The 56,258-nt window shown below is 73.8% G+C and carries 51 protein-coding genes and 2 pseudogenes (2 of these 53 only partly in view); 29 read left to right on the forward strand and 24 right to left on the reverse strand.

Annotation, left to right across the window (positions count from 1 at the left end; genetic code table 11):
* The 5 genes from ABZT03_RS13230 to mug all read left to right on the forward strand — a co-directional run.
* Positions 1-924 carry the 3' portion of a hemolysin family protein gene (locus tag ABZT03_RS13230; protein WP_356037781.1) on the forward strand. Its footprint begins 402 nt before the window's first position, so only the last 924 of its 1,326 coding nucleotides appear in the window; its start codon lies beyond the left edge, outside the window; the stop codon is at positions 922-924.
* Complete coding sequence (locus ABZT03_RS13235; RefSeq protein WP_356037784.1) at positions 921-1,934, forward strand: hemolysin family protein; 1,014 nt, start codon at positions 921-923, stop codon at positions 1,932-1,934. The genes ABZT03_RS13230 and ABZT03_RS13235 overlap by 4 nt, the downstream gene beginning before the upstream one ends.
* Before the next feature lie 104 nt (positions 1,935-2,038).
* Positions 2,039-2,833: an SGNH/GDSL hydrolase family protein gene (locus ABZT03_RS13240; RefSeq protein WP_356037787.1), complete on the forward strand. Its 795-nt coding sequence runs from the start codon at positions 2,039-2,041 to the stop codon at positions 2,831-2,833.
* A 167-nt stretch (positions 2,834-3,000) separates the two neighbouring features.
* Positions 3,001-4,443 carry an adenylosuccinate lyase gene (gene purB / locus ABZT03_RS13245; protein WP_356037790.1) on the forward strand — a complete coding sequence of 481 codons (1,443 nt, stop codon included), beginning with the start codon at positions 3,001-3,003 and terminating at the stop codon, positions 4,441-4,443.
* The gene (mug, locus tag ABZT03_RS13250) at positions 4,440-4,988 is read left to right on the forward strand and encodes a G/U mismatch-specific DNA glycosylase (RefSeq protein ID WP_356037955.1); all 549 of its coding nucleotides are present in this window, start codon (positions 4,440-4,442) and stop codon (positions 4,986-4,988) included. The genes purB and mug overlap by 4 nt, the downstream gene beginning before the upstream one ends.
* Before the next feature lie 46 nt (positions 4,989-5,034).
* Here mug and ABZT03_RS13255 read toward each other — a convergent pair whose 3' ends face one another.
* From ABZT03_RS13255 to ABZT03_RS13265, 3 genes are read right to left on the reverse strand one after another with little or no spacing between them, the layout of a single operon-like run.
* Positions 5,035-5,481, reverse strand: a complete 447-nt coding sequence (locus tag ABZT03_RS13255; RefSeq protein ID WP_356037793.1) for a hypothetical protein — start codon at positions 5,479-5,481, stop codon at positions 5,035-5,037.
* Between the two features lie 58 nt (positions 5,482-5,539).
* Positions 5,540-6,262 carry an ABC transporter permease gene (locus tag ABZT03_RS13260; RefSeq protein ID WP_356037796.1) on the reverse strand — a complete coding sequence of 241 codons (723 nt, stop codon included), beginning with the start codon at positions 6,260-6,262 and terminating at the stop codon, positions 5,540-5,542.
* Positions 6,263-6,264: 2 nt separating this feature from the next.
* The gene (locus tag ABZT03_RS13265) at positions 6,265-7,185 is read right to left on the reverse strand and encodes an ATP-binding cassette domain-containing protein (protein ID WP_356037799.1); all 921 of its coding nucleotides are present in this window, start codon (positions 7,183-7,185) and stop codon (positions 6,265-6,267) included.
* A 108-nt stretch (positions 7,186-7,293) separates the two neighbouring features.
* Between ABZT03_RS13265 and ABZT03_RS13270 the strand changes: the two genes are divergently transcribed.
* The 3 genes from ABZT03_RS13270 to ABZT03_RS13280 all read left to right on the forward strand — a co-directional run bounded on the left by ABZT03_RS13270 (position 7,294) and on the right by ABZT03_RS13280 (position 10,396).
* Entirely contained in the window at positions 7,294-8,451 is a 1,158-nt protein-coding gene (locus ABZT03_RS13270; protein ID WP_356037801.1) for a histidine kinase, read from the forward strand.
* Between the two features lie 14 nt (positions 8,452-8,465).
* Entirely contained in the window at positions 8,466-9,128 is a 663-nt protein-coding gene (locus ABZT03_RS13275) for a response regulator transcription factor (RefSeq protein ID WP_356037804.1), read from the forward strand.
* 110 nt (positions 9,129-9,238) lie between these two features.
* Positions 9,239-10,396, forward strand: coding sequence for an ROK family transcriptional regulator (locus ABZT03_RS13280; protein ID WP_356037807.1), 1,158 nt, complete (start codon positions 9,239-9,241; stop codon positions 10,394-10,396).
* Between the two features lie 64 nt (positions 10,397-10,460).
* Here ABZT03_RS13280 and ABZT03_RS13285 read toward each other — a convergent pair whose 3' ends face one another.
* Both ABZT03_RS13285 and ABZT03_RS13290 read right to left on the reverse strand, forming a co-directional pair.
* Entirely contained in the window at positions 10,461-11,222 is a 762-nt protein-coding gene (locus ABZT03_RS13285) for a GntR family transcriptional regulator (RefSeq protein WP_356037810.1), read from the reverse strand.
* Between the two features lie 305 nt (positions 11,223-11,527).
* Complete coding sequence (locus ABZT03_RS13290; RefSeq protein ID WP_356037813.1) at positions 11,528-12,406, reverse strand: RNA polymerase sigma-70 factor; 879 nt, start codon at positions 12,404-12,406, stop codon at positions 11,528-11,530.
* 229 nt (positions 12,407-12,635) lie between these two features.
* On the opposite strand from ABZT03_RS13290, the gene ABZT03_RS13295 reads away from it, so the two are divergent.
* The gene (locus tag ABZT03_RS13295; protein WP_356037816.1) at positions 12,636-13,493 is read left to right on the forward strand and encodes an alpha/beta fold hydrolase; all 858 of its coding nucleotides are present in this window, start codon (positions 12,636-12,638) and stop codon (positions 13,491-13,493) included.
* Positions 13,494-13,745: 252 nt separating this feature from the next.
* Here the strand turns inward: ABZT03_RS13295 and ABZT03_RS13300 are convergent.
* Positions 13,746-14,615: pseudogene (locus ABZT03_RS13300) on the reverse strand (DMT family transporter); the annotation flags it as partial.
* A 47-nt stretch (positions 14,616-14,662) separates the two neighbouring features.
* Between ABZT03_RS13300 and ABZT03_RS13305 the strand changes: the two are divergent.
* From ABZT03_RS13305 to ABZT03_RS13325, 5 genes are all read left to right on the forward strand, one after another.
* Entirely contained in the window at positions 14,663-16,156 is a 1,494-nt protein-coding gene (locus ABZT03_RS13305; protein WP_356037819.1) for a PLP-dependent aminotransferase family protein, read from the forward strand.
* Between the two features lie 133 nt (positions 16,157-16,289).
* Positions 16,290-17,876, forward strand: coding sequence for an alkaline phosphatase D family protein (locus tag ABZT03_RS13310; protein ID WP_356037821.1), 1,587 nt, complete (start codon positions 16,290-16,292; stop codon positions 17,874-17,876).
* A gap of 208 nt (positions 17,877-18,084) precedes the next feature.
* Positions 18,085-19,488: an SWIM zinc finger family protein gene (locus ABZT03_RS13315; RefSeq protein WP_356037824.1), complete on the forward strand. Its 1,404-nt coding sequence runs from the start codon at positions 18,085-18,087 to the stop codon at positions 19,486-19,488.
* Positions 19,485-22,154, forward strand: coding sequence for a DUF6493 family protein (locus tag ABZT03_RS13320; protein ID WP_356037827.1), 2,670 nt, complete (start codon positions 19,485-19,487; stop codon positions 22,152-22,154). Before ABZT03_RS13315 ends, ABZT03_RS13320 begins: the two co-directional genes overlap by 4 nt.
* A 143-nt stretch (positions 22,155-22,297) precedes the next feature.
* On the forward strand, positions 22,298-23,746 hold the full coding sequence (locus ABZT03_RS13325; RefSeq protein WP_356037830.1) for a GNAT family N-acetyltransferase: 1,449 nt from the start codon (positions 22,298-22,300) through the stop codon (positions 23,744-23,746).
* 105 nt (positions 23,747-23,851) lie between these two features.
* Here the strand turns inward: ABZT03_RS13325 and ABZT03_RS13330 are convergent, their stop codons facing one another.
* Entirely contained in the window at positions 23,852-25,069 is a 1,218-nt protein-coding gene (locus ABZT03_RS13330; protein ID WP_356037833.1) for a PLP-dependent transferase, read from the reverse strand.
* A gap of 60 nt (positions 25,070-25,129) precedes the next feature.
* On the opposite strand from ABZT03_RS13330, the gene ABZT03_RS13335 reads away from it, so the two are divergent.
* Together ABZT03_RS13335 and ABZT03_RS13340 are read left to right on the forward strand one after the other, a co-directional pair.
* On the forward strand, positions 25,130-25,636 hold the full coding sequence (locus ABZT03_RS13335; RefSeq protein ID WP_356037837.1) for an Lrp/AsnC family transcriptional regulator: 507 nt from the start codon (positions 25,130-25,132) through the stop codon (positions 25,634-25,636).
* A 63-nt stretch (positions 25,637-25,699) separates the two neighbouring features.
* The gene (locus ABZT03_RS13340; RefSeq protein WP_356037840.1) at positions 25,700-27,391 is read left to right on the forward strand and encodes a DUF885 domain-containing protein; all 1,692 of its coding nucleotides are present in this window, start codon (positions 25,700-25,702) and stop codon (positions 27,389-27,391) included.
* Between the two features lie 201 nt (positions 27,392-27,592).
* Here the strand turns inward: ABZT03_RS13340 and ABZT03_RS13345 are convergent, their stop codons facing one another.
* Positions 27,593-28,075 carry a rhodanese-like domain-containing protein gene (locus ABZT03_RS13345; RefSeq protein WP_356037843.1) on the reverse strand — a complete coding sequence of 161 codons (483 nt, stop codon included), beginning with the start codon at positions 28,073-28,075 and terminating at the stop codon, positions 27,593-27,595.
* A gap of 211 nt (positions 28,076-28,286) precedes the next feature.
* Here ABZT03_RS13345 and ABZT03_RS13350 point away from each other — a divergent pair, with 211 nt between their 5' ends.
* Entirely contained in the window at positions 28,287-28,733 is a 447-nt protein-coding gene (locus tag ABZT03_RS13350; RefSeq protein WP_356037847.1) for an Lrp/AsnC family transcriptional regulator, read from the forward strand.
* A 2-nt stretch (positions 28,734-28,735) separates the two neighbouring features.
* On the opposite strand, the gene ABZT03_RS13355 is transcribed toward ABZT03_RS13350, so the two are convergent.
* From ABZT03_RS13355 to ABZT03_RS13375, 5 genes are all read right to left on the reverse strand, one after another.
* A complete protein-coding gene (locus ABZT03_RS13355; protein ID WP_356037850.1) occupies positions 28,736-31,729 on the reverse strand; it encodes an SMC family ATPase in 2,994 nt (997 codons plus the stop codon).
* Complete coding sequence (locus tag ABZT03_RS13360; protein WP_356037852.1) at positions 31,726-32,889, reverse strand: exonuclease SbcCD subunit D; 1,164 nt, start codon at positions 32,887-32,889, stop codon at positions 31,726-31,728. Before ABZT03_RS13360 ends, ABZT03_RS13355 begins: the two co-directional genes overlap by 4 nt.
* Before the next feature lie 262 nt (positions 32,890-33,151).
* Entirely contained in the window at positions 33,152-33,778 is a 627-nt protein-coding gene (locus ABZT03_RS13365; RefSeq protein ID WP_356037855.1) for a YigZ family protein, read from the reverse strand.
* Positions 33,779-33,959: 181 nt separating this feature from the next.
* Positions 33,960-34,502, reverse strand: a complete 543-nt coding sequence (locus tag ABZT03_RS13370) for a histidine phosphatase family protein (protein WP_356037857.1) — start codon at positions 34,500-34,502, stop codon at positions 33,960-33,962.
* Entirely contained in the window at positions 34,499-35,212 is a 714-nt protein-coding gene (locus ABZT03_RS13375) for a hypothetical protein (RefSeq protein WP_356037860.1), read from the reverse strand. The genes ABZT03_RS13370 and ABZT03_RS13375 overlap by 4 nt, the downstream gene beginning before the upstream one ends.
* A 208-nt stretch (positions 35,213-35,420) precedes the next feature.
* Between ABZT03_RS13375 and ABZT03_RS13380 the strand changes: the two genes are divergently transcribed.
* Both ABZT03_RS13380 and ABZT03_RS13385 read left to right on the forward strand, forming a co-directional pair.
* Positions 35,421-35,828 carry a CoA-binding protein gene (locus tag ABZT03_RS13380; RefSeq protein ID WP_356037863.1) on the forward strand — a complete coding sequence of 136 codons (408 nt, stop codon included), beginning with the start codon at positions 35,421-35,423 and terminating at the stop codon, positions 35,826-35,828.
* Between the two features lie 32 nt (positions 35,829-35,860).
* The gene (locus ABZT03_RS13385; RefSeq protein WP_356037866.1) at positions 35,861-37,084 is read left to right on the forward strand and encodes a 4-hydroxybenzoate 3-monooxygenase; all 1,224 of its coding nucleotides are present in this window, start codon (positions 35,861-35,863) and stop codon (positions 37,082-37,084) included.
* 117 nt (positions 37,085-37,201) lie between these two features.
* Here the strand turns inward: ABZT03_RS13385 and ABZT03_RS13390 are convergent, their stop codons facing one another.
* Positions 37,202-37,561: a metalloregulator ArsR/SmtB family transcription factor gene (locus ABZT03_RS13390; RefSeq protein ID WP_356037869.1), complete on the reverse strand. Its 360-nt coding sequence runs from the start codon at positions 37,559-37,561 to the stop codon at positions 37,202-37,204.
* A 61-nt stretch (positions 37,562-37,622) separates the two neighbouring features.
* Here ABZT03_RS13390 and ABZT03_RS13395 point away from each other — a divergent pair, with 61 nt between their 5' ends.
* Positions 37,623-38,792, forward strand: a complete 1,170-nt coding sequence (locus ABZT03_RS13395; RefSeq protein ID WP_356037872.1) for a cation diffusion facilitator family transporter — start codon at positions 37,623-37,625, stop codon at positions 38,790-38,792.
* Between the two features lie 59 nt (positions 38,793-38,851).
* Here ABZT03_RS13395 and ABZT03_RS13400 read toward each other — a convergent pair whose 3' ends face one another.
* Both ABZT03_RS13400 and ABZT03_RS13405 read right to left on the reverse strand, forming a co-directional pair.
* Positions 38,852-39,409 carry a YbaK/EbsC family protein gene (locus tag ABZT03_RS13400; protein WP_356037875.1) on the reverse strand — a complete coding sequence of 186 codons (558 nt, stop codon included), beginning with the start codon at positions 39,407-39,409 and terminating at the stop codon, positions 38,852-38,854.
* 43 nt (positions 39,410-39,452) lie between these two features.
* A complete protein-coding gene (locus ABZT03_RS13405) occupies positions 39,453-40,025 on the reverse strand; it encodes an XRE family transcriptional regulator (protein ID WP_356037957.1) in 573 nt (190 codons plus the stop codon).
* A 191-nt stretch (positions 40,026-40,216) separates the two neighbouring features.
* On the opposite strand from ABZT03_RS13405, the gene ABZT03_RS13410 reads away from it, so the two are divergent.
* Entirely contained in the window at positions 40,217-41,074 is an 858-nt protein-coding gene (locus ABZT03_RS13410) for an EamA family transporter (protein WP_356037878.1), read from the forward strand.
* Positions 41,075-41,084: 10 nt separating this feature from the next.
* Here ABZT03_RS13410 and ABZT03_RS13415 read toward each other — a convergent pair whose 3' ends face one another.
* Positions 41,085-41,840 carry an acyltransferase gene (locus tag ABZT03_RS13415; protein ID WP_356037881.1) on the reverse strand — a complete coding sequence of 252 codons (756 nt, stop codon included), beginning with the start codon at positions 41,838-41,840 and terminating at the stop codon, positions 41,085-41,087.
* A gap of 116 nt (positions 41,841-41,956) precedes the next feature.
* Here ABZT03_RS13415 and ABZT03_RS13420 point away from each other — a divergent pair, with 116 nt between their 5' ends.
* A complete protein-coding gene (locus ABZT03_RS13420) occupies positions 41,957-42,490 on the forward strand; it encodes a gamma carbonic anhydrase family protein (protein WP_356037883.1) in 534 nt (177 codons plus the stop codon).
* 3 nt (positions 42,491-42,493) lie between these two features.
* Here ABZT03_RS13420 and ABZT03_RS13425 read toward each other — a convergent pair whose 3' ends face one another.
* Positions 42,494-43,144: a DedA family protein gene (locus ABZT03_RS13425; RefSeq protein WP_356037886.1), complete on the reverse strand. Its 651-nt coding sequence runs from the start codon at positions 43,142-43,144 to the stop codon at positions 42,494-42,496.
* 515 nt (positions 43,145-43,659) lie between these two features.
* On the reverse strand, positions 43,660-45,375 hold the full coding sequence (locus ABZT03_RS13430) for an RICIN domain-containing protein (protein ID WP_356037960.1): 1,716 nt from the start codon (positions 45,373-45,375) through the stop codon (positions 43,660-43,662).
* A 713-nt stretch (positions 45,376-46,088) separates the two neighbouring features.
* Here ABZT03_RS13430 and galU point away from each other — a divergent pair.
* Positions 46,089-47,000, forward strand: a pseudogene (galU, locus tag ABZT03_RS13435) (UTP--glucose-1-phosphate uridylyltransferase GalU); the annotation flags it as partial.
* A gap of 182 nt (positions 47,001-47,182) precedes the next feature.
* On the opposite strand, the gene ABZT03_RS13440 reads toward galU, so the two are convergent.
* A complete protein-coding gene (locus tag ABZT03_RS13440) occupies positions 47,183-47,620 on the reverse strand; it encodes a DUF4442 domain-containing protein (RefSeq protein ID WP_356037962.1) in 438 nt (145 codons plus the stop codon).
* Between the two features lie 190 nt (positions 47,621-47,810).
* Between ABZT03_RS13440 and ABZT03_RS13445 the strand changes: the two genes are divergently transcribed.
* The gene (locus ABZT03_RS13445; RefSeq protein ID WP_356037965.1) at positions 47,811-48,833 is read left to right on the forward strand and encodes a hypothetical protein; all 1,023 of its coding nucleotides are present in this window, start codon (positions 47,811-47,813) and stop codon (positions 48,831-48,833) included.
* A 40-nt stretch (positions 48,834-48,873) separates the two neighbouring features.
* Here ABZT03_RS13445 and ABZT03_RS13450 read toward each other — a convergent pair whose 3' ends face one another.
* The gene (locus tag ABZT03_RS13450) at positions 48,874-49,719 is read right to left on the reverse strand and encodes a fused MFS/spermidine synthase (RefSeq protein WP_356037889.1); all 846 of its coding nucleotides are present in this window, start codon (positions 49,717-49,719) and stop codon (positions 48,874-48,876) included.
* Positions 49,720-50,001: 282 nt separating this feature from the next.
* Positions 50,002-51,171 carry an elongation factor Tu gene (tuf, locus tag ABZT03_RS13455; RefSeq protein ID WP_356037892.1) on the reverse strand — a complete coding sequence of 390 codons (1,170 nt, stop codon included), beginning with the start codon at positions 51,169-51,171 and terminating at the stop codon, positions 50,002-50,004.
* Positions 51,172-51,579: 408 nt separating this feature from the next.
* Here tuf and ABZT03_RS13460 point away from each other — a divergent pair, with 408 nt between their 5' ends.
* Complete coding sequence (locus tag ABZT03_RS13460) at positions 51,580-52,356, forward strand: TVP38/TMEM64 family protein (protein ID WP_356037895.1); 777 nt, start codon at positions 51,580-51,582, stop codon at positions 52,354-52,356.
* Positions 52,357-52,451: 95 nt separating this feature from the next.
* On the opposite strand, the gene ABZT03_RS13465 is transcribed toward ABZT03_RS13460, so the two are convergent.
* Positions 52,452-53,621 carry a thiolase family protein gene (locus tag ABZT03_RS13465; RefSeq protein ID WP_356037897.1) on the reverse strand — a complete coding sequence of 390 codons (1,170 nt, stop codon included), beginning with the start codon at positions 53,619-53,621 and terminating at the stop codon, positions 52,452-52,454.
* A gap of 162 nt (positions 53,622-53,783) precedes the next feature.
* On the opposite strand from ABZT03_RS13465, the gene ABZT03_RS13470 reads away from it, so the two are divergent.
* The 4 genes from ABZT03_RS13470 (at position 53,784) to ABZT03_RS13485 (ending at position 56,226) form a co-directional block, all read left to right on the forward strand.
* Positions 53,784-54,254 (forward strand): helix-turn-helix domain-containing protein, encoded by a 471-nt coding sequence (locus ABZT03_RS13470; protein ID WP_356037900.1) that lies wholly within the window; start codon positions 53,784-53,786, stop codon positions 54,252-54,254.
* Between the two features lie 196 nt (positions 54,255-54,450).
* Positions 54,451-55,326, forward strand: coding sequence for an undecaprenyl-diphosphate phosphatase (locus ABZT03_RS13475; protein ID WP_356037903.1), 876 nt, complete (start codon positions 54,451-54,453; stop codon positions 55,324-55,326).
* A gap of 101 nt (positions 55,327-55,427) precedes the next feature.
* Complete coding sequence (locus tag ABZT03_RS13480) at positions 55,428-55,607, forward strand: hypothetical protein (protein WP_356037906.1); 180 nt, start codon at positions 55,428-55,430, stop codon at positions 55,605-55,607.
* A gap of 49 nt (positions 55,608-55,656) precedes the next feature.
* Positions 55,657-56,226 carry an AAA family ATPase gene (locus ABZT03_RS13485; RefSeq protein ID WP_356037909.1) on the forward strand — a complete coding sequence of 190 codons (570 nt, stop codon included), beginning with the start codon at positions 55,657-55,659 and terminating at the stop codon, positions 56,224-56,226.
* Positions 56,227-56,229: 3 nt separating this feature from the next.
* On the opposite strand, the gene ABZT03_RS13490 is transcribed toward ABZT03_RS13485, so the two are convergent.
* On the reverse strand, positions 56,230-56,258 hold the 3' portion of the coding sequence (locus ABZT03_RS13490; protein WP_356037912.1) for an SDR family oxidoreductase. It continues 715 nt past the right edge of the window; the window shows 29 of its 744 coding nt (coding positions 716-744); its start codon lies off the right edge, out of view — the gene reads right to left on this strand; its stop codon occupies positions 56,230-56,232.

Raw genomic sequence — 56,258 nt, forward strand, 5'->3', positions numbered from 1 at the left:
GTGGCCAAGCGGGTGGGCAACGCGCAGCGCTGGTTCAGCGCCGCCTTCCGTCCCTTCATCACCCACCTCAACAACACCGCAAACCGGGTCGTACGGCGGTTCGGCCTGGAGCCCGCCGAGGAGCTGGCGTCCGCGCGCGGGCCGCAGGAACTGGCGGCGCTGGCCCGGCACTCCGCCCGGGAGGGCGCCCTGGAGGCGGACACCGCGGAGCTGTTCGTCCGGACGCTGAACCTGGCCGACCTGACCGCGGAGAACGTGATGACACCGCGCGTGCAGGTCATCGCCCTGGACGCGCAGGCCACCTGCGAGGACGTGGCGAACGCGACCCGGGCGACCGGGCTGTCCCGCTTCCCGGTGTACCGCGGCAGCCTCGACGCCGTGGTGGGCACCGCGCACATCAAGGACTGCCTCGCGGTGCCCGCCGAGCGGCGCTCCCGCGTGCCCGTCTCCGAGGTGATGCGCGAGCCGCTCCTGGTGCCGGAGTCACTCACCGTCGACCGGCTCCTGGACCGGCTGTCGGGCAGACGCACCATGGCCGTGGTGATCGACGAGTACGGCGGCACCGCGGGCGTGGCGACCCTGGAGGACATCGTCGAGGAGGTGGTGGGCGAGGTGCGGGACGAGCACGACCCGCACGAGACACCCGACCTGGCCCCCGCCGGCACCGACGACGAGGGCCGCACGCTGTACTCCGCCGACGGGTCCGCCCGCACCGACCAGCTCGCGCGCGTGGGACTCAAGGTGCCGGACGGGCCGTACGAGACGCTGGCCGGTCTGATCGCGACCGAACTGGGCCGCATACCGGCGGTCGGTGACCGCGTGGACGTGGCCGACTGGCGGCTGGACGTGGTGGACGCGTCGGGCCGCAGAGCCGCGCGCGTCGTACTGCACGCGCCGCGCGACGACGAGCAGGGGGAACGATGACCGCCGTACAGCTGCTGATCGGTCTGGCGACCCTCGTCGTCAACGCCTTCTTCGTGAGCGCGGAGTTCGCGCTGATCTCGGTGCGCCGCAGCCAGATCGAGCCGTACGCCGACGAGGGCGACCGGAGGGCGAAGAGCGTCCTTTGGGGTCTGCAGCACGTCTCCGCGCTGCTGGCCGCCGCGCAGCTCGGCATCACGCTGTGCACCCTGGTCCTGGGCGTGGTCGCGGAACCCGCCATCGCGCACCTGCTGGAGCCGGTGTTCCACGCGGTGGGCGTGCCCGCCGGTGCGGGCCACGTGGTGTCGTTCGTGATCGCGCTGTCCCTGGCGACGTATCTGCACATGCTGCTGGGCGAGATGGTGCCCAAGAACATCTCGCTGGCGGAGCCGGTGCGCAGCGCGCTGCTGCTCGGGCCGCCGCTGGTGGCGCTGGCACGGGCGCTGCGCCCGGTGATCTTCACCATCAACGCCTTCGCGAACGCCCTGCTGAAACTGTTGCGGGTGGAGGCCAAGGACGAGGTCACCGCCACCTTCTCGGACGCCGAGCTGGCCCGGATCGTGCGGGACTCGGGCGAGGCGGGACTGATCGACGACCGTGCCCTGGAACGGCTGAACGACGCGCTGGAACTGGGCCGCCGGCCCGTGCGGGACGTGGTGCTGCCGCTGGAGGGGGTCGTCCACGCGCGCGTGGGCGTCACCCCCGAGCAACTGGAGCGGCTGGCGGCCGAATCGGGCTTCTCCCGCTTCCCGGTGGTGGACGACGGGCGCCGCATCGTGGGCTACCTGCACGTGAAGGACGCCCTGGACGCGTCGCCGCGTGATCTGCCGTTCCGGGTGCCGGACATGCGGCCGATCGCCCGGGTGCGGGAGAACACGCCGCTGGACGACGTCCTCACGGCGATGCGCGGCAGCCGCACACACCTCGCGGCCGTGCTCGGGGACGACGGCCGGCTCGCGGGACTGGTGACCATGGAGGACGTCCTGCGGGAGCTGTTCGGGCAGCGGACCTGACCGGCCTTCGGGCCGCCGCCCTCGGGGGCGGCGACCCGGCGGTCACCGCGGGGAAAGGGCCGACCGACCACCGGGTATGCGGGCGGGTTACCATCGTTGGCGCCATGCAGACGAACCCCCCTCCCGCTCCTCCGTACACCAGCCTGGTCGCGGTCGGCGACTCCTTCACCGAGGGCATGTCGGACCTGATGCCCGACGGCACCTACCGGGGCTGGGCCGACGTCCTCGCCCAGCGGATGGCCGCCCGCACACCCGGCTTCCGGTACGCCAACCTCGCGGTGCGCGGCAAGCTGATCAAGCAGATCGTGGACGAGCAGGTTCCCGTGGCCGCCGCGATGGGCGCCGACGTGATCACCCTGGTCGGCGGGCTCAACGACACCCTGCGTCCCAAGTGCGACATGGGGCGGGTGCGCGGTCTGCTGACCGAGGCCGTGGAGCAGCTCGCCCCCGCGTGCAAGCAGCTCGTGCTGATGCGCAGCCCCGGCCGGCAGGGCCCCGTCCTGGAACGGTTCCGGCCCCGTATGGAGGAGCTGTTCACCATGGTCGACAGCCTCGCCGAGCGGCACGGCGCGCTGGTGGTCGACCTGTACGGCGCTCCCTCCCTCTCCGATCCCCGCCTGTGGGACGTGGACCGGCTGCACCTGACGGCCGAGGGGCACCGCAGGGTCGCGGAGGCGGTGTGGCAGGCCCTCGGCCACCATCCGGAGGACCCGGAGTGGCGCACGCCCCCGCAGGCCACCCTCCCGCCGGGGTGGGGCGCCCGCCGGGTGGCCGACGCCCGGTTCGCCCGACAGCACCTGCTGCCCTGGATCGGCCGCCGTCTGACGGGCCGCTCCTCCGGTGACGGACTGCCGCCCAAGCGGGCCGAGCTGCTCCCCTGGGAGAAGCCCGCGGAGTGACCGGCGAGGCCGGGACGGTGCGGTACGGCCGCCGTCGACCGGCCGAGGTCGCGGACGGTGCCGTACGGCCGCCGCCGCCCTACCGCCGCCCGCGCCGGCCTCTCGTAGGTTCCGCCAAACGACCCGGTGGCGCTGGCCTGCACGAATCGCCAGTAGAATCCGTACACGTGACTTCTGCGCCCGCCAAGCCCCGCATCCCGAACGTCCTCGCCGGACGCTACGCCTCCGCCGAGCTCGCCACGCTCTGGTCCCCCGAGCACAAGGTGAAGCTGGAGCGTCAGCTCTGGCTCGCCGTGCTGCGGGCCCAGAAGGACCTCGGGATCGAGGTGCCGGACGCGGCGATCGCCGACTACGAGCGCGTCCTCGACCAGGTCGACCTGGCCTCCGTCGCCGAGCGTGAGAAGGTCACGCGGCACGACGTGAAGGCGCGGATCGAGGAGTTCAACGACCTCGCCGGGCACGAGCACGTGCACAAGGGCATGACCAGTCGCGACCTCACCGAGAACGTCGAGCAGCTGCAGATCCGGCTGTCGCTGGAACTCGTCCGCGACCGTACGGTGGCGGTGCTCGCGCGACTGGGCCGGCTGGCCGGCGAGTACGGCGAGCTGGTCATGGCCGGCCGCTCGCACAACGTGGCCGCGCAGGCCACCACCCTCGGCAAGCGTTTCGCGACGGCGGCCGACGAGCTGCTGGTCGCCCACGCCCGCGTGGAGGAACTGCTCGGCCGCTACCCGCTGCGCGGCATCAAGGGCCCGGTGGGCACGGCGCAGGACATGCTGGACCTGCTCGGCGGGGACGCGGCGAAGCTCGCGGAGCTGGAGCAGCGGATCGCCGGTCACCTCGGCTTCTCGCAGGCGTTCACCTCCGTCGGCCAGGTCTACCCGCGCTCGCTGGACTACGAGGTCGTCACCGCGCTGGTGCAGCTGGCGGCCGCGCCGTCCTCGCTGGCGAAGACCATCCGGCTGATGGCCGGGCACGAGCTGGTGACCGAGGGCTTCAAGCCGGGCCAGGTCGGCTCCTCCGCGATGCCGCACAAGATGAACACCCGCTCCTGCGAGCGCGTCAACGGCCTGATGGTCGTCCTGCGCGGCTACGCGTCGATGACCGGGGAGCTGGCCGGCGACCAGTGGAACGAGGGCGACGTGTCCTGCTCGGTGGTCCGCCGGGTGGCGCTGCCCGACGCGTTCTTCGCGCTCGACGGCCTGCTGGAGACGTTCCTGACGGTGCTCGACGAGTTCGGGGCCTTCCCGGCGGTCGTCGCCCGCGAGCTGGACCGCTACCTGCCCTTCCTCGCCACCACGAAGGTCCTGATGGGCGCGGTGCGTGCCGGTGTGGGCCGCGAGGTGGCGCACGAGGCGATCAAGGAGCACGCCGTCGCCTCGGCGCTCGCGATGCGGGAGCGGGGCGCCGAGCGCAACGAACTCCTCGACAAGCTGGCCGCCGACGAGCGCATCCCGCTCGACCGGGCGCAGCTGGACGGGCTGATGGCCGACAAGCTGTCCTTCACCGGTGCCGCCGCCGACCAGGTCGCCACGGTCGTCGCCCGTGTGGACGAGCTCGTGAAGCAGCGTCCGGAGGCCGCGGGCTACACCCCGGGGGCGATCCTCTGACCCGCTTCACCCCGGCCGAACTGGAGGCCGCCCGCGACCGTCTGGTACCGGACGTGGTCGCGGACGGTCTCCGGGTGCTGTTCTGCGGCATCAACCCCGGTCTGATGACGGCCGCGACGGGACACCACTTCGCGCGCCCCGGCAACCGCTTCTGGCCGGTGCTGCATCTGTCCGGGTTCACGCCGAGGCTCCTGAAGCCGTCGGAGCAGCGGGAGTTGACGTCGTACGGGCTCGGAATCACGAACGTCGTCGCCCGGGCGACGGCCCGCGCGGACGAGCTGAGCGCCGAGGAGTACCGCGAGGGCGGACGGCTGCTGGCGCTGAAGGTGGCGCGGCTGCGGCCGCGTTGGCTGGCCGTGGTCGGAGTCACCGCCTACCGGGCCGCGTTCGACGACCGCACGGCGCGGGTGGGCCCGCAGGAGCGGACGATCGGGGACACGCGGGTGTGGGTGCTGCCCAATCCGAGCGGACTGAACGCGCACTGGACGGCGCAGACCATGGCGGAGGAGTTCGCGCTGCTGCGGGTGGCGGCGCAGGACGCCTGACCGGGGCCCGCTCCTGGCACGGCGATGCGCGTGGGGCGGCAGGCGTTCACGGAGGGTCTATGTCCGTCACCACGCCGAGCAGCCTGACCTCGTCGGCCGGTCCGCCGTCGGCCACCCCCAGGGCCACCCAGCGGTCCGCCCCCTCCACGCGCCACAGGTCCAGCTCGTCCACCAGGAGACTCACGGTGGCCCAGGGCTCGGGTATCTCCTCGCCCCGGTCCAGGCGCACTCGGAGCGTCACCATCCCCCAGGACGGCTGCTGTCGGCCCCACCGGTCGCTGAGCCGCTGGGACAGGTGGTCCCTGAGGGCGTGGAAGTCCGCCACGCCCTCCGTCCGCCTCCCGGCATCCCCCGTCGGCAGGCCGTGACTGACCGCCAGCTCCGCCACGCGGAAGCCGGGTCCCGCCAGAGCGAGCTGCGACCCGCCGTGTCCCGCGGCCAGGTCGAGGGCGCACAGCGAGTCGATCTCGGCGAGGAGCTCAGCGCTGTCCATGTGATCCAGTAAACCCGCCGCCACTGACAATTGGCGGCCCGTCAGGGTCCCGCCGGCGTCAGGCGTCCCGTCGGCGCACGCTCCACGCCCCGGCGAGGAGAGCGGCCGACGCCCACAGCGCGGTCACCGCGAGGCCCGTCCAGGGCCCCAGCGCGCCGTCCCACGTCTCGTGGAGCACCACCTGGCCCGCCCGGTCGGGCAGGAAGTCGGCGACCGAGGACGAGATGTCCCCGACCACGAAGGACACGATGAGCAGGAAGGGGATCAGGATGCCGAGGGTGGCGACGCCGCTGCGCAGCACGGCTGTGAGGCCGGCGGCGAACAGGGCCATCAGCGTCAGGTAGAGACCGCAGCCCACCGCGCCTCGCAGTCCTTCGGACCAGCTCAGTCCGCGCGCGTCGGCACCCAGTGCCGCCCGGCCGACGGCCAGGCTCGCCGCGCCCGCGAGGAGGCCGACGGCCAGCGAGGGCACGGCGATCGCGACCGCTTTGGCGGCGAACCAGTGGCCGCGCCGGGGCACGGCCGTCAGCGCGGACCGCAGGGACCCCTGCCGGAGTTCGGAGGAGACGGCGGTCGCGCCGAACACGATCGCCGCCAGCTGGCCGAAGGTGAGGCCGAAGAACACCGAGAACAGCGGGTCGAAGGCCTCGTCGTCGGCGTCGAGCGCTGCCAGCGCCGCGAGGGACGCCGTCACGACGAGGACCGTGCAGAGCGATCCGACGAGTGACCGCAGGGTCCGGATCTTGATCCACTCCGCGTGCAGCGCGGGAAGGAACTCCATGGTCAGACCTCCTGGTGGGGTGCGGTGAACTCGGTCTCGGCCGCGGTCAGATCGAGGTAGGCCTGTTCCAGCGTGGCCTCCTCCGCGGTGAGTTCGAGAAGCGGGACGCCGGCCGACGAGGCGAGGCGTCCGATGTCGTCCACGCGCGCGTCCGGCACCGTCCAGTGCCCCTCCTCGTGCCGGACGGCGTGGTGGCCGTGGGCGGCGAGCACTGCCGTGAGCGCGGCGGCGTCGGTCGTACGGACGCGGACGCCGGGCCGCACGCGTGCGTGGACGAACTCCCGCGCCGGGGTGTCGGCCAGCAGGCGGCCCCGTCCGAGGACCACGAGGTGGTCGGCGAAGGACGCGGTCTCCTGCATGAGATGGGTGGAGACCAGGACCGTGCGCCCCTCCGCCGCGAGCCGGCGCAGCAGACCGCGGATCCACACGATGCCTTCGGGATCGAGGCCGTTGGAGGGCTCGTCCAGCATGACCACCCCCGGATCTCCGAGCAGGGCGGCCGCGATGCCGAGCCGCTGCCGCATGCCCAGGGAGTACGTCCGCACCCGGCGGCGCGCGACCGGCGTGAGCCCGGTCTCCTCCAGCACCTCCTCGACCCGGGTGTCCGGGATCCGGTTGCTCGCCGCCTGCGCGCGCAGGTGGTCGCGTCCGGTCCGCGAGCCGTGGACGGCCTGAGCGTCGAGCAACGCGCCCACGTGGCGCAGGGGTTCGCGGAGGGTCGCGTAGGCGCGGCCTCCGATCGTGGCGGTGCCCGAGGTGGGGCGGTCGAGGCCGAGGACGAGCCGCATGGTGGTCGACTTGCCGGCCCCGTTGGGGCCGAGGAAGCCGGTGACACGGCCGGGCAGAACCCGGAAGGTGAGGGCGTCCACGGCGCGGCGGCGGCCGTACTCCTTGGTGAGGTCCTGGACATCGATGCTGGTCATGGCAGCAGCCTGGCCGCCGGTGCAGTCCGCGGTCCTCCCCCGCCGGTGGGGACCGGCTCCCCCGGGCGGGGGAGGACCGGTGTCGGAGGCGGGTGGCACGATGGCGAAATGCCCGGCATTCTGCACCCGTTGTTCCGCGGGACGACCTACACACGGCTGCTGCACCTGTGGGTGCCGATGCTCGCCATCAGCGTGTGGCTGTTCGTCGACATGAGCACGCCGTGGGTGCCCGCGCTGGCGCTGGTTCCGCTCGGGCTGCTGGTCCCCGGTGTGCGTCGGGGCGAGGGTGTGCAGGCGCGGCTGCTGCTGACACCGGGCGAGCCAGACACGGCGATCTCCGTGGAGCCGTCGGCCGGCTGGCGGGACCGGCTGCGGACCACACTGTGGCTGGAGGCCCGCACGGCGCTGGGGGTGGTCGCCTCCTGCCTGACGGTCTGGCTGCCGGCCACGACCTACGAGTGTGTGCGGCTCGCCGCCGGCCGGGCGTCCGTCGACCTCCCGGTGCTGGGTGTGCTCCGGCCGCACCGGGCGTACGCCTTCCTCGCGCCACTCCCGCTCGTCGCGCTCTACGGCGCGGTGGTCGGGCTCGGCCTGCTGGTCACCGCGCTGGCGCGCCGGCTGCTCGGCCCCTCCCCCGCCGAGCGTCTCGCCGCCTTGGAGGAGCGCACGGAACAACTCCTGGAGCGCACGCGGATCGCCCGCGAGCTGCACGACTCCGTCGGCCATGCCCTGACCGTGGCGGTGGTGCAGGCCGGCGCGGCGCGGGCGGCCGGCGATCCGGCGTTCACCGACCGGGCCCTGCTCGCCATAGAGGAGACCGGTCGGGCCGCCCTGGAAGACCTGGACCGGGTGCTCGGTGTGCTGCGGGAGTCGGAGAGGCCCGTCGCCGGCGGGCCGACGCTGGTCGACGCCGACCGGCTGCTGGAGTCGGCCCGCACCTCGGGGGCGAAGGTCGAGGCGGACGTCTCCGGCCCCCTGGAGGCGCTCCCGGGCCCCGTCTCCCGCGAGGGCTACCGCATCCTCCAGGAGTCGCTGACGAACGTGCTGCGGCACGCCGGGGCCGTGCCCGTGCTGGTCCGTATCGAGGTCACCGGCGGCACGCTGGGGCTCGAGGTCCGCAGTCCGCTCACGGCGGAGGTGCCCGGTGCTGGCCGGGGCAGCGGGCTGCGCGGCATGCACGAGCGTGCCGCCCTGCTCGGCGGCCGCGCGCGCACGGGACCGGACGGGGGCGACTGGCAGGTGCATGTTGAACTGCCGTTGAGCTGATCTACATTGGCCGGATGCCGATCACCGTTCTCCTCGTCGACGACGAACCCCTCGTCCGCGTGGGGCTCCGGGCCGTGCTGGAGTCGCAGCCCGACATCGAGGTGGTCGGCGAGGCGGCCGACGGCGCGGCGGTGATCCCGCTGGTGCGGCGGCTGCGGCCGGACGTGGTCGCCATGGACGTACGCATGCCCCTCATGGACGGCATCGAGGCCACGCGCGCGCTGCTGCGCACGGTCGAGGCGCCGCCGAAGATCGTCGTCGTGACGACCTTCGAGAACGACGAGTACGTGTACGACGCGCTGCGCGCCGGAGCCGACGGGTTCCTGCTGAAGCGGGCCCGGCCCGCCGAGATCGTGCACGCCGTACGGCTGGTCGCCGAGGGCGAGTCCCTGCTGTTCCCCGCCTCGGTACGGCGCCTGGCCGCCGAGTACGGCGAGCACGGGGGCAACCGCGCGGCCCGGACCGCGATGGAGCGGGCCCGGCTCACCGAGCGCGAGAACGAGGTGCTGCGGCTGATGGCGGGCGGACTGTCCAACGCCGAGATCGCCGCCCGTTTGGTCGTCGGGACGGAGACGGTGAAGTCGCATGTCAGCGCCGTGCTCACGAAGCTGGGGGCGCGGGACCGCACGCAGGCGGTGATCGCGGCGTACGAGTCGGGATTCGTGGCGCCGGGCTGAGCGCACGGGCGGGAGCACCCCGGACGGTTCCGGCCGTGCCCGGCACTCGCCGGGGTCCGCCGCGCCTTGTACGATCCGGCCAACACGCGCACGAGCTGGGAGGAAGGACGTTGGGGCGGTTGACCGGCGGGGACCCCTCGCTGCTGCGGAGGATCAACTCCGCGGTGGTGCTGCACGCGCTGCGCGCCACGGACTGCGCGACGCTCACCGAGATCACCCGGGTGACCGGACTGTCCCGGCCCACCGTGGAAGGCGTCGTCGAGGGCCTCATCGAGGCCGGGCTCGTCGTGGAGAAGGCGGCCGACGAGAGCGCCGCTCGGCGTCAGGGGCGTCCGGCGCGGCGCTTCCGGTTCCGGGCCGAGGCAGGACACCTGCTGGGTCTGGAGATCGGACCGCACCGCGTCGCCGCCCTCCTGTCCGACCTCGACGGCCGGGTGACCGGCGCGCAGGCCAAGGACATCGACGAGACGGCGTCCGCGGACGAGCGCCTGGAGCGGCTGCGCACCGCCGTGGCCGAACTGCTGCGCAGGGCCGGTGTCTCCCGCGGTTCGCTGCGGGCGGTGGGGGTCGCCACGCCCGGGATCGTGGAGGCGGACGGCACCGTACGGCTGAGCACCGCGCTGCCCGAGTGGACCGGGCTGCGGCTGGGCGAGCGGCTGAGCCGGTCCTTCAAGTGCCCGGTCCTGGTGGAGAACGACGCCAACGCGGCGGCGGTCGCCGAGCACTGGAAGGGCGCCGCCACCGAGTCCGACGACGTGGTGTTCGTGCTGGCCGGGCTCAGTCCGGGCGCCGGCGCACTGATCGGCGGGCGGCTGCACCGGGGGTACGGCGGGGCGGCCGGTGAGATCGGCGCACTGCACCTGCTGGGGCGCGGGGCGACGCCCGAGACGCTGCTGTCCACGACGGACGAGCCGCTGCACCCGTTGGACGAGCTGGCCGTTGCCGGGGTCTTCGCGCAGGCGCGCGAGGGTGACCGGCGGGCCCGGGAGGCCGTGGAGCGGTTCATCCAGCGGCTCGTCCACGACGTGGCGGCGCTCGTCCTGGCGCTCGACCCCGAACTCGTGGTCATCGGGGGCTGGGCGGCCGGACTGGACGGCGTACTGGAGCCCCTGCGACGGGAGTTGGCGCGCTACTGCCTCAGGCCGCCGAGGGTGACGCTGTCGCTGCTCGGCGAGGCCGCGGTGGCGACGGGGGCGCTGCGGCTCGCGCTCGACCACGTGGAGGAACAACTCTTCGCGGTGGAGGGCACGGTGACCGCGCGCCGCTGACGCGCGCAGCGCCGGACACGCGGCGCGCCCCGGCCGGCGGCCGGGGCGCGTGGCGCGCGCGTGGTCAGGAGGCCCGGCGTTCCGGATCCTGGTGGATCTCCACGCCGCCGGAGTCCCCGAAGGTCAGCCGGCAGGTGTCCGCGCGGTAGGTCGCGACGGACAGGGCGACGGTGTGGCCGTCGGCGACGAAGCGCGTGGTGACGACGAGGACGGGCGCCCCGGGGAGCCGGTCCAGCTCCTTGGCGTCGTCCGCGCGGGCCGAGCCGAGTTCCACCGCGCTGTCCTGGCCCTCCAACTCGTGGCGCTGCAGTTCGCGCAGCACGGCACGCGCGCGTGCCGCTCCGGACGGGGCGTCGATGGCGGAGAGGTCGGGCACCGACGACTCGGGGATGTACAGGAGTTCGGCGGCGACCGGCTGCCCGTGCGTCGTGCGCGAGCGGCGCACGACGTGCACCGGCTGGTCCTTCCCCGTCTCCAGGGCCTCCGCGACGGTCGCGGGCGGCACTTCGCGTGAGCTGTCGACGGGCTGCCAGCCGTCGTCGGACGCTCCCGGCCAGGCGTGCTGTTCCGTCCCGACGGCCACGCCCACGCGCGGCGGGGCGACGGTCGTACCCACACCGCGGCGGCGCTGCAGCCGGCCTTCCAGTTCGAGCTGCTCCAGTGCCTGACGGAGCGTCGCGCGGGCGACGCCGAAGCGGGCGGCCAGATCGCGTTCGTTGGGCAGGATCTCGCCCACCGTGAACTCGGAGTCCAGTGCCTCGCTCAGTACGGTCCTCAGATGCCAGTACTTCGGTTCCTGCACCGATTCCAGCTGCGTGGTCCCCACCCTAGTCCTCCGCGATCGCCGTGGTCGGCGGCGTTTTAGCGCCCTTGTTTATTAAAGGTTGTTGCACTTCTCTGCGACCATAGGGCGGCCCCCACCCTTGGTCAAGACCAATCCTCGATCCCTTGGGGGACGCACGGGGCCGCCGCAGCGCAGCGTTCACGGGGCGTTCGTACGACGCCGGGTTCGTGACGCCGCGGCAAAGCCGCCGTCGCGAAAGCGGCCGCTCGGCGACTTCGGTGGGCGCGGTGGCATCGGCCGACCCGGCGGCTCCGCTTCGGCGTGGTGGCGGCGAGAGGCCGTGCGGCTCAGGCGCCGGCGAGTGAGCGCAGCTTGTCGGGGTTGCGGATGACGTAGACGCACTGAACGCGGCCGTCGAACACGTCCAGTTGGAACACGGCGTCGGGCCGGTCCCCCGACGACGCCAGCACCGCGGGCCCGCCGTTGAGTTCCAGGAAACGGAAGGAGAGGCCGGCGGCACCCTTGCGGGCCGTGCCGACGACGAAGCGGCCCACCTTGTCGGCCGTCTCCAGGACCCGCAGGGGGGCCTTCACCTTGCCACCGCTGTCGCCGACGAGGCGCACGTCCGGCGCCAGCAGCGCGAGGAGGCCCTCCAGGTCGCCCTCCGCGGCCGCCCCGAGGAACCGCTCGGTGAGGACGCGGCGCTGGACGGGGTCGACCGTGTACCGCGGGCGCCGTTGTTCGACGTGCCGGCGCGCTCTCCCGGCGAGTTGGCGTACGGCCGGTTCCCCGCGGTCGAGCATCGCGGCGATCTCCGCGTGCGGGTAGCCGAATGCCTCTCTGAGCACGAACACGGCCCGTTCCAGCGGTGAAAGGGACTCCAGGACGACGAGGACGGCCAGGGAGACGGAGTCCGCGAGCACGGCCCGCTCCGCGGTGTCCGGGGCGGTGTCACCGAAGTCGGTCGCGTACGGCTCGGGCAGCCACGGTCCGACGTACGCCTCGCCCCGCGCCCTGACCTGGCGCAGCCGGTCGAGGGCGAGGCGGGTGGTGACGCGCACCAGGTAGCCGCGCGGTTCGCGGACCCCGCTCCGGTCGGCGCCGGCCCAGCGCAGCCACGCGTCCTGGACCACGTCCTCCGCGTCGGCGACGCGCCCGAGCATGCGGTAGGCGACGCCCAGGAGGACCGAGCGGTGCGCTTCGAAGACGTCGGTGTCGGTCGTCACGGCACCATCCCAGCCGACGCGTCGTGTGCTGTCCAGGCGAAATCGGCGCCGGGGGCGGGAAGGGGGTGGGGGCGCCGTACGGGCACAGGAAGATCAACGCCCCGACACGCGGCGCGCGTTGCCCGGGCGCGGCGGCGGGACAGGTGCCCCTTGGGGGCTACCCGCCGGTAGTAATTGCTGACAAGCTGTCTACCCGGTCCGTCAGTGAGCCCAGCCGAGGAGCGCCTCCATGTCCGCCACCGTCTCCTTCGAGGTCCCCACCCCCGGGGGCCCGCAGCCCGTGACCGTCTCCTACGCGCGCGTGGGCAAGGGCGAACCGCTGCTCCTGCTGCACGGGATCGGTCACCACCGGCAGGCGTGGGACCCGGTGGTGGACATCCTCGCGACCGAACGCGACGTGATCGCCGTGGACCTCCCGGGCTTCGGCGCGTCCCCGGCCCTGCCCGCCGGTCTCGCCTACGACCTGCCCTCGACGACGGCCGTGTTCAGCGCCCTGTGCGAGGCCCTGGAGCTCGAACGGCCGCACGTGGCGGGCAACTCGCTCGGCGGCCTGCTGGCCCTCGAGCTGGCCCGCGAGAAGCGCGTACGGTCCGTCACCGCCCTCTCCCCGGCCGGGTTCTGGTCGCCGGCCGAGCGGCGCTACGCCTTCGGTGTCCTGCTCACCATGCGGCACATCGCCCGTCGGCTGCCGCTGCCGCTCGTCGAGCGACTGTCCCGCTCCGCGGCCGGCCGCACGGCCCTCACGAGCACGATCTACGCCCGTCCTGCCCGCCGTTCACCCGAGGCCGTGGTCGCCGAGACGCTCGCCCTCGCACAGGCCACCGGGTTCGACGACACCCTCCGCGCGGGCGCCGCCGTCCAGTTCACCGACGACATCCCCCAGATCCCCGTCACCGTCGCCTGGGGCACCAAGGACCTGCTGCTGGTGCGCCGCCAGGGAGTGCGGGCCAAGCAGATCATCCCCCGCGCCCGGCTGGTGCGGCTGCCCGGCTGCGGACACTGCCCCATGAGCGACGACCCGGCGCTCGTCGCGCGCGTGATCCTCGACGGCAGCCGCCAGACCGTGTCCGCCCCCAGAGACCTCTGAGGGAGCTCCGCCGCGCCCGGTCAGCGGTCGGCGTCCGGTGCGGTGCGCGGCCGGGCGAAGGCCGGCTCGCGTAGCGGGCGCGTGCGGCTCGTCCGCGAACGCGGCCGGGTGCGGGACGAGCCGCGCGGCGGGCGGGTGCGGCTCGTCCGCGAACGCGGCCGGGTGCCGGTCCGGCCGTCGCCCCACCCGCGGCGAGGGGTCCGGCCGTCGCCCCTCCCGCGGCGAGGGGTCAGGGCGGCCGCCGGACGGGTGGCGGGACAACGCGCCCGATCCGAGGGCCACTCCGGCTCCCACCAGGGCGCTGCCGACGGCCTGGACGGCCCCGTAGGAGCCCGTCGCGACCAGGGGTGCGGTGCAGGCGGCCGATACCGGGATCAGGCCGGAGAAGAGCGTGGCGCGCTCCGCGCCGATCCGCTGCACGCCCATGTACCAGCACACGAAGCCGACGGCGGTGACGACCGCGCCCTGCCACAGCAACGCGACCGCCTCGGTCGTGTCGGGCCGGCGCAGCCACGCCGACCCGTCCAGGAGCGGTCCGGCCACCGCGGCCTCGGCGGCTGCGACCGCACACACCACGGCGGCCAGCAGCCTGGGACCCAGAATCCGCAGCACGGGCACGGCGAGGACCGCGAATCCGACCTCACCGGCCAGCGCGCACAGGGAGAAGGCGATGCCCGCGCCGTCCGCGCGCCCCCAGCCCTGCACGGCGCACGCCCCCGCCGCGACGAGCAGCGCCCCGCACAGCACCACGCGTCGCGGGCGGCGCCCGGACAGGAGCGGGACGACGACGGCCACGATCACGGGCGCGCATCCGACGAAGACACCGGGGACCGCCGGCTCGGCGGTGCGTTCCGCGGCGAGTACGGCCAGGTTGAAGCCCACCATGCCGATGGCCGCGACCAGCGCGAGACGGCCCCACCGGCGCGGGGACAGCGCCCCCAGCCGGGCCGCGGCGCCCTTCCCCACGGTCGGCAGCAGCAGGACACTGGCAAGGGCGTAGCGGAGGAACTGGCCGCCCGCGTGCGGGTAGTCGCCGAGCACGCTGTTGGCGGTGAAGGAACCTCCGACGAGGACGCAGGCGAGCGCGGCGAACAGGGACCCGCGCGTGGTGGTGGCGTTCATGGCGACGACGCTAGGCAGCGCGGCGGCCCGGTTTAAGGTCCACTTCCATGACGCCATCGGAGACCAATCGCGACCGGCCGCCCCATCGGCCTGCCGGCTCAGCGGCGTGGGAAGTGCTGTTGCCCGCCGCATCGGCACCGGCACGCGCGCGCGGCCGGGCGCTCCAGGCCGCGCTGCGGGACGCGGTCCGCTCGGGCCGCCTGGCGCCCGACACCCGCCTGCCGTCGAGCCGGGATCTCGCGGCCGACCTGGGGGTGTCCCGCGGTCTGGTCACCGAGGCGTACGAGCAGCTGACCGCCGAGGGATACCTGCGCAGCGGCCGGGGTGCGGGCACCTGGGTGGGCGGAGCCGTACGGGCGGCCCCTCCGCGCGCGCGGGACCTCGCCCCGCGCTCCCCCGGCGTCCGCGCCTCCTTCGTACCCGGGACGCCGGACCTGTCGCTGTTCCCCCGCGCGGCCTGGGCCGCCGCGCAGCGTGGCGTGCTGGCGCGCCTGCCGCACGAGGACCTCGGCTATCCGGACCCGCGCGGCCTGCCCCAACTGCGCACCGCCCTGGCCGAACTGCTCGCCCGCCGCCGGGGCGTGGTCGCGGACCCGGAGCGGCTGGTGGTCGTCTCCGGAGTGGCCCAGGCCACCGCGCTGCTTGCCCTGGTGCTCGGCGCGCGCGGGCTGCGCCGGGTCGGCGTGGAAGACCCGGGAAGCCCCCAGCACGCCGCGCTGCACGCCTCGGCGGGTGTCACCACCGTGCCGCTGCCGCTGGACGCCGACGGGCTCGCTCCCGGCCCCCTGAGGGCCTCCGGGGTCCGGGCGGTCGTGACGACACCGGCCCACCAGTTCCCCACCGGCATCGCCTACTCCGCCCGCCGCCGCGCCGAACTCCTCGACTGGGCGCGGGAGGTGGACGGGCTGGTCATGGAGGACGACTACGACGGCGACTTCCGCTACGACCGCGCGCCGGTGGGCGCGCTCCAGGGGCTCGACCCGGAGCACGTGGCCTACGCGGGCTCGGTCAGCAAGTCCCTGGCACCGGGTCTGCGGCTCGGCTGGCTCCTGGTGCCGCAGTCGTGGGCCGAGGAGGTGGTGGAGCGCAAACGCACCCTGGACCTGGGCCACCCGACCCTCGACCAGGCGCTGTTCGCCCGGTTCCTGGAGCGCGGGGACTACGACCGGCAGCTGCGCCGCTGCCAGCGCGCCTACCGCGAACGCCGCGACGCCCTCGTCGCGGCCCTGGAGGAGTGCTTCCCCGGCTCCGAGGTGTCGGGTATCGCGGCGGGCCTGCACGTCATCGCCGTACTGCCGGCGCGGTACGGACCCGAACCGCGGTTCCTCGCGCGCGTGGCGGCGGCCGGTGTGGCGGTCCGCGCCCTGTCGGACCACGCGCACGCGCGCGCCGACGGCGAGGCGGCGGGCGTGTACGAGGACGAGGAGGACGAGGGGGACGAGGGGGACTCGAGGGTGCGGCTGGTCCTCGGGTACGCGCACCAGTCGCCCGCGCGGATCAGAGCGGGCGTGCGGCTCATGGCCGAATCGCTCGCAGGGTGACCGTGCCGCCGCGTCACCCGGACGTACGCCGGTCACGCGGGCAGTTGTTCACCCGCGGTTTCCGTGTGCGCTGCGGCGCACCAGTAGTTGTGGCATGGCACACCGGCCGGATCCCGTCCCTGGAGGCGCAGTCATGACCCACCGTCCGTTCCCCGGCCGCCGCAGCGTCCTGCGCGGCTCCCTCGCCGCGTCGGCGGCCCTGACCCTGCCCGCCGCAGCCGGCGCGGCACCCGCCTTCGCCCTGTCCGGGCGTCCCCGCGCGGGCTGGGGCGTGCAGAGCGGCGACGTGACCTCCGACTCCGGTCTGGTGTGGGTGCGTTCCGACCGGCCGGCCCGCATGGTGGTGGAGACAGCGGCCACCGAGTCGTTCCGCAACGCGCGCAGGTGGCACGGTCCGCTCCTCGGCGCGGGCACCGACTTCACCGGGACGACCCGGCTGCACGGCCTGCCGTCGGGCGAACAGATCCACTACCGCGTCCTGCTGGCCGACCCCGACGACCCGCGCCGCACCGGCGAGCCCGTCACGGGCACTTTCCGCACGGTGTCCGCGCGCAGGCGGGGCGGGGTGCGTTTCCTGTGGTCCGGCGACCTGGCCGGCCAGGGCTGGGGCATCAACCCCGACCTCGGCGGCTACCGGATCTACGACGCCATGGGCCGCCTCGACCCCGACTTCTTCCTGTGCAGCGGTGACAACATCTACGCCGACGGCCCCATCGCCGCCACCCAGGCCCTGCCGGACGGCAGCACCTGGCGCAACATCACCACGCCGGAGAAGGCGAAGGTGGCGGAGACCCTGGCGGAGTTCCGCGGCAACTTCCGCTACAACCTGCTCGACGACAACCTCCGCCGCTTCAATGCCCAGGTGCCGTCCGTCATCCAGTGGGACGACCACGAGGTGCGCAACAACTGGTACCCGGGCGAGGTCGTCGCGGACACCGACACCCGTTACACGGAGAAGAGCGTGGACGTGCTCGCGGGGCGGGCCCGCCGCGCGTTCAGCGAGTACTTCCCCGTCTCCACCCTGCGACCGGGCGCGCGGCAGGGCCGGGTCAACCGGGTGCTGCGCCAGGGGCCGCTGCTCGACGTGTTCGTGCTGGACATGCGGACCTACCGCAACGCCAACTCGCCCGACGACCAGAGCGTCGACCCGCAGGGCATCCTCGGCCGTGAACAGCTGGAATGGCTCAAGCGGGAGCTGTCACGCTCGCGCGCGGTGTGGAAGGTGATCGCCGCCGACATGCCGATCGGGCTGGTCGTGCCCGACACCACCGAGGGCCGGCCGAACATCGAGGCGGTGGCGCAGGGCGACCCGGGAGCGCCACTGGGACGTGAGCTGCAGATCGCCGAACTGCTGCGGTTCGTCAAGCACCGGCGGATCACCGGGACGGTCTGGCTGACGGCCGACGTGCACCACACCTCGGCGCAGCACTACCAGCCGTCGCGGGCCGCGTTCACCGACTTCGAGCCGTTCTGGGAGTTCGTCTCGGGTCCGCTCAACGCGGGCGCCTTCCCGGCCAGCGCCCTCGACGGGACCTTCGGTCCGGAGCGGGTGTTCGTGAAGGCTCCGGCCGCGTCGAACGTCTCGCCCGCCGGCGGCTACCAGTTCTTCGGCGAGGTCGACATCGACGGCGACAGCGGTGAGCTGACGGTACGGCTGCGCGAGCAGGACGGCACCGTGCTGTTCACGCAGGTGCTCCAGCCGGGCAGGGTCGGCCAGTAGCGGCCCCGGCTCCCGTACGCTCGATGGTGTGCCGCGCACCGGCGTCATCTCCCGGTGCGCGGTGACACTCGTGCGTCCATGTGCCGGACGGCCACGACCGCCTGACGGACGCGGCGCGAGCGAGTCCGGCCAGGCGCTCAACTTACCGTGGGACGGGGGCTTTCCGCAGGTCAGGGCGATTGTCAGTGGTCGCCTCTACGGTTTTTCCATGACGCGATCTTTGCAGGCCGTGGCCTATCGCCAACCCTCCGTGCTGGAGTCCGCCGCGGGTGGACAGCGCCTGGGGCTGGAGACCTCCCAGGGTGTGACGCCCGCGGGTGTCGAGGACCATCCCCGCTTCTTCACCGGCTTCCTGACTTCGCCTCAGGTGGCCGCGGCCGGCCTGCTGGCGGTGGCCGACGTCGCCGCGGCCCGGTACTACCAGCCGCAGCTGCGCGCCTCCCTCGACCCGGTCGTCACCGGCAACGGCGACCGGCTGCGCTTCGAGTCCTTTTCCGGCTGCGGCGGGGTGTACGCCCGCTTGGACGTGTTGGGGGCGGGCCTCGACGGCGCCGAGGTGGGCCACGGCACGACGAACGTCGACGTCAACAATCCGCTGCGCGATGCCCTTTCCCGGATCGGCACGGACGACCCGCTCCATCTGCGGGTGGGACCCGAGGAGTTGGCGGTCACCACGACGGACGGCCCGGTCGTGGAGAAGAAGGTGCCACTGCCGGACCGGTGGCTGCGGGGCTTCGCCGAGGCCCAGGTGGTCGCGGCCGGCTTCGACCTGCGGGCCGAGCTGCCCGCCGCCGAGGCCGTACGGTTCCTGCGCGCGCTGCCGCGCGGCGGGGCGCGCGGCGCCTCGGTGGGCCCGCGCTGGGTGGTGCCGGCGGGCCGTTCACTGCGACCGACGACCCGGCCGGTGCCCGGCGCGGTCTGCCTGCCGGGGCCGGACCGGTTGACCGCCCTGCAGCGGGTGCTTCGCCACGCGACGGCACTGCGGGTCTACGGCCCCGCGATCGGCTCGCAGAGTGCCGCGGCCGGCGCCTGGGAGGTGGTCCTGCCGGGGATGCGGCTCACTCTGACGCTGTCTCCCGACGCCTCCCGCGGGTTCTCCGGCGAGGGTGGCGTCCTCGACGCCCTCGCCACCGACGAGGCCGCCGCCGACGCGGAGCTGATCTCGGTGCTGCTCTCCTGGGAGCCCCGCATCGACACGGCCGACCTAGCCGGCGCCTCCGGTCTCACGCCGGAGCGGGTCAGGGCGGGACTGGTCCGCCTCGGCACCTCGGGCCGCGTCGGCTACGACACGGCGGAGGCGGCCTACTTCCACCGCGAACTCCCCTACGACGCGGACCGGGTGGAGCGTCACAACCCCCGGCTGCGCTCCGCCCGGGCCCTCGTGGCCGCCGGCGCGGTCGCCCTGGAAGGCACGCTCGCGACGGTGACGGCCGAGGACGGCCACGCGCACCGCGTGCGGGACGAGGCGGGAGTGCTCAGTTGCAGCTGTCTGTGGTGGGCGAAGTACCGGGGCGGGCGTGGACCGTGCAAGCACGCGCTGGCGGTACGCATGGCGCGGCGGGGTGCCGCACCGGAACAGGAGATGGCACGAATCGGCGGGGGTGCGCGATGAGTTCACTGATGGAAGCGGTCCGGGCCGGGCGGACGGCCGAGGTGGTGAGCCTGCTCGACGGCATGACGGACGGCGAACGGCGCTCGTACCTGCCCGAGCTGCGGGCCCTGCGCAAGGAACTGCGGGCCGACCAGTGGAACGCGGCCTCCCGGCGTGCCTACCCCGCCCTGCACGCGGCCGGCGCGGCCTGCCAGACCGGTGCGGCGGGTGTGGCGACCTGGCTCGCGGCGACCGACATGCGCTGGTCGCAGGCGTCACCGGCCCTGCTGATCCACCTCCTGGGCGACCGGCCCGCCGACTGGCTCGTCGACGTGACGCACCGGCTCGCGCAGCGCCCGGAGAGCGCCGGCGTGCGGTACGACCTGCTGGCGGGCCTGGTCCGCCTCTCCGGTGGCCCGGTGCCGACCACGCCGACGTACGTCCATGGCTGGGTGGACCACGTCGGCAGCGCGCGGGAGCTCGGCAACACCCTGCTCGACCGGCTGCGCAAGGACCCCCACCTGGCGACTCTCGTGGCCGCCGCCTTCGAGACGCCGGACATCGGCAGCCGCTGGTCGTGGACGTACGGCGAGGGACCGGACAGCTGGGCAGAGGCGCTCGCGCGGCTCACCGCCGAAGGCACGCTGGAGCGCCGGGCGACGGTGGACGCGTGCGTGGCGCGGCTGGTGCGGGGCGGGTCGGCCGCCGACCAGCGGTCGTTCCTGCGCCTGCTGCGGTCGCTGGCACTCACCCGCGAAGAGGAGCGGGAGCGGATCACCGACTGGCTGGCGCTGGCCGCGGACGCCATGCCGGTGGTGGCCTCGCACGCCCAGTCGGTGCTGGGCACCCTCGCCCTGGCCGGGGACCTGACCCCGCGCCGGCTGGCCGAGATGTCGGCGGCGGTGCTGTTCCGCACCGAGAAGAAGCTCGTGCGGGCCCAGCTCGTGCTGCTGGGCAGAGTGCTGGTCGCCGATCCGTCCGCGGCCCCGGAGTTGCTGCCCGCCGCCGCGCACGCCTTCGGCCATGAAGACTCCGACGTGCAGGAACGGGCGCTCAAGCTGGTGGAACGCCATGCGGGGAAGGTGGCCGACACAGCGGACGCCACCCAGGTGCGCGAGGAACTCGTCGTCGCGGCCGAGCAGTTGATCCCGGCGCTGCACACCCGGGCGTCCCGTGCCCTCGGCGCACCGGTGGCGTCGTGGACGCCGGAGTACGAGGAGACGCTGCCGCCGGTGCCGCAGCCGGTGCGGCTGGCTCCCGCTCCCGGGACGGCCGTCGAAGTCGCCGAGGAGGCCGGCGCGTTGCTGGCGTCGGGGGGTGGCGTCACGGAGTTCGAGCGGACCCTGGACGGGCTGGTCCGCCACGCGTACCAGGACCGGGGCGCCCTGCTGGAGGCGCTGGAGCCGGTCGTCTCGCGGCGCTGGTGGAACCCGTCGGGGCAGGAGCGGGTCCTGCCCTCGCAGCACTACTTCGGCAACCACGGGCACGGTTTCTCCGGAGCCGAGGACGGCGTCGACCTTCTCCTCGCGACGCTGAGCGGCGCGGTGTTCACCACCACGCTGGAGTCCTCGGTCCGGCAGGGGGCGCGGACGCACGAATGCGTCCACAGCGGACTGTCCCGGGCCTTCGACGCCCGCCTCTGGGATGTGGCGTACCGCATCCGGACCGACCCGCTGCCGTTCCTGCTGTCGACTCCCACCTGGAGCACCGGTCTGCTGGAACCGGGCGAACTGGTGGCCCGCCTGGACACCTACCGGCGGCTGGGCGCCCGGGTCTCGGCGGCCGACTTCGCTCAGGCGCTGCTGCGGGTGCGGCGCGGGGACCGTCCGGCGGCGGAGGCGGCCGCCGAGCGCGCCACCGCGCTCGGCACCGGGGAAGGGGCCCGGCTCGCGGCCTGGCTCGCCCAGGACCCTACCCTGCCCACCGACCGGCGGCGCACCTCGGGCGTCCGCGTCCTGTTGGAGCTCGGTGAACTACCCCAGCTGCGGGAGGACTTTCCCGCGGCGTTCCAGGGCCTCGGCCGTCCGGTGAGCGTGTTCCGGGAGCGCTGGTACTGCCATCACTGGAACCGGAGCATGCAGCAGCACTGGCCGGCCGTCCTTCCGGAGCTGCGCGAACTGGTCGCCGTGCGGTTGCTGCGGGACCTGTCCGCGCTGGCCGTGGACGACAGCCGCGGCGCCGCCGCCGTCCTGCCGCAGCTCGCCGAGGCCGGCGGTGAGGCGGGCGAGGCCGTGCACCTGGGCCTGGCGTACGGACTGGGGGCACGGCATCCGGAGGACCGCCTCGCCGCCGTCGACGCCCTGCTGGTCCTGGCCGCCCGGGGACAGCTGGACACGGCCCTCCTCGGCGCGGACCTCGGACAGCTGGTGCGGCGGGGGGCCGTCAAGCCGTCGCGCCTCGCCGAGTCGGCGCGGACCGCCGCGGCCACGGGGGCGAACGCGACCATCTGGGGGGTGCTCCGCCAGACGCTGCCCGTGCTGCTCGCCGACCTCGCGACCGAGGGCGCCGCCGCGCCGACGCGTGGGGTCGGGGACCTGGTGGGTGTGGCCGCGGAGTGCGCCGAACGTTCCGGGGCACGCGGGGACCTGCCTCATCTGGCGGGCGCGGCGGCCCGGCGCGGGTCCTCCCGGCTGGTGGCGCAGGCCCGCCGGCTGCGCGACACGCTGGGCGAGGAGCAGGCCGCGTGAGCGGCGCGCTCAGGACCGGTCGCCTACCGGTCGATTGACGTGCGTCAACTATCAAAAGATAAACAAAAGGTGCATAAGCACTCTTTACCGGTAGGTCACAGAGCGTTCGTGATCACGCAACACCGTTCCTTCACAGTGGCTGCATGACTCGAGACATGTCCGATGTGACCCGTGCCAGGCACGGGCGTCCCGTACACCACTGGCGGCGGGACGTGATCGAACTCGCCGCGCTGTTCACGGCGGTGGCGGTGGCCGACGCCGTGGCGAACCTCGTCGGGCACGGCCCCGACGGACCGGAACTGCTGCTGGTCTCGGCGGTCGTCCTGGTCGCCACGGCGGGATTCCACACCTGGTGGGCACGGCGCCACGGTCACGCGCCGCCGACGAGCGATACGCAGGCCCGGCCGCTGTCCGCGGGACAGCAGGCCGGGCAGCCCTCCCCGCAGGAGACGGCTCCGGACGCGGTGCCCGACGCGAGCGTGCTGTGGCGGATGCGGACGACGGTGAAGGACGCACCGGGGTCGCTGGCCACGCTGTGCACGGCGCTCGCCGGCCTGCGGGTCGACATCCTCAGCCTGCAGACGCATCCGCTGGGCGAGGGCACCGTGGACGAGTTCCTGCTGCGGGCCCCCGCCGCACTCGGCGGGGCCGAGCTCAGCCGCGCGGTCTCGCTGGCCGGCGGCGCCGACACCTGGATCGAGCGGGCCGACGCGCACGACCTGGTGGACGCGCCCACCCGGGTGCTCGGCCTCGCGACCCGCACCGCCCTGGACGCGGCGGAACTGCCGCTCACACTGCGGCAGTTGCTGGGCCGGTGCACCATCCGCTCGCTGCCCGCCGCGCCGGTGGGCGGCGGCCGACGACCCGCGGCCGTGCCGGTGGAAGGGGCCCTGGAGGGCACCGTGATGCGTCTGCGGGCGCCGGAGGGCGGAGTGATCACCGTGGAGCGGCCGTACCTGCCCTTCACGCCCACCGAGTTCGCCCGGGCGCGGGCGCTGGTCGAACTGGACGCCCGGCTGGGCCCCCGCGTCCCGGTCGGCCAGGACGTGCTGACCCTGCCCGAGGGCAGCGACATCACCGTGCGCCGGGCGGACCCGAGCGACCGCGAGGCCGCGAAGGCGATGCACGAGCGCTGCTCGGCGCGCACGCTCGGCATGCGCTACCACGGTCCGGTCGGTGACGCCGACCGCTATCTGAAGCACCTGCTCAGCCCCCGCTTCGGCCGGACGCTCGCCGTGCAGACGGCGTCCGGACGCATCGTCGGCCTCGGCCACCTGCTGTGGGACGGGGACGAGACGGAGGTCGCGCTGCTGGTCGAGGACGACTGGCAGCGGCGAGGCATCGGCGGCGAACTCCTGGGCCGGCTGGTGACGATGGCCCAGGAGGCCAACTGCGCGAGCGTGTACGCCGTGACACAGGCGTCCAACACCGGCATGGTCGCCGCCATGCGCGCCCTCGGCCTCCCCCTCGACTACCAGATCGAAGAGGGCACCCTGGTCATCACGGCCCGCCTCAGCACCGAGGCGACCACCTCGCTGCCGTCGTACGAACAGTCGCCGGGGCAGTACGGCGAGCGGATCGTGCGGGACTGAGCGGGCGGGCCCGCGGCGGGGTGGGGCGATGCGGCCGAGCCCCGCCGACGGGCGCTCCGCACAAGCCCCGCTTGCCCGCCGGTTCGCCTCCCGCCCGGCCCGCGCCTAGCGCGAGGCTCGTGCCACCGTCTGTTCGCTCACGCCTCGCGCGTCGGGGGTGCGGTCCGCGCCCAGCGCCGTGTCCAGGTCGGTCCACAGGTCCTCGACGTCCTCCAGGCCCACCGACAGTCGCAGCAGTCGGTCGTTGACGCCCGCGTCGCGGCGGTCGTGCGCGTCCACGATGCGGTGGCTGATGGACGCCGGGTGCTGGATCAGGGTGTCGACGCTGCCGAGGCTGACGGCGGGGGTGATCAGCCGGACGGCGCCGATGACCTCGTGCGGGTCCCCCGCGACCTCGAAGGCGATCATCGCGCCGCCGATGCGCGGGTAGTGGACCCGGGTGACGCGCGGGTCGGCGGCGAGCCTGCGGGCCAGTTCGGCGGCGTTCGCGGATGCCGCGCGGACCCGCACCGGGAGCGTGGCCAGACCCCGCAGCAGGAGGTAGCCGGCGAGCGGGTGCAGGACGCCGCCGGTGGCGAACCGGACCTGTCGCAGCCGCCCGGCGAACTCCTCGTCGCAGGCCACGACGCCCGCCATCACGTCCCCGTGGCCGCCGAGGTACTTGGTGGCGCTGTGCAGCACCAGGCGCGCGCCCTGCTCGGCGGGGCGTTGCAGCACCGGCGTGGCGAAGGTGTTGTCGGCGAGCAGCGGCACGGAACCGCAGGAGTGCGCGACGGCCCGCAGGTCGAGTTCGGCGAGCGTCGGGTTCGCCGGGGACTCCACGAGCACCAGACCGGTGTCCGGGCGCAGCGCGTCCGCGATGCCGGCCGGGTCCACCCACGTCACCTCGGTGCCGAGCAGCCCGGCGTTCAGCAGGTGGTCGCTGCACCCGTAGAGGGGACGCACGGCCACGACGTGCCGTAGTCCCATCGAGGCCCGCACGAGCAGTACGGCGGTCAGCGCGGCCATGCCGCTGGCGAAGGCGACCGCGGCACCGGTGCCCTCCAGCCGGGCCAGGGCGGTCTCGAAGCGGGCGACGGTCGGATTGCCCAGCCGGCCGTAGACGGGCGGACCCTCCGGTTCGGCGCCGGTGGCGGCGAAGGCGTCGATGCGTGCGGCCTCGCCCCGGCTGTCGTAGGACGGGTAGGTGGTGGAGAGGTCGATCGGCGGCGCGTGCAGGCCCTGCCGGGCGAGATCGTCCCGGCCGGCGTGCACGGCCTCGGTGGCCAGTGCTCTCGGTGCGGTGCGTGCGCGGGGGTGGCCGTCGAGGCCCGCTGAGTCCATGGCCGGAAGGGTGAACACTCGACGGGCTTTCGGGGACGTGTGCCGTGTAACGTTCGACCCATGGGCGATTCCGTCGAACTGGACCCGGTGGACCTCCACCTGCTGCGGCTGCTGCAGAACGACGCCCGGACCACCTACCGGGATCTGGCCGCGCGGGTCGGGGTCGCGCCGTCGACCTGTCTGGACCGGGTCACGCGACTGCGGCGGGCAGGGGTCATCCTCGGTCATCAGCTGCGACTGGATCCGGCCAAGTTGGGGCGCGGCCTGGAGGCGCTGCTGTCCGTGCAGGTCAGACCGCACCGGCGGGAGCTGGTGGGGCCGTTCGTGGACCGGATCCGCGCACTGCCCGAGTCCCGGACCGTGTTCCACCTGACCGGCCCGGACGACTACCTCGTCCATGTCGCGGTCGCTGACATGGCCGATCTCCAGCGGCTGGTGCTGGACGAGTTCACGTCACGTTCCGAAGTGGCCCGGGTGGAGACCCGGTTGATCTTCCAGCAGTGGGACTGCGGCCCCCTGCTGCCGCCCGGCCCGGCCGGGGCCACGCCCTCAGCGAAATCGAGCTGACCCGGGCCACGGCCCGCCGATACGGGGCTGACGCGGCCCCCGTCTCCGTATGAGGATGTCCGCATGTCAGAGACGAACAGCCCGCTGCCCCGCGAGGTCGCCGACACCTATGTCGACGAGCTCATCGCCCTCGACCCGTGCACCGGTACGTACCTCGGCGACCGGGGGAGTTCGAGCAGACTCCCCGACACCTCGCCCGCCGGCCAGGAGGCGCTGGCGGAGCTGGCACGGACCACGCTCGCGCGGCTCGGCGAGGCCGAGCGCAGGCCCGGCGCGGACAGTGACGTCGAGCGCCGGTGCGCCCGGCTGCTGCGCGAGCGGCTCACCGCGGAACTCGCCGTGCACGACGCCGACGAGGGGCTGCGGGCCGTCGGCAACATGAGCACGCCCGCGCACTCGGTGCGCGAGGTCTTCACGATCACGCCAACGGTGACGGACGAGGACTGGGCGGCGGTCGCACAGCGGCTGCGCGCGGTACCGGCCGCGCTGGGCGGTTACCGCGAAAGCCTCGCGCTCGGCCTGGAACGCAAGCTGTACGCGGGGCCGCGCCCCACCGCCACGTTCGTGGAGCAGCTCACGGAGTGGGCGGACACCGACGGCAACGGCCGTGGCTGGTTCGAGGAGTTCGCGTCGGGTGGCCCCGAGGCGCTGCGCACGGAACTCGACGAGGCCGCCGGCGCCGCGACCGCTGCCGTTCTCGAGCTGCGGGACTGGGTGCGTGACGTGTACGCCCCGACGATCGAGGGCGCGCCGAACACGGTGGGCCGTGAGCGCTACGCCCGTTGGTCGCGCTACTTCAACGGTACGGACCTCGACCTGGACGAGGCGTACGCCTACGGCTGGTCCGAGTACCACCGGCTGCTCGCCGAGATGCGGCTGGAGGCCGAGAAGATCCTGCCGGGCGCCGAGACGCCATGGGTGGCGCTCGCGCACCTGGACGAGCACGGCAGGCACATCGAGGGCGTCGACGAGGTCCGCGCCTGGCTGCAGGGCCTGATGGACCAGGCGATCGAGTCGCTCGACGGCACGCACTTCGAACTCGCCGAGCGGGTGCGGAAGGTGGAGTCGTGCATCGCGCCGGCCGGCAGCGCGGCCGCGCCGTACTACACGGCCCCGTCGGAGGACTTCTCGCGGCCTGGCCGCACCTGGCTGCCGACGATGGGCCAGACCCGTTTCCCGGTGTACGACCTGGTCTCGACCTGGTACCACGAGGGCGTCCCGGGCCACCACCTCCAGCTCGCCCAGTGGGCGCATGTCGCCGGAGACCTCTCCCGCTACCAGGCCACGGTCGGCGGGGTCAGCGCCAACGCCGAGGGCTGGGCGCTGTACGCGGAACGGCTCATGGACGAACTGGGCTTCCTCACCGACGCGGAGCAGCGCCTCGGCTACCTGGACGCGCAGATGATGCGGGCCGCCCGGGTCGTCGTGGACATCGGCATGCACCTGGAGCTGGAGATCCCGGCCGACTCCCCCTTCCACCCGGGCGAGCGCTGGACGCCCGAGCTGGCCCAGGAGTTCTTCGGCGCGCACAGCAGCCGTCCCGCGGACTTCGTGGAGAGCGAGCTGACGCGCTACCTGACGATCCCGGGCCAGGCGATCGGCTACAAGCTCGGCGAGCGGGCCTGGCTGCTGGGCCGTGAGAAGGCCCGCGCACGGCACGGCGCCGACTTCGACCTCAAGGCCTGGCACATGGCGGCCCTCTCCCAGGGCTCCCTCGGCCTGGACGACCTGGTCGACGAACTGTCGCTCCTCTGACACCTGCGACCGGAAGCCGACGCCCGCCGACACCCCGGCGGGCGTCGGCCGGGGTCCGGCCCAGGTCGTCGGATGTCCGGCGCGCGTCGCGGGGCGCGGACGTGAACAGGCGCCCAGTGCCCGGCGTCCGGCGTTCCACCAGCCATCGCCACCGGACCCCGTACCCCCGCCCCGCACGCCCCGCGCCGCCGAACCGGCGCGTCAGCAGCCGCAGTTGTCCGCCTCGACCGGTGCGGTCAGCGGGTCGGCCGTACGGTGTCCGGGGCCCTGCCAGGTCTCGTAGGGGAAGCCCTCGCGGGCCCAGTACTCGAAGCCGCCGAGCATCTCCTTGACCTGGTAGCCGAGTTCGGCGAGGGCGAGGGCGGCACGGGTGGCGCCGTTGCAGCCGGGGCCCCAGCAGTAGGTGACCACCGGCACGGCCCGGTCGAGGAGTTGTTCCGCCTGCTCGGGGATGAGCGCGGTCGGGAGGTGCACGGCGCCGGGGATGTGGCCCTGGTCCCAGGACGCGGTGGAGCGGGAGTCGAGGACGGCGAATCCGGGGTCGCCGCCGGCGGCCAGCGCGGCGGCCACGTCGGAGACGTCCGCGTGGAAGGCCAGACTGGCGCGGAAGTGACGGGCCGCCTCGGCGGGGGTCGCGGGGGCGGCCCGCAGTACAGGGTTGACGCGGGTCGTGGTGCCGCTCATGATTCCGGCCTCTCGGCTACGGTCCGGTCGGGGTCACGGCGGCTCCCGACTGAGGGCGGCGGGCCGCGGCCCGGTGACCGGACATCCACATCCCGAGACGTGCGTCCCGGGTTCGACGTACCGAAATCTACGGGCGCCGATCGCCGTCCAGAAGGAGCGTTCCCCGGCCTTCCGCTTGCCTCGCCGGGGAATCCCCTGCTATCCCTCGGGGATGACCGTGTATTCCCCGGACGCCACCGACTGGCGCATTCTGGACGTCCTCCAGCGCGAGGGCCGGGCCAGTTTCGCCGAGCTGGCCCGCGCCGTGTCCATGTCCGCGAGCGCGGTCACCGAACGGGTGCGCCGGCTGGAGGAGGCGGGCGTCATCCAGGGGTACGCGGCCGTCGTGGACCCCGACCGGCTGGGGCTGTCGATCCTGGCGTTCGTGCGCCTGCGCTATCCGCACGGCAACTACAAGCCGTTCCACGACCTGGTCGCCGTCACCCCGGAGATCCTGGAGGCGCACCACGTCACGGGCGACGACTGTTTCGTCGTCAAGGTCGCGGCCCGTTCGATGCGGCATCTGGAGGAGGTGTCGGGCCGGATCGGCGCGCTGGGGTCGGTGACCACGAGCGTCGTCTACTCCTCGCCCCTCCCCCGGCGCCCGCTGGGCCGGTGAGGTCAGCCGGTACCGCGCCGGCGGATCACCGACCCCGACCGGCCCTTCACGATCTCCAGCTGCGCGTGGACGCGGCGCCGCAGGTCGGCGACGTGGCTGACGATGCCGACGCTCCGGTCGCGTTCGCGCAGTGAGTCGAGGACGTCGAGGACCTCGTCGAGGGTCTGGTCGTCGAGGCTGCCGAAGCCCTCGTCGATGAAGAGCGTGTCCAGCCGGACTCCGCCCGCCTCGTCCGTGACGACGTCGGCGAGGCCGAGCGCGAGGGCGAGGGAGGCGAAGAAGGTCTCGCCGCCGGACAGGGTCGCCGTGTCGCGCTCCCGGCCGGTCCAGGCGTCCACGACGTGCAGTCCGAGACCGCTGCGGCCGCGGCCGGTCCGGTCGTCGGAGTGGACGAGCGTGTAGCGGCCGGACGACATGCGCTGGAGCCGGACGGTCGCGGCGGCGGCGACCTGTTCCAGGCGGGCCGCCAGCACGTACGACTCCAGGCGCATCCTGCGTTCGTTGTCCGCGGCGGTGCCCGCGGCGAGGGCGGCCAGGCGGGCCACCCGGTCGTACTCCACCCGCAGCGGCGCCAACTGCCGTACGGCGGTGGCGGACCGGGTGGAGAGCAGGTCCAGTTCGGTGCAGCGGCGGGCCGCCGCGTCGCGGGCGGAGGCCGCCTCGCGCAGCCGCCGGGCCGCGGCGTCCGCGGTCCGCTGCGCCGCTTCGGCGTCGGCGGGCGGTCGCTGGGCGGCGGCGGCGGTGTCGGGCTCGGCGAGGGCCGCGCGTACGGCGGCCTCCTCCGACTGCCGTGCGTCCAGGCGGCGTTGCAGTTCGCGGTGGGCCGCGTCGTCCAGCAGGGCGTCGGCCGCGGCCTGGGGGGTGTCGAAGCCGGCGCGGAACGCGGCGTCGGCGAGCCGGGCGTCGGCGTCCTTGAGCCGTTGGGCGGTGTCCTCGGCGGCGCGGGCGTTGTCGGCCGCGTCGGTGAGCAGGGCCGCCCGACGCTCCAGCTGCGTGGCCCGCGCGGCCACGCTGTCGGCGGCCCCCCGCGCCTGCGCCAACTCGTGCTGCAAGGTGGCGCGTTGACGGTCGAGCTGCTCGCGGTGCCCGACCCGGGCGGCCGCGCTGACGGCTGCCTGCTGGCGCAGCGCGCCGCGTCGTTCGTGTTCCTGGTCGGCCCGGCGCAGCTCCTCGGTGGCCGCGTGCAGCCCGGAGGCCAGCTCCCGGGCCCGCTCGTACTGCCGCTCCAGGGCGCCGACTTCCTCGGCGAGACGGTCGGTGGGCGTGTCACCGGCCTCGGCGGTGGCGGCGGCCAGCGCCTCCCGTACGACGCCGAGGCGGCGCTCGTCCTCGGTCCGCCGTTCGTCGGCGCGCTGGTAGGCGGTCAGGGCGTGTTCCTCGGCCTCACGGTCGACGTGTCCGGCGAACTTGCGGGCGGGGGCCGGGTGTTCGGTGGCTCCGCAGACGGCGCACGGCTCACCGTCGGTGAGGTTCGCGGCGAGTTCGGCGGCGATGCCGGTCAGCCGCTGTTCCTTCAGGTCGAGCCAGTGGGCGCGCGCCAGCTGGGCTTTCTCGACGGAGGCGAGGACCTGCCGCTGGGCGGCTTCGGTGTCGGCGGCGAACCGGTCGCGCTGCCGGGCCGCCGCGAGCCGCTTGTGGACCGGCTCGTGCTGGGCGGCGAGCCGCTCGGCGGCGGCCGCGGCCTCCTGGGCGGAGTCGACGCCGTCCCGCAGGACCGCGCGGGTGGCCTCCCATCCGGCGAGCCACGCGTCCGTCTCCTGCAGGACGTCCTCGTCGGCGCGTTCCTGCCGGTCGAGATCGGCGCGTTCCGCGTCGAGTCCGGCGAGCCGCTGCTCGGCGCGGCGGGCCGACTCCAGACCGCCCAGTTCCTCGGCGGTCCGGCGGGCCGCGGTCGCCAGACCGGCCGCGCCGGCGCCCGCGAAGGTGTCCGGCAGCAGGGCGCGGGCGCGCGTCTCGGCCGAGGCGGCCCTGCGGTGTTCGGCTTCGGCTGCCTCCCGCAGCTCCAGGGCGGGAGCGACCGCCTCGGCCTTACGGGCCCGTTCCATGCGTGCCTGCGCCAGGAGGTGGGCGTCGCGCTGCGCCGCCAGCCGCTCGGCCCGTTCCCGTCCCTCGGTGAACCTCCTTTGCAGGCGGGCGAGTTCGCGGGTGTCGGCGAGGGTCCGTTCGGCGGCGGCCTGCGCCGACTCGGCCGCTGTGAGCCGGCACTGCGCGACGGTCAGCTGTTCGCGGGCGGTGCTGCGGGCGACGGCGGCGGCGGCGAGGACGGTCTCGGCCAGCCCCGGTTCGCCGGGGGTCAGCTCCGGCAGGTCCATGGCGTCGCCGGCGGCCTGCTGCATGCGGTGCGCGTCGGCGAGCAGCGCGGCGTCGCCCTCGCGCACCTGGGTCTCGGTGGTCCGGCGGCGCTCGGCGAGGCGCTTCTCGGCCTCGGCGAAGCGGTGGGTGTCGAAGAGCCGCCCGAGCAGTCGGCCGCGGGCCTCGGCGTCGGCGCGCAGGAAGCGGGCGAAGTCGCCCTGCGGCAACAGGACGACCTGGCAGAACTGCTCGCGGCTCATGCCGAGCAGCTGGGTGATCTCCTCGCCGATCTCCTGGTGGGAACGGCTGAGGTCCTTCCAGGCGGCGGCCGTGGCGTCGTACTCGCGCAGCCAGCTCTGGGCCTTGTCGAGGGTGGTGCCCGAGCCGCGCTTCTTGGGGCGTTCCCAGGGCGGTTGCCGGGTGACCTCCAACCGGCGTCCCGCGACGGTGAGTTCGAGGCGGACCTCGGTGCGGGTGCCGGCCGCGGCGTGGTCACTGCGCAGGGTGAGACCCTGGCCGCTCTGCCGGGCGCCGGGGACCGAGCCGTACAGCGCGTAGCAGACGGCGTCCAGGACGGAGGTCTTGCCCGCGCCGGTCGGCCCGTGCAGCAGGAACAGTCCGGCGGCGGAGAGGTCGTCGAAGTCGACGCTCTGGGAACCGCCGAAGGGTCCGAACGCGGTGAGGTCCATCCGGTGCAGTCTCACGGTGTGACCTCCCGCACGGTCCGGTCCACGCGCACCGCGTCGAACGCGTCGCGCAGGACGTCCCGCTCGTCCTCGTCGGGTCCGGCGCCGCGGACGTGCGCCACGAAGTCCTCCGCGATCTGCTGGTCGCTGCGGCCGGCCAGCCGCCTTGCGTAGGACACGTCGGGGTCGTCGGGTGCCCGCTCCGGGTCGAAGACGAGGCTGAGCGTGTGCGGGAAGCGCCCGGTGAGCCGGGCCATGGGGTCGGCCGGGCGGACCGGGTCGGTGAGCGTGGCCTCGACCCACGCCTCCGTGTGCCGTTCGAGCTCCGGGTCGGCGAGCAGGTCCTCCAGCGTGCCGCGGACGCGGGCCAGCGCGCGCGGCACCGGGCAGTCGAGGCGCTCCGCGGTCAGGCTTCCGTCGGCGCCCAGGTCGACGAGCCAGACGCTCTTGCGGTGGTCGGCCTCCGAGAAGGAGTACGGCAGTGGGGAGCCGGAGTAGCGCACGCGCTCGGTGAGGGTCTGGCAGCCGTGCAGGTGCCCGAGCGCCACGTAGTCGACGCCGTCGAAGACCCCGGCGGGCACGGCGGCCACGCCGCCGACGGTGATGTCCCGCTCGCTGTCGCTGGCCTGGCCGCCGGTGACGAAGGCATGGGCGAGGACTACGGACCGGGTGCCGGGTGGGCGGCCGGCGAGGTCGGCGCGGACGCGGTCCATGGCGGCGGCCAGCACCGGCTCGTGGCCCGCCCTCTCCACCCCGAACCGGTCCTTGACCAGCGCGGGTTCGAGGTAGGGCAGACCGTAGAGGGCGACATCGCCGTGTGCGTCGGCCAGGACGACCGGCGTGCCGCAGGCGGCGGGCTCGGTCCGCAGGTGGATCCCGGCCCGGTCGATGAGGCCGGCGCCGACGCCGAGCCGGCGCGCCGAGTCGTGGTTCCCGGAGATCATCACGGTCGGCACTCCGAGGTCGGCGAGCCGGTGCAGGGCGTCGTCGAAGAGCTCGACCGCGGCGAGCGGTGGCACCGCGCGGTCGTAGATGTCCCCGGACACGACGACCGCGTCCACCTCGCGTTCGCGCACGGTCGTGACGAGGTGACCGATGAACGCGGCCTGCGCCCCGAGCATGTCGACCCGGTGGAAGGCCCGGCCGAGATGCCAGTCGGACGTGTGCAGCAACCTCAAGAAACCGCTCCGCCCCGCACGTTGACCCCTGTTGCCTGTCTCGAACCACCACGAGCCGGCTCGGACCCGCGGTCAGCACCCACCACGCTAACGCCTGTGGGCTTCTCTTCCACCACGTACCTCAGCTTGCCACCCACGATTGACGGCGAATCACCGCAGATGTCCGCCATGGCCCGATTGTTGGTGTTGTGGAAGCGGGACCGGGACCGGCCGACCCCCGAAGGCGGGCCCGCTGCTCCGCGGTTTCGGGTGTCTCCGCGGGTCAGGTGTCCCCGTACGCCTCGCCGCCCAGTTCGAACCCGGCCGTTCCGGCGGTGGCGTCGGCGAGCCAGGCGCGGAACCGGTCCACGTCGGCGTCCGGGAGCCCGATCCCGAGGGTGACCGCCTCGCCGTAGCGCACCTCGCGGACCTCGCGGCCGGTGGCACGCAGCTCGTTCTGCAGCTTGCCGGCGCGCTGGTGGTCGACGGTCACCGTGGCGAGGCGGAACCGGCGCCGGGTGAGGGTGCCGACGGTGTCCAGGGCCTCGCCGACCGCACCGCCGTAGGCCCGGATCAGACCGCCCGCGCCGAGCTTGACGCCGCCGTAGTAGCGGGTGACCACCGCCACCACGTACCGCATGTCCCGGCGCAGCAGCATCTGGAGCATGGGCACTCCGGCGGTGCCGCCGGGCTCGCCGTCGTCGCTCGCGCGCTGGACCGAGGCGTCGGCGCCGACGACGTACGCGAAGCAGTTGTGGGTGGCGTCCGCGTGCCGCCTGCGGACCTCGGCGACGAAGTCCTGGGCCTCCTGCTCGGTGGCCGCGGGGGCGAGCGCGCACAGGAAGCGGGAGCGGTTGACCTCGGTCTCGTGCACGCCCGCTCGCGCGACGGTGCGGTACTCGTCCTGCATCGCGCCAGCCTATGCGGACCGCCGGCCCGCGCCGCACCGGGAGCCGCGGGGCACCTCCCACCCGGGCGAACGGGCGGGTCGGGCGGGCGCGGGTGCCGCATGGGAGGCGCGGCCGTCGCGGGGGCGCGCGGGGCGGGCGCGGGCGGGCGTGGGCGGAGCGGCCGTAGGTGATGGCGGTGGCTCAGTGTTTCCTGCCGCGCGCCACGATCAGGTCCGTCAGCAGCGCGGTGCCGGAGGACAGGGCCCGCCAGGACGGACCGTGCCAGGCGAGGACGGCGATCGCCGAGGTCGGGAACTTCACCCGGACCTCGTCCAGCGCGTCGTCGAGGCCGTCGCCCGCGAGGTCGAGGACGAGCTCCTCCAGTCCGGGGTTGTGGCCGACCAGCAGCAGCGTCTCCACGTCGGCGGGGACGCCGTGCACGACCTCCGTCAGGTCGGCCACGCCGGCGGCGTACAGGCGCGCGTCGAGCGTCACCCGCGGCGGGGTGCCCCACTGGGCGGAGGCCAGGTCCCAGGTCTGCCGGGCGCGTACGGCGGTGGAGCACAGGGCGAGGTCGGGCAGGCAGTCCGCCTCGGCGAGCGCCCGGCCCACCGCGGGCGCGTCCCGGCGGCCCCGCGGTGCCAGCGGGCGCTCGTGGTCGGTGACTCCCTCGGGCCAGGCGGACTTGGCGTGCCGCAGCACCACCAGCCGGCGCAGCGGGCCCTTTCCGGAGCGCGCGGTCACAGCGGGGTTCCGATGTCGCGGGTGAGTTCGAGGCCGAGGAGCCGGTCCGCGTAGGCGTACGTCTCGAAGCGGGCGCCGTCCGGCAGGTCCGAGGTCTCCACCGAGCGCAGCAGGCGCAGCACCTCCGGCACGTCCAGGTCGTCCTCCCAGGCGGTGCGGAGCCGTACCCGCATCGGGTCGGGGACGGGCCGCGACGGCCGGCGCGCCCAGTCGGCGACCAGGCGACGCCAGCGTGCGAGGGTCGTCCGGGCGTCCTCCAGGACGTCCGCGTCGAGCCGGAGCGGGACGCGCCTGTCCTGGGAGATCAGGGCCAGGCGCAGCGCCCCGGGGTCGGTGCCGGCGGCCGGCGCCCCCTCGACCGGGGCCACCACGACCCGTACCCCCTCGGGGACCGCCGTCCCCTCCCCCGCCACATGGATGACCTGGGCCTCACCGAGGCCCGCGCTGACGTCACGGCTGTCCTCGAACGGCCGGACGCCGAGGTCCGCGGCGCACGCCCGCAGTTCCGCCTGCTTCCGCTCTCCGGTCAGCAGCGCCCAGACCGGCGTACCGCCGAGTTCCAGGGTGCGGACGAGGAGGTCGGCGACGAGCAGCACCCGCAGGGCGCCGGTGTCGGAGGCCGGGGCGTGGGCCTCGACCCGGGTCAGGCCCCGCCGGGCGGGGGCGGCGTCGACGGGGTCGCCGGTTCGGGCGTCGATGATGCGCAGCACGAGGTGAGCGTAGGCGGGCGGACGCCCGTGCGCAGGCACGTCCCGCGAAGTCGGGCGAGGTGGCGGAATCCAGCGGCGCCGGGGACCGGGAATCACCGCCCGCCCGTGCCCGTTGTCGAACACGGCGGTTCTTTCCTTTCCGCCGTCCCCCGTCCAGCTTTTCCCGTTCCGCTTGTCCAGTTGATCCAGAGGCCCGAGGAGACCGATCGTGTACGGCGACGAGGCAACCATCCGCAGGATCCTCACCGAGCTCGGCGACACCTGGGCGGTGGTCGGCCTGTCCTCGAACCGGGGGCGTGCCGCGTACGGCGTGGCGGAGGTGCTCCAGCGCTTCGGCAAGCGGGTCGTGCCCGTCCACCCCAAGGCGGAGACGGTGCACGGCGAGCAGGGGTACGCCTCCCTCGCGGACATCCCCTTCGACGTGGACGTGGTCGACGTCTTCGTGAACGGCGACCTCGCCGGGGCGGTCGCCGACGAGGCGGTGGCGAAGGGCGCACGCGCGGTGTGGTTCCAGCTCGGTGTCGTCGACGAGGACGCGTACGACCGCACCCGGGCCGCCGGGCTGGAGATGGTGATGGACCGCTGCCCCGCCATCGAGATCCCCCGGCTCGGCTAGAAGCGGTTTTCGCGCATCGCGATAATGTGCGGGTGACTTCAGCTTCCCCCCACCCCAACTCCCCCGACGTGCGCCGCCTTCCGGTGGTCGTCGTGGGCGCCGGTCCGGCCGGGCTCACCGTCGCCAACATCCTGCGGGCCGCCTCCGTCGACTGTCTGGTCCTGGAGACGGAGACGCGTGCCTTCGTCGAACAGCGGCCCCGGGCGGGCGTCCTGGAGGAGTGGGCGGTGCTCGGCCTGCGGGAACGGGGCCTCGCCGACGCCCTGTTGGAACGAGCCCAGGTGCACGAGGAGTGCGAGTTCCGGTTCGCCGGGGAGCGCTACCGGTTCGGGTACACCGAGCTGACCGGGCATCACCACTACGTCTATCCCCAGCCGTTGCTGGTGACGGACCTGGTGCGCGCCTACGCCGACGAGCGCGGCGGGGAGATCCGCTTCGGCGTGCGCGACGTCGCGCTGCACGACCTGGACACGGAGCGGCCGTCGGTGTCGTACACCTGCCCCGACACCGGCCGACGGCAGGTCGTGCGGGCGGACTTCGTCGCGGGCTGCGACGGCGCTCGCGGGGTGAGCCGGGCCTCGCTGCCGCCCGGGCGCGTCCACGTCTCACGGCACGACTACGGCGTGGGCTGGCTGGCGCTGCTCGCCGAGGCGCCGCCGTCCGACGACTGTGTCGTCTTCGGCATCCATCAGAACGGCTTCGCCGGGCACATGGCCCGCAGCCCCGAGGTGACCCGCTACTACCTCGAGTGCCCGCCCGGAGACGACCCGGACAACTGGCCGGACGAACGTGTCTGGGCCGAACTCCGGGAACGGCTCACCGCGGCTGGAGCCCCACCGCTGAAGGAGGGGCGGCTGATCGAGAAGCGGGTCCTCGACATGCACAACTACGTGGTCGAGCCGATGCGGTTCGGCCGGCTCTTCCTGGCCGGGGACGCCGCCCACCTGACCGCGCCGATAGCGGCGAAGGGCATGAACCTCGCCCTGCACGACGCCTTCCTGCTCGGCGACGGACTCGTCGCCCGGCTCACGAAGGGGGACGGCGGCGGGCTGGACGCCTACTCGCAGGCGTGCCTAGGCCGTGTGTGGGACTACCAGGAGTTCTCGCAGTGGCTGTCGGAGGTCTACCACGGCGCGTCCTCGGGCGATCCCTACCGCGCGGGCACCACGCTGGCCCGGCTGCGACGCGTCTTCGGCTCACCCACGGCGGCGACCGCGTTCGCCGAGCAGTACCTGGGCAAGGGCTCCGGCTACTGAGAACCAGCCGCACCGGGCCGGGAGTCGCAGCGGGCCGGGGGTCGCAGCGGGCCAGGTGGCGGCCGAATCCGACGGCCACCCTCTGCCTCCGAACGCCACCCTCCACGTCCGCACGGCTCAGTCGTGCGGAGGGCGGTCGGTGAGCCGGTGGTCGGCCACGCTCAGCGCCTCGTCGACCAGCCGGCGCAGGTGCCCGTCCCGCAGTGCGTAGATCACCCGGCGCCCCTCCTTCCGGGTGTTCACCAGCCCGGCGAGACGCAGCCGGGCCAGGTGCTGGCTGACGGCGGGCCGGGCCGCCCCGCACGCCTCGGTGAGCGTCGTGACGTCGGCCTCGCCCGAGGTCAGCGCGTGCAGCAGCGCGAGACGGGTGCGGTCGCCGAGCAGCGCGAGAAGCTCGGCGGCGAGCGTGAACTGCTCCTCGCCGGGGGTGCGCGGGTGCGCATCGTGCGCAGGTGACAGGTGCATGCGTGCGCTCATACGCACATAATGGCCGCGTGGGCGTCACCCGTCCACTCCCGCGCACCGGAAGGGGACCCACGTGAGCGACCGACACGACCACGGGCACGCACACCAGCCCGCCCACCCCGACGCTCACGTCCACGACCACGACCAAGCTCGCGGACACGGACACGGACACGTTCACGGAGCCGGGCACGTACCCGGGCACCGGCACGACGTCCATCCCGCCGAGACCCGCCCCCACGGCCCCCGCGCCCGCACTCACCGCCTCGGCCACCGTCTCGGCCACCTCCTCACCCCCCACTCGCACGAGACGGCCGACAAGCTCGACTCCGCGCTGGAGACCTCGGCGCGGGGCATGCGCGCCCTGTGGGTGTCGTTCGCGGCGCTCGGCGCGACCGCGCTGGCGCAGGCGGTCGTGGTGGCCGTCTCCGGGTCGGTGGCGCTGCTCGGCGACACGGTGCACAACGCCGCGGACGCGCTGACCGCCGTACCGCTCGGCATCGCCTTCGTACTGGGCCGGCGGGCGGCGACGCGGCGCTTCACGTACGGCTACGGGCGGGCCGAGGACCTGGCGGGCATCGCGATCGTGCTGACGATCGCCGCGTCCGCGGCCTTCTCGGCGTGGGCGGCCGCCGACCGGCTGCTCGACCCGCGGCCGCTCACCCGTCTTCCGGTGGTCGCCGTGGCCGCGCTGGTCGGTTTCGCGGGCAACGAGTGGGTGGCGCGCCACCGCATCCGCGTCGGCCGCGCCATCGGCTCGGCCGCGCTGGTCGCGGACGGACTCCACGCCCGCACCGACGGGTTCACCTCACTGGCCGTCCTGCTGGGCGCGGGCGGCTCGGCGCTGGGCTGGCAACTCGCGGACCCTCTCGTGGGGTTGGCGATCACCGCGGCGATCCTGCTGGTGCTGCGGGACGCGGCGCGGGAGGTGTTCCGCCGGGTGATGGACGCCGTCGACCCGGCCCTGGTCGACCGGGCCGAGCAGGACCTGCGGGAGGTGTCCGGGGTACGCGCGGTGAGTGAACTGCGCCTGCGCTGGATCGGCCACCGGCTGCGGGCCGAGGTCGTGGTCGTGGTGGACGGCGAAATGACGGTGCGTGAGGCGCACCAGATCGCCGTGGAGGCGGAGCACGCCCTGCTGCACGCCGTTCCACGGCTCACCGCCGCCCTCGTGCACGCCGATCCCGCGCCGGTGCCCGGACAGAGCGACCCGCATCGCGCACTGGCACATCACCTGACCGCGTGAGCCCCGCACCCCGGACGGTCACCGCACCCGACGTCCGGAAGGCCCGGCCGTCCTCCGGGTCAGGCCGTTCCGAGCCCCTCGATCACCACCGCGCCCGGCAGTTCGGCGAACGCCTTGCCCGGTACCAGCAGTTTGCCGCGCCGGCGCCCGCTGCCGACCAGCACGTACGGCAGGTCGACGACGGCCGAGTCCACCAACACGGGCCAGCCGTCGGGCAGTCCGATCGGGGTGATACCGCCGTACTCCATGCCGGTCTCGCCCGTCGCGGTGTCCATGGAGGCGAACGAGGCTTTACGGGCGCCGAGTCGGCGGCGCACGACACCGTTGACGTCCACCCGCGTGGTGGACAGGACGACGCATGCGGCGAGGGTGGACTCGCCGCCCCGCTTGCCCGAGACCACCACGCAGTTCGCGGAGCGCTCCAGCAGTTCCCGTCCGTAGTGCTCCACGAAGACCGCCGTGTCGGCCCACCGGGGGTCGGTGTCGACGTGGACGATCTGGTCGGCGGGGACGCCGCCCCGCCACTGGCGTACGGCCTCGGCGACCGGGCCGATCAGCTGGTCGAGGCAGTCGGGAGCGGAGGTGGCGTGGTCGAAGTTCCCGAGGGGTGCGCGCATGGCGGCACGCTAACAGCCGGCCGGTCACGGCCCGTGGGGCGTCTCACTGCACGGGCGGGACCGAGACGGCCATCACCATGTCCATGGGGACGGCGCCCTCGTTGCCGTAGGTGTGCGGGGTGTCGGCCTCGAAGGTGGCGGTCGCTCCCGCGGGTACCCGGTGCGGCACGCCGTCGACGGTGAGCGTGAGCTCCCCCGCCGTGACATGGACGAGTTCCACCGTGCCCGTGGGGTGCGGGTCCGAGGGGCTGCTCTCCCCGGGCATGAGGTGCCAGTCCCACATCTCCAGCGGGCCGGGCGCCTCGGCACCCGCGAGCAGCCGGTTGTAGCTGCCGGCGTCGGTGTGCCAGAGGCGGACGGCGCCCTCGGCGGGGACGACACGGACCGTGGGGCCCTGCTCGTAGTCGAGCAGGGTGGTGATGCTGACCCCGAGCGCGTCGCCGATCTTCACGACCGTCCCGATGCTGGGGTTGGTCCGGGCCTGCTCGATCTGGATGAGCATGCCGCGGCTGACCCCGGCGCGGGCGGCGAGCGCGTCGAGGGTGAAGCCGCGCTCGGCGCGCCAGCGCTTGACGTTGCGCGCCAGGGACTGGTTCAGCAGGTCGAGGTCCGACACGTTCCGTCCGTTTCGTCCGTCGCTCATATGTCGCTCGTATGGCGTGTTCTGGATCGCGACCCTCCGCGGCCGTCGCGCGGAAGCGCCACAGCGCGCGACAGTCGTCCAGTACAGTGCATTAGTAAGTGCATTGCACTGAACTACGATGTGGTGCACCGGATCGTTCATCGAACTGTACTGCGAGGCAGACCGTGACAGCACTCTTCGCCCTGGCCACCAGCCTGTTGTGGGGGCTGGCCGACTTCGGCGGCGGACTGCTCACCCGACGTGTCCCGGCACTGACGGTGGTCGTCGTCTCGCAGGGCATCGCGGCGGCCGTGCTCGGCGCGATCGTGGTGGCCACCGGCGGCTGGAGCGAGGCCGGCCCGCGGCTGTGGTTCGCGTTCGCCGCCGGCCTGGTCGGCCCGGTCGCCCTGTTCTCCTTCTACAAGGCACTCGCCCTGGGCCCGATGGGCGTCGTCTCCCCGCTGGCCACCCTGAGTGTGGCCGTCCCCGTCGGTGTGGGCCTCCTCCTCGGCGAACGGCCGGGCCTGACGCAGGTCGCCGGGATCGCGGTCGCCGTCACGGGGGTGGTCCTCGCCGGCGGACCACAGCTGAGGGGTGCCCCCGTACAGCGGCAGGCGCTGCTGCTGTCGCTCGTCGCGGCGCTCGGTTTCGGCACGGTGTTCGCCCTCATCGCGGAGGCGTCGACGACGGTCACCGGCCTGTTCCTCGCCCTCTTCGTGCAGCGGGTGACGAATGTCGCCGCGGGCGGCGCCGTGCTGTACGTCTCCGTGCGGCGCGGCGCGGACGCCCTGCCGGCGGGCGGCTTCCCCTGGGCTTCGCTGCCGGCGCTGGCCTTTGTCGGACTCGCCGACGTCGCGGCGAACGGCACGTACTCCGTCGCCGCGCAGCACGGCCCGGTCACGGTCGCCGCCGTACTGGCCTCGCTGTACCCGGTGGTGACCGCGCTGGCCGCGCGCGGCTTCCTCAGCGAACGCCTGCGGGCCGTGCAGGCGGCGGGCGCTGGTCTCGCCCTCGTCGGCACCCTGTTGCTGGCCACCGGCTGAGCGCCCGGGCTCAGTCCATCCCGGCGAGCTTCGCCGCCGTCTCCTCGTCGAGTTCCGCCAGTGCGCGGAGCTGGTCCGGGGTGACCCCGTCCGGTATCGGGACCGGGGCTGGAGTCCGCAGCGGCGGCTGCCAGCCCTCGGCGGGCGTCCAGCGACGTACGACACGGGCCGGCGCCCCCGCGACCACGGCGTGGTCGGGCACGACTCCCCGTACGACGGCCCCGGCCGCCACCACCACGTTGCGCCCGATGCGCGCCCCCGGCAGGATCACCGCGCCGGTGCCGATCCAGCAGCCCGGCCCGATCTCCACCGGCTCCATCCGCGGCCACTGCTTGCCGATGGGCTCGTGCGGATCGTCGTAGGAGTGGTTCGTGGACGTGACGTAGACGTACGGCCCGAAATAGCAGTCGCTGCCGATGGTGACCGTGGTGTCGGCGATGACGTGGCTGCCGCGGCCGAGGACGACCCCGTCGCCGACGCGCAGGATCGGCTCCGGGCCGAGGTCGAGGTCGGGCATCAGGCCGGCGGTCAGCGTGACCTGTTCACCGACGATGCAGTGGGCGCCCAGGTGGATCCAGGGTTCACCGAAGACCGTGCCGAGCGGGAAGGCCAGCCGGGTGCCCGTGCCGAGCGCGCCGAAGCGGAAGTGTCCCGGGTGGGCGGCGGTGACGGAGCCGGTGCGCTGCACCCAGGCCCACCCCGCGTGGACGGCCCGCTGCGGGAGGCCCCGCCACCATGATGAGAACGTGTTCCTGCGCTTCGGCACCCGCTCACCGTACTCAGCGGGCCCCGGCGCGACGGGACCACGACCCTGTGATCTTCGCCCCACCGGATGGCGTACGGTGCCGGGGTACCGGGCACCGAGGAGACGGGAACGCGGAGATGACGCACAGCGCGCTGATCAAGGGAATCAGCGGCAAGGACCCGCGGATCGACCCGCGGGCGTTCACGGCGCCGACGTCCGTGGTGATCGGAGAAGTGACGCTGAACGCGGGAGCGAGCGTCTGGTACGGGGCGGTCCTGCGGGCCGACTGCGGGCCGATCGTCGTCGGCGCGCACAGCAACGTCCAGGACAACTGCACCCTGCACGTCGACCCCGGCTTCCCGATCTCCATCGGCGAGCGCGTGTCCATCGGCCACAACGCCGTCGTGCACGGCGCGACCGTCGAGGACGACTGCCTGATCGGCATGGGCGCCACCGTCCTCAACGGGGCGGTGATCGGCGCCGGTTCCCTCGTCGCCGCGCAGGCACTGGTCCCGCAGGGCATGCGGGTGCCCCCGGGCTCCCTGGTCGCGGGCGTGCCCGCCAAGGTGCGGCGGGAGCTGACGGCCGAGGAACGTGAGGGCATCTCACTGAACGGCACGATGTACGCGGCGCTGGCCGAGGCCCACCGCGAGGCGCACGAGAAGGGCTGACGCCTACTCGCCGGCCGGCACCGCTTCCGGTTCGGTCTCCAGGGGGGCCGGCCGCGCCTTCTTCGCCCTGCGCTTGAGCACCAGCAGCGAGGTCAGCCCGATGAGCACGGCCGCCACCAGTCCGAGCCACGAGAAGCGCTTCAGCCACGACTCGGCGACCACACCGACGTAGTAGATGACGGCGGTCGTGCCGCCGGCCCAGATGACGCCGCCGAGGACGTTGGCGATGAGGAACTTCCAGTACGGCATCCGCAGAACACCCGCCAGCGGGCCGGCGAAGATGCGCAGCAGGGCGATGAAGCGGCCGAAGAAGACCGCCCACATGCCCCACTTCTCGAAGGACCGCTCGGCGGTCGCGATGTGCCCCTCGCTGAAGTGGCTGGGGAACTTCGCCCCGAGCCAGGCGAGCATCGGCCGCCCGCCCTTGCGGCCGATGGCGTAGCCGATGGAGTCGCCGACGACCGCTCCGAGGGTGGCGCAGGCGCCGAGGACCACGGGGTTGATGCCCGAGTGCTGCGAGGACAGGAGCGCCGCCGACACCAGGACGATCTCGCCCGGCAGCGGGATGCCCAGGCTCTCCAGACCGATGACGAGCGCCACCACGGCGTAGACCGCGGCCGCGGGTACCGTGTCGAGCCATTCCTGGACGTGCAACGCCGGTTCCTCCCGTTGTGCGTCTCTTCCCGGCGTGCGCCGCGAGGAGCGCACCCCGGGAAGCCTACCGGGTCGCGGGGACACGGCGACGGCCCGCGCGGCGCCCGGGAATTGCCCGCCGCGTCCGACGCCGGTGCGGTCCCGGGTTCCGGCCACCGGACGCCGGCGCGGGCCAACGGCTACCGGCTACCGGCCACCGGCCACCGGCCACCGGCTACCGGCTACCGGCCAGCGGCCAGCGGCCAACGGCCAACGGCCAACGGCCAACGGCCAACGGCCAACGGCCAACGGCTACCGGCTACCCGTGTGGGCTACGGGCTGTCGGCCGTTGTCGCGGGCCGCCGGCCACCGGCCGCCCTCGGCGGGGGCCTGTCAGGGAGGTCGACCGGGACCGCACGCTCTTCCACGGCCCCCAGCCCCTGCCGGACGCCTTCGGCGCGACGGTCCCGGACACCGAACCGGCCGCAGTCGCACCCTGCTCGCCGGGCGACGGGACGGGCACCCTGCTCGCCTGGCTACCCGAGAAGGGACCCGAGCGCGGACGTGGTGGCGCCCCCGACCGAGGACGCCCCGTCCACGACCCCGGACACGAGCGGGCCCGCGTCGAAGGAGCCGATCGCGGCGACGGGGGTGATCGCCCCGCCTGACCCGGCAGCCGAACCCGCCCCGGACCCGGCACTCGAACCGGACCCGGCACCCGAACCCGCCCCCGTGCCGGTGCCGTAGTCGACCTGCGCGACACGCGTCTCGTACCGCTGCTCCGGCACCTCCTGCGGCCGGTCCGGCGGGGACCCCGCGCCGGGCGGCGCCGGGGCGATGCCCTGAGGTGACGTCGGTGCGTCTCCCCGACCGCTCCCCGGGCCACCGCCCCGCGGCCCGGGGCGACCGCCCCCTCCCCCGTCGTCCTCCGTCGCCCGCGCGCCCTCCGCCGGGGGTTCGAGCAGCCAGCGCTGCTCGGTGGACCCGTCGCGCGCGGCGACCGACAGGAGGCTGCCCTCGCCCGGTGCGAGGAGCCTGCCCTTGCCCCGGCGCAGCAGCAGTTCGCCCCGGACGGTGAGGTCGTAGCGCACCTCACCGCGGTGCGTCAGGCAGTCGGCCAGGACCACCGACCTCGTCGCCGCGTCGGAGTCGAGGCAGAGACCGGGGTCGGCGGTGCTGCGCAACAGCCCGTCGTCCTCGTACGACCACTGCTGGGAGCCGGCGGACGAGCACGCCGTCAGCGCGGTCCTCGCTCCGTCCTCGATCCGGTCCCCCCGCGTTCCCAGGCACTGGTCGAGGTCCAGGTTCCGCAGCCTGCCGTGTCCCACCTCGACCGCCCCTCCCAGCGACGCGGCCGACGGGGACACGGCGGCGGACGCCTCGGACGGGAGGGTCGGCCGGGCCGAACCGACGCTCGGCGCACCCCAGGTGGCACGCGGTCCCGTACCGCCGTCGTCGGACCAGCCCCTGGTGGCGAGCACGGTGACCAGCAGGACGAACGAGGTCAGGCCGACGACCGTGACCACGGCCTTCGAGGGCCTGCGCGGCCCTGTGCGAAGACCGGACGGCGGGCGGTGCCGGCCGCCGGCCCGGGTCCGGACACCGGCGGGCCCGGCCGGTACGGGCCGCCCGCTCGTGCGGCCCGGCCGCGAGTCGAGATAGCGGCGGGCGCCCCAGCCGAGGACTGCCTCGGCGAGCAGCACGTCGAGGGCGTCCTCGAAGTGACTGAGCTGCTCGGCGGCGTGCCGGCAGTGACGGCACTGCGCCAGATGCCGCCGCACGTCCGGCAGCAGGGCGCCGCCACGGCGCAGGGGGCCGTCGAGGAGGCGGTTGTGGAGGCGGCATTCCTGACTCGGCGCGAGTTCCCGGTGGGCGCGCACGCAGCCGGCCCGGAATTGCTCGCGCGCCTGCTCCACCGCGGTCGCCGCGGTACCCGGGTCGACCCCCAGCAGACCGGCCGGTACGGATATGGGTTCGGCTTCGACCTCGATGTGCCAGAGCAGACATTGGGAGGCGCCGGGAAGGGCGCGGAATGCGCGCTCGGCGAGCCGTCGCCTTTCCGGGGTGACCGACCTCGCCGCGAGCAGGCCGCGGCCTCCGGTCGGTTTGCGGAGTTCCGGCAGCAGGGCGGAAATGCCGTCGTCCGCGGCCCACTCCCCGACGGTGTCCCGGACCGCCGTGAGGAGCTGCGGGCGCAGGGCGCCGCCGGCCGGTCGGGCGAGCACCCGGTGGAAGGCGGCGGTGGCCGCCATCGCCGCCGTACTCGTGGAAGAGGCCAGGCAGATGACGGAGTACTCGTGGGTCGGCCGCCAGTGCCGGGCGGACAGCAGCGCGACGGCACGGGCGTCCGTGCCGTGCGCGCCGAGTGCGGCCACAAGGTTGCGGTCGGACTCCTCGGGACCGGCTCCGGGGCGAGGCGGGAACGGAGGTCGTGGGGGGAACGGGGACTGCACTGAACCATTTCCTTCCAGGCCGCGGGACGGCGTGGGAATTCACGCGCCCATTGGAAGCAGGCGCTCGATTGGTGCATACCTATGCCGCGTCAGGTACGGGCTGTTGTGAGGCGGCTCACCTTCGCACAATGGACGCACAGCAAACAAGAAGTTCGAGTGACTCATGTTCAAAACGAGGTGAATTCAGAAAAGTTACCGCCGGTATCCGTACCGGTATTCGACATCTCGGCCCCGGCGCCGGCGAGTTGTGTGCACCACACGACGAACGGCACACGAAATCTCCTTCATCGGGCGGGCGCCCGGCATCAGGGTCCCGCATCCGGGTCACGCATCCGGGTCCCGCATCCAGGTCCGGCGCCCGGCCCGCGGAGAACCCGCCCGGCACAGCGCGCCGGTACCCGGCCCCACAGGAAGCTCCGATGTTCCTCTCGGCCCGCTCCCATGTCCCTGCGTCAGCATGAGCCGCATGATCGCCCCCCCACACGGCCTCCGACTCCGCCCCCGCCCGCCCGCGTACGGTCCGTAAGGCCGTCGTCCCGGCCGCCGGGCTCGGCACCCGCTTCCTGCCCGCCACCAAGGCGACCCCGAAGGAGATGCTGCCGGTCGTCGACAAACCCGCCATCCAGTACGTCGTGGAGGAGGCGGCGGCGGCCGGACTCGACGACGTCCTGATGGTCACCGGCCGGCACAAGCGGGCCATCGAGGACCACTTCGACAACGCCGTCGAGCTGGAGCAGGCGCTCGCGGCCAAGGGCGACGCGGCACGCCTGGACGCCGTGCGCGACCCGGCGCGGCTGGCCAACATCCACCACATCCGCCAGGGCGAACCCCTCGGCCTGGGCCACGCGGTGCTGTGCGCCCGCCGGCACGTCGGCGACCAGCCGTTCGCCGTCCTGCTCGGCGACGACCTGATCGACCCGCGCGAGACCCTGCTGCGTCAGATGCTCGACGTCCGCGACCGCCACTCGGGCAGCGTCGTCGCCCTGATGCGGGTCCCCCCGGAGCAGATCCACCTCTACGGCTGCGCCGCCGTGGAGACGACCGGCGAGGAGGGTGTCGTCCGCGTCACCGGCCTGGTCGAGAAGCCCTCCCGCGAGGACGCGCCGAGCGGTTACGCCGTCATCGGCCGCTACGTCCTGGACCCCGCGGTCTTCGACACCCTGGAGCGCACTCCCCCCGGCCGGGGCGGCGAGATCCAGCTGACCGACGCCCTCCAGGAACTCGCCGCGGCCGGCACGGTGCGCGGAGTCGTCTTCGACGGGCTGCGCTACGACACCGGCGACAAGGCCGACTACCTGCGCACGGTGGTCCGCCTGGCCTGCGACCGGCCGGATCTGGGCCCTGAGTTCACGGCCTGGCTGAAGGAGTTCGTGGCGAACCTGGACACCCCGGCCGCCACCCGTCCCCGCCACCTCGCGGCCTGACGGGGCGTGACACGGAGCGGCCACCCGGCGCCCTTCGGGGGACCGGGTGAGCGCGCCGCCTCACGGGCGAGGTGGGGCGGACCTCCCGGAGTCCGGGAGCCCGCCGCCGCCTCCCGTGCGAGATGGGAAACGGCGGGCCCCGGTCGGCTCGTCCACCCGACCGGGGCCCGTTTCGCCCGTGCTCAGCCGTTGGGACGCAGCGTCCAGATGACGGTCATCTCCCCGGTCACCGCACCGTCCTCGCGCTGGATGGCGACGGTCACCGGGAACTCCGGGCGCTTGCCCTCGTCGAGTTCGGCGACGACCTCGGCGGCCGGACGGCCGAGCGTCGCGGTCGCCTTGACCGGCCCGAGGGCGATCTTCTTGAACGCGATCTCCGCGGTCACCGGCAACGGCACGGCACGCGAGAGCTGGTCCCCGAAGGCGGCCAGCACGATCGCCCCGCTGGCCGACTCCCCCAGCGTGAACATGGCACCGGCGTGCGGCCCGCCCACGTGGTTGCGGTACTCGCTCTGGTCCGGGAGGGCCAGCACGGCCTTCTCCGGTGTGGTTTCCAGGTACTCGAGATTCAGCGTGCGAACCATCGGCACCGTGGCGGCGAGCAACTCGCCGATCGACATCTGATCTGCGCTCATACCTTCATGTTACCCACGGGTAGCCTCGACTGGCCAGGGCCTCGCGACGACCGCCGTCTCGCGCGGGTCCGGTCCCGGTCCCGTCCACCTGCCGGCGGCCCGCGCGCAATTTGCTACGTCCCTGACAAGACCCGGTGACCGAATCGTGTCCATGGCGGCACTAGGGTGGCTGCCCATGTGGCCAGGACAGCAGCCGCCCGGGGGCGAGCAGAACCCGCAACAGCCGAACAACCCGTACCAGCAGCCGGGGTACCAGCAGCCGAATCCGTACCAGCAGCCCACCCACCCGCAGGGCAACCCCTATGCGCAGCAGCCGCAGTGGGGTGCCACGGGGCCCGTGGGCATGCCGGAACCGCCGCGCGGTGGCGGCGGGAACCGGACGAAGGTGGTCGCGATCGTCGCGGCCACGGCTGTCGTGGTGGCCGCCGGCGTGACCGGTTTCCTGGTGCTCGGCAAGGACAAGGAAGACAAGGCCGAGGCCGGCGGCAAGAACGGCAAGCCCTCCGCGAGCTCGTCCTCCACCGGCGCGAGCGCCTCCGCGTCGGCCTCCGCGTCCGCGGACAACCCGCGCGGCGGCGCGGCCGAGCAGCCGACGATCAAGGGCTGGAAGGTCGTCGTCAACCCCAAGTGGGGTACGGCGTTCGACGTGCCGGCGGACTGGGAGGTCCAGGACCCGGGCCTCACGATCGGCTTCGAGGACGACAAGTCGGACGACGCCAAGCCGCTCATCACCATGTCGGCCCCGGCCTACGACAAGTCGAAGTGGTGCACCTCCGACGACGACAAGGACGGCCGCACCGACGACACGGCGCTGGCCGCGGCGGGCACCAAGGGCGCCAACGGGGCCAAGAGCACCGACGAGATCGCGATCAACACCCCCGCCTGGTGGGTCTACGGCGGGTACACGCAACCCGACAAGAAGACGCTGACGTTCGACAAGAAGGCCACGCCCTTCACGACCACGTCGGGCGTCAAGGGCAGTGTCGGCTGGGCCCAGTCGACGAACGCGCCCAGCAAGGGCAAGGGCAAGTGCGCGAGCGACGGCAAGGCGGTCACGTTCGGTTTCAGGAACTCGGCCGGTGACTTCGTCTCCTGGAACTTCTACGGCGCCAAGGGCGTCAAGGACGAGGTTCCCAAGGAGACCATCATGAAGATCCTCGGCACGGTACGGCTGCACGGGGACCCGACGGGCGGCTGAGCGCGTGCGGAGCCTCTCCGGCCGCCGGGGCGAAGGCCGTTCACCCGATGCCGAAGGCTCCGCCCGGCGGTTCGGGTGACGGTACGGCGTCCTCGTCCCGGACCGGTCGCGCGCCGCCGGTGAACTGCCGGAGGGCGGCGCCGTGTTCGACCCGGGCGGGGAACGCGTCGGCGGCGGTGAGCCGGGCCAGCGCGTGGGTGTCGAGGGGGCGGCGGGCGGCGGCGAGCACCGCGTTGCCGAAGCGTCGCCCGCGCAGGACACCGGGTTCGGCGATCAGCACGACCTCCGCGAACACCGCGGCGAAGGTGGCGAGTTGGGAGCGCAGGAAGGTGAAGGGCGCGGTGTCCGCGAGGTTGGCGAGGTAGACCCCGTCGTCGCGCAGGACCCGCCCGGCCTCCCGGGCGTAGGTGAGTGTCGTCAGGTGGGCGGGGACCCGGGCGCCGCCGAAGACGTCCGCGACAAGGACGTCCGCGGAGCCGGTGGGGGCGGTTTCCAGCCAGGCCCGGGCGTCCGCCGCGTGCGGGGTGATGCCGGCGCCGTCCGGCAGGGGCAGGTACTCGGCGACCAGCTCCAGCAGGGCGCGGTCGGCCTCGACGACGTCCTGCCGGGAGCCCGGCCGGGTCGCGGCCACGTACCGGGGCAGGGTGAGGGCGCCGCCGCCGAGATGCGTGACGTCCAGCGGACGGCCCGGTTCCGCGACGGTGTCCAGGACGTGCCCGAGCCGCCGTGTGTACTCGAACTCGAGATGCGTGGGGTCGTCCAGGTCGACGTACGACTGCGGCGACCCGTCGACGGTCAGCAGCCAGGCCCGTCCGCGGTCGATGTCGGGCATCAGCTTGGCGGTCCCGTGGTCGACCGGGCGCAGCACGGGAATCGGTTCGTTCACCGGTCCATTGTGCCGGGAGGGGCGGACACGGGCGTCCCGGCCCTCCCGACAGCACGGGCACGCGCGACGCGGGCACACGGGGCATGAGCATCCGGCACGGCACATGCCACTCCGTCACGTCCGGGCCCCGCCGCGCTCCGGGGCCCCGCCCCACCCCGGCACCGGCGCACCCCGGCCCCGCCGGGCGTACCGGCGTACCCGGGGCTCCGGCGCGGCGACGCCAGGGCCTCCGCGGACAGCAGGCGGGTGCCCGCCCCCGGAGGGACGGGCACCCGCCCGTGCTCAGCCGACCGACGTCACCGTGCCGGCGCCGACCGTGCGGCCGCCCTCCCGGACGGCGAACCCGAGCCCGGGCTCCAGCGGGACGTCACGGCCCAGTTCGACCGTCATGGTGACGGTGTCGCCGGGCCGGGCCAGGGCCGTGTCGCCGAGGTCGATGTCACCGACCACGTCCGCGGTGCGGATGTAGAACTGCGGCCGGTAGCCCGTGGACACCGGGGTCGTACGGCCCCCTTCACGCGTGGAGAGGACGTACACCCGCGCGGTGAAGCGCCGGCTCGGTACGACACTGCCGGGCGCCGCGACCACGTGCCCGCGGCGGACCGCGTCACGCGGCACCCCGCGCAGCAGCAGCGCGACGTTGTCCCCCGCCTGCGCCTCCTCCATCGGCTTGCCGAAGGTCTCCACGCCGGTGACCACCGTCTCGACGCCGGCGCCGAGCACCTCGACACGGTCGCCGACCCGGACCGTGCCGCGCTCGACCGCGCCGGTCACGACCGTGCCCCGGCCGCTGATGGTGAGCACGTTCTCGACCGGCATGAGGAACGGCGCGTCCAGATACCGCTCGGGCATGGGCACGTAGGTGTCCACGGCGTCGAGCAGCGCCTCGACCGACGCCGTCCACCGCGGGTCCCCTTCCAGGGCCTTCAGCCCGGAGACCCGGACGACGGGCACGGCGTCGCCGCCGTACCCGTGCGCGCTGAGCAGTTCCCGCACCTCCAGCTCCACCAGGTCGGAGAGCTCCTCGTCGCCCGCGTCCGCCTTGTTGAGGGCGACGACGATGTGGTCGACGCCCACCTGCCGGGCGAGCAGCACGTGTTCGGCGGTCTGCGGCATGATCCCGTCGAGCGCGGAGACGACCAGGATCGCCCCGTCGAGCTGCGCGGCCCCGGTGACCATGTTCTTCACGTAGTCGGCGTGGCCCGGCATGTCCACGTGGGCGTAGTGCCGGGTGTCCGTCTCGTACTCGACGTGCGCGATGTTGATGGTGATGCCGCGCGCGGCCTCCTCCGGCGCCCGGTCGATACGGTCGAACGGGACGAAGGTGGACGCCCCGCGGTCGGCGAGGACCTTGGTGATGGCGGCGGTCAGGGTGGTCTTGCCGTGGTCGACGTGCCCCATGGTGCCGATGTTCAGATGCGGTTTGGTGCGTACGTACGCCGTCTTGGGCATGGCGGTTCCTCGAAGCCTCTCGGTGGTGCCGAGCGATGGCCCCGGCGCGTCGGGCGCGGCCGGGACGGGGACCCCCTGGAGTTGCCGACCCTCCCCCTGCGGGGTCCGCCGGACGATCCGGGAAGGGTCAGCTTCGGGCGCCGTCGACGGCTGCCACGAGAACGGGAACGGCAGCCTTCGGGGCATCCGCGACGGCGGATGCTGCGAGAGGGAAGGCGTACCGGAACATGACGCCGATCATCGCCGAGGCGGTGCCCCGCGTCGAATGGTTTTCGGCGTGCCGGGGGCACGCGTGCCCACCGCCGGGCCGGGCACACATGCGGCGGCGCGTTCGAAATGCCCATGTCTGTAACGGTTGTGAGCCGGACCATACGGCGATCACACATACAAGTCGGTTAGTGTCGCCGGATGCTCGATGCCACCACCCGCTCTGGGGGCACCGCCACGGCTCCTCCCCGGGCCACCGCCACGGAGCTCACCGTCCCCACGGTCGCGCCCGTCCTGCCCACCGGCCTCAGCGCCCGCTGCACGAGAGCGCTGCTCTCGCCGTGGTCGCGGCTGTCCCTGCTTCTCGCGCTGCTCATGGCGGCCGCCTCGACCGTGCTCCTGTTCCATCCGCAGCGGCTGCTGTCGGACGGCTGGCCGCCGCAACTCGGCGGAGCCGCCGCCGCGGTGGTCTTCGCCGCGGCCTACGGCCTGTGCACCGTGGCGTTCGTGCCGCGGCCGCTGCTGAACCTGGCGGCGGGCGCGCTGTTCGGCAGCCAGCTGGGGGTCGGCGCGGCCCTGGCGGGCACGGTCCTCGGGGCCGGCGTCGCCTTCGGGCTCGGCCGGCTCCTCGGCCAGGACGCCCTGCGTCCCCTGCTGCGCGGCCGGTGGCTGCGGGCGGCGGACGGGCAGTTGAGCCGGCACGGCTTCCGCTCGATGCTGGCGGCCCGGCTGTTCCCCGGGGTGCCGTTCTGGGCCGCGAACTACTGCGCGGCCGTCTCCCGCATGGGTTACGTCCCGTTCCTGCTCGCGACCGCCCTCGGCTCGATCCCGAACACGGCCGCGTACGTCGTCGCCGGCTCCCGCGCCTCGGCGCCGACCTCACCCGCCTTCCTGGTGGCGATGGCCTGCATCGCCGCACCGGCCCTGGTGGGCGCGGTGGTGGCCTGGCGCAAGCGCCACCAACTGCGCGGCCGATAGGTCCTGTCGGAACACCTGCCGCAGGGCGCCCGCTGCCGGACGCGGCCCGGCGGTCCACACCGGCCTCGACGGCGCGCCCGGCACCGCCGTTGCGGCTACACCGACTCCAGGATCATCGCGTTGGCGAGGCCGCCCGCCTCGCACATCGTCTGCAGGGCGTAGCGGGCGCCGCGCTCGCGCATCGCGTGCACGAGGGTGGTCGTCAGACGGGTGCCGCTCGCACCGAGCGGGTGGCCGAGGGCGATGGCGCCGCCGTGCACGTTGACCTTCGCGAGGTCGGCCCCGGTCTCCTGCCGCCAGGCCAGGACGACGCTGGAGAACGCCTCGTTGACCTCGAACAGGTCGATGTCGTCGAGGCTCAGGGACGCCCGGCGCAGCACCTTCTCGGTGGCCGGGACGACGCCGGTGAGCATCAGGACCGGGTCGGAGCCGGTGACCGCGAAGCTGTGCAGCCGGGCGAGCGGACGCAGGCCGAGCCGGGCCGCCGTCTCGCTCGAGGTGATGAGGACCGCGGAGGCGCCGTCGTTGACCGGACTGGCGTTGCCCGCGGTGACGTTCCACTCGATCTGCGGGAAGCGCTCGGCGAAGTCCGGGTCGTGGTAGGCGGGCCGGAGCCCGGCGAGGATCTCGGTGGTGCTGTCCGGCCGTACGCACTCGTCGCGGGTGACGCCGTCGAGGGGGGCCACCTCGGCGTCGAACAGGCCGGCGTCCCAGGCCGCGGCGGCCTTGCGGTGCGAGGAGACCGCGAAGGCGTCCATCTCCTCGCGTGAGAGCGACCACTTGGCGGCGATGAGTTCGGCGCTGATGCCCTGCGGGATCAGGCCCTCCCGGTAGCGCTCGGCGACGCCGGGGCCGAACGGGTCCTGGCCGGCAGGCACGTTGGACCACATCGGCACCCTGCTCATCGACTCGACGCCGCACGCGATGACGAGGTCGTAGGCGCCCGCCATGACGCCCTGCGCCGCGAAGTGCACGGCCTGCTGGGACGAGCCGCACTGGCGGTCCACCGTGGTCGCCGGGACGGACTCCGGGAAGCCCGCCGACAGGACGGCGTAGCGGGTGGTGTTCATGGCCTGCTCCCCGACCTGGTCGACGGTGCCGCCGATGACGTCGTCGACGAGCGCCGGATCGACTCCGGCGCGCTCGACGAGCGTGCGCAGGGCGTGGGCGAGAAGTTCGGCGGGGTGGACGTGTGCGAGGGCGCCGTTCGGCCTGCCCCTGCCCACGGGGGTGCGTACGGCTTCGACGATGACTGCGTCACGCATGGTGCCGGCCTCCTTGGCCGCCCGGGCGGTGACCGGGGCGATTACCAGTGAGTAGGAAATCCGAACCGACCATAACGCTGCGAGTTGGAAAATCCAACCCTTCCTCGCGCGGCAGCCGCACCGGCGAGTTGGAAAATCGGACCCCCGCCTAGACTGGGCCCCATGGCCGCCCCCAAGGACCCGCGCCCCTGCTCCATCGCGGACGCGCTCGCACTCGTCGGTGAGAAGTACTCCCTGCTCGTCCTGCGCGAGGTCTGCCTCGGCAACAGCCGCTTCGACCAGCTCGTCCGCAACACCGGCGCCCCGCGCGACATCCTGGCCACCCGGCTGCGCCGACTCGTCGACGCGGGCATCCTCGGCAAGCGCGCCTACAGCGAGCGCCCGCCGCGCTTCGAGTACCGGCCCACGCAGGCCGGGCTCGAACTGGAGCCGGTCCTGATGACCCTCATGGCGTGGGGCGACCGCCACCTCCGCCCGGACGGCGAACGCCCCATGGCGATCGAGCACTCCTGCGGCAGCGAACTGGCCCCCGTCGTCACCTGCCGGGCCTGCGGCGACGCCGTGCGCCACGAGGACCTCACGGCCCACCCGCTGGCACCCGGCTGGACGGTCCAGGGACCGACGGCGGCCTGAACGCCCCGCGCCCGCGCGCCCTCCCGCCGAACGGCTCCGCCCTCTGCGGCACTTGGCAAAGCATTCACCAAGCCCCTGTGCCGGGCATGTCACCCGGGGGCGCTACGCTCCCCCGTAGACACCCGCGATCACCGGGCCCGGCGGGCGGGTGCGTCCCCCGGCCCTCCCCCCATCAGCGCTTGGACTCCGTAACTTCATGTCTTGGTTTGAATCCCTCATCCTCGGACTCGTCCAGGGGCTGACCGAGTTCCTTCCCGTGTCCTCCAGCGCGCACCTGCGGCTGACCGCGGCGTTCTCCGGCTGGGAGGACCCGGGGGCGGCCTTCACCGCGATCACCCAGATCGGCACCGAGGCGGCCGTACTGATCTACTTCCGCAAGGACATCGCGCGGATCGTCGCGGCCTGGGCCCGCTCGCTCACCAGCAAGGCCATGCGCCAGGACCACGACGCCCAGATGGGCTGGCTGGTCATCGTCGGCTCGATCCCCATCGGCGTGCTGGGCGTGACGCTCAAGGACCAGATCGAGGGGCCGTTCCGGGACCTGCGGATCACCGCGACCATGCTGATCGTGATGGGTGTCGTCCTCGGCGTGGCCGACCGGATGGCGGCACGCGACGAGACCGGCGGCCGCCACCGCGCCCCCAAGCAGCGCAAGGCCCTCCAGGACCTGAGCGTGAAGGACGGCCTGATCTTCGGCCTGTGCCAGGCCATGGCCCTCATCCCCGGCGTCTCCCGCTCGGGGGCCACCATCAGCGGCGGCCTCCTCATGGGGTACAAGCGTGAGTCCGCGGCCCGTTACTCGTTCCTTCTCGCCATCCCCGCGGTGCTCGCATCGGGCCTCTTCGAGCTGAAGGACGCGGTGGGCAGCGGCCACGTCTCGTGGGGGCCCACGGCCTTCGCGACGGTCATCGCCTTCATATCCGGATACGCCGTGATCGCCTGGTTCATGAAGTTCATCACGACCAAGAGCTTCATGCCGTTCGTCTGGTACCGCATCGCGCTCGGCGTCGTCATCATCGCCCTGGTCGCCGCCGGCACGCTGAGTCCGCACGCGGCGGAGTCGGCGGGCTGACGCGCGACCGCGAGCTCCGAGACATGCCCGTGACCAAGCCCATACGGGATCAGTAGCCGTCCGGTAGCGGACTGTCAGTGCTTGCGCCTACGCTTGTCCGCATGTTCCCCGATTCCGACACCTCTGTTTCCGCACGGTCCGCCGCCCAGGTCAACGAGCAGATCCGCGCCCTGTGGATGCGTGCGGGCGGCTCACTGACGGCTCAGGAGCGGGTGGCCTACGAGCGGTTGGTGGTCGAGTGGGCGGCGGCGATCCGGGGCGAGGTCGTCGAGGCCGCCTGAGACCGGCCACCGCGCACCTCGGAACACCGCACTCTCACGGCAGGAATCAGTGGAGCACCTCAGCAGCGTCCCGCCCCGCAGCGGACTCGTCATCTTCCTCAACGGCACGTCCAGTTCGGGCAAGTCGAGCATCGCCACCGAGCTGCTCGCGATGCTCGACGAACCGTACTTCCACATGCCCGTCGACGCGTTCCACGCGATGCGCTCCCGCGGCGACGTCCCGCCGGACCGGCTCGCCACCGTGCTGCACCGCACCTGGCAGGGCTACCACCGCGCGGTCGCCGGCATGGCCGCCGCCGGCAACAACGTCGTCATGGACCACGTGTTGAGCGCCGAGTGGCGACTCACCGACTGCCTCGCGCTGTTCGAGCCGCAGGACGTCGTACTCGTCGGTGTGCACTGCCCGTTGCCCGAGCTGGAGCGCCGCGAACGCGAGCGTGCCGACCGGCCGCCCGGCCTCGCCGCGCGCCAGCTGGAGCAGGTGCACGCCCACGGCGTCTACGACGTCGAGTGCGACACCAGCCGCTCCGACCCCAGGGAATGCGCCCTGCGCATCAGGGACTTCCTCACCGCGCGCCCCACACCGACCGCCTTCCAGCGGCTGCGCGCCGCCCGCTGAGCGTCACCGGCCGCCGGACACCCGCAGCACCG

Origin of the sequence: Streptomyces sp. NPDC005574, assembly GCF_040605435.1 — a bacterium.
Classification (GTDB): Bacteria; Actinomycetota; Actinomycetes; order Streptomycetales; family Streptomycetaceae; genus Streptomyces.

Coding starts and splice junctions, on each gene's coding strand:
- ABZT03_RS13235 (WP_356037784.1), top strand. CDS start 921: ATGACCGCCGTACAGCTGCTGATCGGTCTGGCGACCCTCGTCGTCAAC.
- ABZT03_RS13240 (WP_356037787.1), top strand. CDS start 2,039: ATGCAGACGAACCCCCCTCCCGCTCCTCCGTACACCAGCCTGGTCGCG.
- ABZT03_RS13255 (WP_356037793.1), bottom strand. CDS start 5,481: ATGGACAGCGCTGAGCTCCTCGCCGAGATCGACTCGCTGTGCGCCCTC.
- ABZT03_RS13260 (WP_356037796.1), bottom strand. CDS start 6,262: ATGGAGTTCCTTCCCGCGCTGCACGCGGAGTGGATCAAGATCCGGACC.
- ABZT03_RS13265 (WP_356037799.1), bottom strand. CDS start 7,185: ATGACCAGCATCGATGTCCAGGACCTCACCAAGGAGTACGGCCGCCGC.
- ABZT03_RS13270 (WP_356037801.1), top strand. CDS start 7,294: ATGCCCGGCATTCTGCACCCGTTGTTCCGCGGGACGACCTACACACGG.
- ABZT03_RS13275 (WP_356037804.1), top strand. CDS start 8,466: ATGCCGATCACCGTTCTCCTCGTCGACGACGAACCCCTCGTCCGCGTG.
- ABZT03_RS13295 (WP_356037816.1), top strand. CDS start 12,636: ATGTCCGCCACCGTCTCCTTCGAGGTCCCCACCCCCGGGGGCCCGCAG.
- ABZT03_RS13305 (WP_356037819.1), top strand. CDS start 14,663: ATGACGCCATCGGAGACCAATCGCGACCGGCCGCCCCATCGGCCTGCC.
- ABZT03_RS13310 (WP_356037821.1), top strand. CDS start 16,290: ATGACCCACCGTCCGTTCCCCGGCCGCCGCAGCGTCCTGCGCGGCTCC.
- ABZT03_RS13315 (WP_356037824.1), top strand. CDS start 18,085: ATGACGCGATCTTTGCAGGCCGTGGCCTATCGCCAACCCTCCGTGCTG.
- ABZT03_RS13320 (WP_356037827.1), top strand. CDS start 19,485: ATGAGTTCACTGATGGAAGCGGTCCGGGCCGGGCGGACGGCCGAGGTG.
- ABZT03_RS13325 (WP_356037830.1), top strand. CDS start 22,298: ATGACTCGAGACATGTCCGATGTGACCCGTGCCAGGCACGGGCGTCCC.
- ABZT03_RS13330 (WP_356037833.1), bottom strand. CDS start 25,069: ATGGACTCAGCGGGCCTCGACGGCCACCCCCGCGCACGCACCGCACCG.
- ABZT03_RS13335 (WP_356037837.1), top strand. CDS start 25,130: ATGGGCGATTCCGTCGAACTGGACCCGGTGGACCTCCACCTGCTGCGG.
- ABZT03_RS13340 (WP_356037840.1), top strand. CDS start 25,700: ATGTCAGAGACGAACAGCCCGCTGCCCCGCGAGGTCGCCGACACCTAT.
- ABZT03_RS13345 (WP_356037843.1), bottom strand. CDS start 28,075: ATGAGCGGCACCACGACCCGCGTCAACCCTGTACTGCGGGCCGCCCCC.
- ABZT03_RS13350 (WP_356037847.1), top strand. CDS start 28,287: ATGACCGTGTATTCCCCGGACGCCACCGACTGGCGCATTCTGGACGTC.
- ABZT03_RS13365 (WP_356037855.1), bottom strand. CDS start 33,778: ATGCAGGACGAGTACCGCACCGTCGCGCGAGCGGGCGTGCACGAGACC.
- ABZT03_RS13390 (WP_356037869.1), bottom strand. CDS start 37,561: ATGAGCGCACGCATGCACCTGTCACCTGCGCACGATGCGCACCCGCGC.
- ABZT03_RS13400 (WP_356037875.1), bottom strand. CDS start 39,409: ATGCGCGCACCCCTCGGGAACTTCGACCACGCCACCTCCGCTCCCGAC.
- ABZT03_RS13420 (WP_356037883.1), top strand. CDS start 41,957: ATGACGCACAGCGCGCTGATCAAGGGAATCAGCGGCAAGGACCCGCGG.
- ABZT03_RS13430 (WP_356037960.1), bottom strand. CDS start 45,375: ATGGCGGCCACCGCCGCCTTCCACCGGGTGCTCGCCCGACCGGCCGGC.
- ABZT03_RS13440 (WP_356037962.1), bottom strand. CDS start 47,620: ATGTCGATCGGCGAGTTGCTCGCCGCCACGGTGCCGATGGTTCGCACG.
- ABZT03_RS13445 (WP_356037965.1), top strand. CDS start 47,811: ATGTGGCCAGGACAGCAGCCGCCCGGGGGCGAGCAGAACCCGCAACAG.
- tuf (WP_356037892.1), bottom strand. CDS start 51,171: ATGCCCAAGACGGCGTACGTACGCACCAAACCGCATCTGAACATCGGC.
- ABZT03_RS13460 (WP_356037895.1), top strand. CDS start 51,580: ATGCTCGATGCCACCACCCGCTCTGGGGGCACCGCCACGGCTCCTCCC.
- ABZT03_RS13465 (WP_356037897.1), bottom strand. CDS start 53,621: ATGCGTGACGCAGTCATCGTCGAAGCCGTACGCACCCCCGTGGGCAGG.
- ABZT03_RS13470 (WP_356037900.1), top strand. CDS start 53,784: ATGGCCGCCCCCAAGGACCCGCGCCCCTGCTCCATCGCGGACGCGCTC.
- ABZT03_RS13475 (WP_356037903.1), top strand. CDS start 54,451: ATGTCTTGGTTTGAATCCCTCATCCTCGGACTCGTCCAGGGGCTGACC.
- ABZT03_RS13480 (WP_356037906.1), top strand. CDS start 55,428: ATGTTCCCCGATTCCGACACCTCTGTTTCCGCACGGTCCGCCGCCCAG.